We start from the raw sequence: 57,184 nt of genomic DNA, 5'->3' as shown, positions 1-57,184 counted from the left end.
ACCGCTTCGACACCCAGTACGCCGGCCACCTCAACGCCGACAACCGCAGCCGCGCCAAGGGCCTCCTCGAAACCCAGCGCGAGGCCCTGCTCAAGCAGGTCAAGGGCGCCTTCAAGCAGGCGTACGGCCTCGCCCAGAAGCATGCCGCCGACGTCGTGCCCGACTTCGACGACCACCTCGTCGCGCTGCCCGACGTCGACGGACTCACCCTGTCCTTCGGGCAGAGCCTGCACGACGGCATCCGGCACGTCGCTGGCAAGCTGCTCGCCCACCAGTACCCGGCCCACCCCGACCTTGACCCCGACGCCACCGGCACCGCCGTCAAGCCCGCCGACACCAAGAAGGTGTTCACCCACGTCCGGGCCGCCGCCGAGGCGCGCGACGGGCGGGTGGAGGTCCCGGCCGCCGACCGCAAGCTCATGCAGCGGATCGCCGGACCGCTGCGCCTCGGACAGCAGAAGGAGGCGTACTTCGAGCTGTCCCGCTACTGGGCCGACCACTTCCGGCAGCTCGCCCGCTCGCAGGGCGTCACGGGGGACCTGTCCCTGATCACGCTCACTGACTGGACAGACAAGCCCGAGCCGCGCGGCCTGCCCGACTTCCTCGCCCGGCTCGTCGTCGCGGCCTTCGCCGAGATGGACGACCGGGTGTGGGTGCGCGGCGGCACCGTCCTCGACCCCGCGCCCGAACTGTCCGCGATCAAGGACCACGACGCGCTGCGCAGCCAGCCGCTGCCCGCCGAGTCCGACTGGGACACAGCACGGCAGCGCTTCGAGGCGATCTTCGGGGCGAAGCCGCCCGCGCTGCGGCGCGGCCGGATGGTCAACCAGTTCGCCCGCCAGATCATCGAGGCCGCCCGTGCCCACCGGGACCACGCGGCCGACCTGGTACACCAGTTGGAGGCCCACGGCACCTTCCTCGGTCTCGACCAGACCGCCGACACCGGACGGCTCGCCCTCGCCCGCCGCTCCCTGGAACTGCTGGACGCCCTCACGGCGGAGGCCGGCAAGGGCGCGGCCGGGGCCAAGAAGACCGTGGAGGCCCTCGCCTCCTTCGACCTGGGCGAGACCAGCGCCGACCGGTACGGCACCTCCATCAAGAAGGCCCGTGCCGTCGCGGAGGCCGTCGCCTCCGCCCCCTGGAGCACCCTGGAACTCGCCGCCGGGCTCGGCCCCGAGGGCGAGGCGCTGCTCGACTCGCTGCGCAACGTGGCCCGCGACGACCAGCGCACCGCCGACCTGCGCGACGCCCTCACCCGCACCCAGCGCGAGGTCGTCGCCCTGATCAAGCGCACCCAGGCCGCCGCCACTCCGCCGCCCGCGCCAGTCTCTCCGCAGCCCTCTTCGGCCGGTGACCTGTCACTGGACACACCGACCAGCGACCCGCGCATCCCGTACACCCAGCCGCAGGAGACTCCCTCCCCGGCGAGCGGTGGCGGCACGGCACGGAAGTCCGGACGCCGGAACACGACCGTGTCCCGGGCCGCCGCCGACCTCCAGGCGGAGCTGGCCGAACTGGCCGCCCGCCACCCGAACGCGACCATCGAGATCACCTGGCAGGTCATCGAATGACGGACACCGTCATCACCGCACCGGGTGCGGTGCGGCTGAACACCGCGACCGTCACTCAGTACCTTTCCTCCCAGACACATCTCGCCGCCTCCCTGACAGGGGAGGAACAGGGGCGGCGCCGGGTCGTGCTGCTGCGGTCGGCGCCGCAGTGGGACGGCCCCGCCGAACCAGTCTGGGGCGAGGGCCTCGCGGCCGGTGTCGCGGTGGCGCCGTCCCCGCTCGCCATCCACGAACTCGTCCTCGACCACCTGGCGGGCCGCCGCCCCGGCCCGGCCGTCCTGGTCGTCCTCACCGACCGGGAGCAGCACGAACTTGACCCGGCGATCCTCGCCCGCGTCCACAAGATGCGCATCGACACGGTCGACAGCTGGGACGTCGTCCGCGAGGCGTTCGGCGCCCGGCAGATAGACCCCCGGCTCAAGGACGTCAACTGGGCCGCCGAGGCCCTGCTCGACGCCACCCCGCCCGGCGGCTGGTCGGCCGTCCCCGGCGGCTGGCTGTCCCGCCAGTACGCCCTCACCGCGCTCGCCCAGCGCCGCCTGCGCCTGGGCCGCTACGACACCGAGGGCGGCACGCGCCGCCCCGGCGACGACCGGCTCGACGCCCAGGCTCTGCTGCACTGGTCGACCCGGCCCGGGGCCCCCGAGCGGTTCCTGAGCCTGCGTGGTCCCGAACGTACAGGACTGGCCGACTTCCTCGGCGAGGACGACCAGGCGGGCCTGGCGGGTCGTGCGCTCCTCGCCCTCGTTGACGCCGAACGCGGCGCGGACGCCGCCGCCTTCGGGCTGGTCTGCGCGGCGCTGTGGCAGCACGCCGAGGCCGCCCCCGAGACCTACCGGGCGCGGGGCCGCGCCGAACGCTACTTCGGCGACCAGCCCCCGACGACCGGCGACCAGCTCGACGCCTTGGTGACGGTCTTCGGCAGGGCCGCCGAGGAGCACGTGACCACGCTGCTGGCAACCGGACACCGCACCGGCGGCACCGACGCCGAGCAGGCACGCGAGGCACGCCGCACCACCGGCATCGTGCTCGACCGGGCGTCCGCGCTGGCCCGCCAGTTCGGCGCGGAGGAGGCCGTGGCGGCGAGCCCGGTCCTGCGCGGTGGACTCGAGGCCCGTTTCACCGCCGTCGGCCGAGCCCTCGCGGCCGGCGACACGGCCGCGGTGACGGACGCCGTCCGTGTCCTGGAGGACCACCGGCTGGCAGCCGAGCCCGAGGAGGCCGCCCGCATCGAACGCGCCCGCATGGGCCAGCGCCTCGCCCGCTGGCTGGCCACTGATCCGCCCGCTGACGCCCCCACTGTCGCTGACGCCATACAGCGGCACGTCGCCGAGACCGGCTGGGTGGACCTTGCCCTGGAGCACATCGAGGCCGGTGGTGACCCGGACCCCGTTCTCAAGGCCGCCTACGACACCCTCGACACCCGCGTCAGGGACCGGCGCCGGCAGATCGACGCGTCCTTCGCTCGTTCCCTGGCCGCCTGGACGGAGGACGGCACCCAGCCCGGCAGCATGCTCACCGTCGAGACCTTCCTCGACCGCGTGGTCGGCCCGGTCGCGCGGCGTGGGGAGGAGCGGCGGGTGCTGCTGCTCGTGCTCGACGGCATGAGCGCCGCCATCGCCAACGAACTCGGCGAGGGACTGCGCCGCTCCTGGGCCGAGTTCGACCCGCTGCCCGAGGGCGACACCCCGCACCGGCGGGCGATGGCCGCCGCCCTGCCCACAGTGACGGCCGTCTCCCGCACCTCCCTCTTCGCGGGCTCCCTGATGAAGGGCAGCCAGGCCGACGAGAAGCGGCTCTTCCCCGCACTGAAGCTGTGGGGCGGGGCCCCGGCCGCCGTGTTCCACAAGGACGACCTGCGCACCGAGACCGCGGGCGACACCTTCGGCCCGGCGCTCACCGAGGCGCTGGGCGACGGCAGGACCCACGTCGCCGTCGTCCTCAACGCCATCGACGACCGGCTCGCCAAGGAGCAGAAGCTCGGCGACGGCGCCTGGCGCGTCGACGACGTGCCCGGCCTGCGCGACCTGCTGCGGGTGGCCGCCACCCAGGGCATGGCGGTCGTCCTCACCAGCGACCACGGCCACGTCGTCGACCGGCACGGCACGAAGGTCGACACCGCCGCCGATCCCGCGTCCGCCCGCCACCGCCTGCCCGGCGACGGCCCACTTGCCGAACGCGAGATCACCCTGTCCGGACCGCGGGTGGTCTGGCCCGAACCCGGCGCATCCGTCGTCGCCCTCTGGGACGCCGACTCCCGCTACACCGCCCTCAAGGCCGGCTACCACGGCGGGGCCTCCCTTGCCGAGGTCACCATCCCGGTACTCGCTTTCCTGCCGTTCGGTGCGGAACCCCCCAAGGGGTGGCGGGAACTGGGTGACCAGCGGCCGGTCTGGTGGGCCCCGGAGGAGACCGGAAGGACGCCGCTGCCGAGCGAGTACGCCGCCCGGCCGGCGGCCGCAACGGTCTCCGCTCCCAAGAAGCCGACCGGGAAGGCCAAGAAGGATCAGGCGGAAGTCGCCCGGACCCACGACACACTCTTCGACGTGGCGCTGACCACCGGTGGAGACGAGGCCCTGCTCACTCCGGCTGTCGTCTCCCGGACCGAGACGCTGGTGACGGCGCTGCTCGACTCGGAGACATACCAGGCGCAGCTCGGTGGCCTGGCCCGCAAGCCGCAGCAGGAGCAGGTCCACAAGGCGCTCGCCGCCCTGCTGGACGCGGGCGGCACCCTGCCTGTGACCGCGCTCGCCCAGCGCGCCGGTATGCCCGTCACCCGGGGCGATGGCTTCGCCGCCGTCCTGCGGCAACTCCTCAACTACGACGGCGTACAGGTCCTGGAGACCCTGCCGGATGGCCGCACCCTGCGACTCCACGAGGCGCTGCTCCGCGAGCAGTTCGCTGTCGGAGCGGGCTGAGGCGACGACTCGGGGTGCCTCCAGAGCTCGTCTTGGAGGCAACCCAGTCTGGTCCGTCGTCAGACGGCGATCTTACGCGCGTAGGCGGTGAAGGCGGCCCACTGCTCCTGGGGGGAAGGTCGGTGCCGTTCTCGCCCCCTCCCCGCTACCTCACGGCGCGAACTCGCGCAGCACCTTCGCGAAAGTCGTCAGCTCGTCGATCATTTCCGGTGGAAGCGGCTTCTCGTCGAAGTGCGCGATCCGGTTGCGGATGTCCTTCACCCGCTTCAACAGGCCGATGAACTGTTCCCTGGGCATGTTGGGCCACTTCAAGGCTGCCCAGTTGCGGTCGGCCCGTTCGGCGAGGGACTGCTTCGTCTGGTCGCCGTCCAGGAGCCTCAGGTAGTCGCCGAACATCAGGTCCGACACCTGGCCGGTGCGGTGCTCCGGCTTCTTGTTCGTCTGGACCGCCTTGATGGCCTCTGTGTCGAGTGCCGAGCCCAGGCAGCGGCGCAGCAATGACTCGATCTCGCCCACGATGAAGAAGGGGCGTGCCGCGCCTTCGAATCGATCCGTGACGTCCGCGGCGGTGACGATGCCCGAGAGGCAGCCATCGTCGCCGCGGACGAGAAGGTAGCCGTGCTCGCGGATGACCGGGAGAGCGGCGAAGAACTCCTGGCGGGCGTCGAAGACGGGCAGTTCGTCCTTCTCCATCGCGTTGTCCAGGGTGGGCGGCTTCCCTGCCCCGTACATCTTGGCCACAGACCCCCAGGTGACCACCCCGTGGACCTGCGTCATGCCGGTGGTCACCGGGATCTGGGAGTAGCCCTTGGTGTGCATGAGGAAGGTCGTCTGAGACAGTGGAGTGCCGGGTCCCACGGACACCAGGCCGCGCCGTGCCGACGGGACGTCGCCGAGCAGCAGCCGCTGCGGCAGGGCGTGCGAGGGCAGAGCCTCGTCCGCCTCGTCGGCCTCACCCTCCGGTTCGGCCGGCGTGCGCTGCGCGGGAACGGCCGCCAGCGGCACCACGTCGACGGTGCTGCGCAGACCGCAGACGGCGAAGTCCGGCAGCGTGGTCAGCCCGGCGTCCGTCAGGGCCTGCGAGATCCGGTGCACCGTCCGGTGGTCGCGGACCCTGACCTGGAACAGGTCGAGGATCTCCTGCACGGACACGGTCCTGCCCTTGAGCGAGGCGACGTCCTGCTCGTGAGGCATGGTCGTCATCGGGCGTCGTCCTCCGGCAGGTCGCGGAGCATCGTCTTCTTGCCCATGGCGGAGTGGACCAGGTCCTGCAACTGCTTGGAGCGGTCGTGGTAGAAGCGCTCGTAGTCGTTCTCGCGCAGGGCGTCCGGATCGATCAGGTGGGTGGTCAGGACGTCGTCGAACCATTCGGGACGCATGTCGGACGCGGCGATCATCGTGGCCAGGTAGGAGGACGGCGCACCCGTCATGTCCATTGCGGCACGGTAGGACAGGGGTGTCTTGTTCACGATCGAACTCGTGGGCAGCCCATGGCTGTTGCCTCGCCGGAACCACGTCTTGGGGAAGATCTGTCGGATGTTCACGCTGTACTCGTCCAGTCGGCCGGGACTGAGCGGGGCGTCCGTGTGATGCCAGTCCACAGCGCCCTGCTTGATCAGCAGTGCGTAGATCCCCTTGTAGGCGGCGCTGTTGCGCGTGGTGAGGGTGTCGAGGCGGTCGGCGAAGAAGAACGCCTCCGTCACGGTCTCGGGTGCCCTCTCATCGTGCGCGATCCAGGGGACGAGCTGTTCGACGTCCTTGGTGAAGCGCGTCTCCGTGGAGCCGCCGTACATCTCACCGAGTACTCCGCACCAGTACCACTGCTCAATCTTCTCCGCCGCCCCCAGTCCGTCGGTCGCCGTGTCGAGGATGGCGCGGACGGCCGCGAGCGGGACGAGCTGCGTCTTGTACGGCAGGTCGGCCGGGCGGACGATGCACTGCCGTTCCAGGAAGTCGCCCACCCAGGCGAAGGCGTCGGCAAGCTTGGGCGCCAGGCGCACGAAGTCGGCCAGAGGAAGGTCCAGCAGATCGCGGCGCTTGCAGGACACCGTGGCCCCAAGGCCCTGCTGTTTCCGCTCCCAGGTGCGCACCAGCGCGATGGCCTGAAGGAAGTCGATGCTGCTCAGCCCGTTCTCCAGGCCGCTCTCCAGACGGCCGAAAACGGGGTATTTACTCGCCAGAGCCTGCTTGATCTCCCGCCACACCTCGGGAAGCTGGTAGTAGTCCCCGGTGCGCTCGACGTAGTCGCGGTCCCCGGCGTAGGTCGCGGTGAGCAGTTCGAAGACGTTCAGGGGCACACCGCCCGTGTTGACCCGCTCGAACACCGCGCAGACGGCGTCCATGGAGGTGGAGGCGGCCAGCCGGATCATCGGCACCTGGAAGGCGCGGACCTGCTGAAGGACCGCCTCGTCGAACTGGCCCCACAGGTCCCAGTTCCGGTCCTCGTCCGCCTTGATGTACGCCTTCTTCCAATCGTTCACGCGCTGCGCGTCAAAGACGAAGTGCAAGGGGAAGAGGCCGGCCGCGCACTCGGCCTCGGCGGTGCTCAGATCCAGCACCACGGTGCGGTTGAAGTCCGTCCGGAGCACCTTGTCGGCCGGGACGGACACGATGGCCTCGTCGCGGTCCGCGGACGGCCCGACAGCCTTCGCGATGTCGACGTAGTACCACCGCTGGATGGGCTTGCCCCGGGCGTCCGCCGTCTCCACCGGGGCGTCCAACCACAGGGCCTGGAAGAGGGAGGTGAGGCGCTGCTGCCCGTCCAGCAACAGAAGATCGGCCGCCGGATCCCCGTCCGGCCGTGCGCCGGTGAGGGTCCGGGACCGGAACCGGGTGGCGCCGCCGGTCTGCAGCGTCATCACGACGCCGAGCGGGTAGTCCAGCGTGACCGTCGCGATGATCGCCCGGATCCGGTCGTCGTCCCACTTCCAGTTCCGCTGGAAGTCGGGCAGTTGTAAGGAGCCCGAGGCGACATCCGCCAGTACGTCCTTGAGCTTCACGTTGTCGAGGGCCGCCATGTGACTCCACTCCCCGCCCTGTTACCTGTACGGAGAGTGATTCCAGCAGTGCTCTGAGGTGACGGTCAAGCCGGTTCGCAGAGACAGGTGCCGGGATCAGGATCCCGGTCCCGGTCCGGCGCCCCCATGAGCGAGTCCGGCCAGGCCCTGTAGGGGGCACCGCTCATCGTGGTTACCGGGTTTCCGTCGAGATCGGTTCGAGGAAGAAGAGGCACTGGTCCGCATTGAACTCTCCCACCTTCGCGACGAAGTGGAATTTGTCGCCTGTGCCGACGGTGGCGGGGATGTTCTTGCCGGTCAGTCTCAGGTCGGAGGTGTTGACGTTCTCATACTTGAAGGCGGGGCCGACCGTCGTGTTCGGTCCCTTGTCGCCAGGACCCAGGAGGAAGTCGTAGCGGGTGTCGTAGTCCCCGTGAGGTGTCATGTTCACGATCGAGCCGTTGAACGCGATCGTCTGACCTTTGTGTCTGGTCGCAAAGTCCAGGTTCGCATCGTCGCACGAGTCCGCCTTCAGCAGTGCCGCGAACTTCGGGTCATTCTGGGGTGTAATCACCTTGGTGGCAGCTGACTTGGTCGCGCTCGGGGTCGGCGCGGCGGAAGGCTTTTCGCCCGCAGCCACCGCTGGCTTGTCTGCTCTGTCCTTCTTCTCGCCTCCGTGGCTGAGTGCAGAGGCAACGCCGATGACGATGGCCAGGATCACTGGGACGGCGGCCGCCACGCCGATCAGGAGCCACGGCTGCGGCTTCTTCGGCCGGCGGAAGTTGAGGGTGGAGCGGAGCTTGCCCTGCGCCTGCTCCACGAGCTCCCAGCCATCCTTCTGCATCTTCGAGATCACCAAGCCGTCGGTGCCGCGAACTGTCTGCACGGTCTTGTACTCGTACTTGATCTCGTCGGCCATACGGCTCCGCCCCCCGAATCACCTGCTCATACCAACTGCCTCGCGCAGCATAAGGGACCCGGCGACTTCCGCGCGGAGTGCCGATGCGCCGCCGGTGCCCCGCCGACAGGAGGGACAGACACGCCACGACGCGGCACATGTCGAGCGTTGCCGTCTGGACGATCAACGTGAACCCTTGAGGGCACGAACGCGACCTCGCGGTGAGACCGGCCTGGTGCTTACGAACTGCACATCGTGCACCTTGCCGAGGCACTGATGTGCAAGAAGATGGGACACTGGTCCCCGTGAGCACCACCGGATCCAAGCGCCCCACCCAGGTCAGCGCCGCCCGCCGCCGTACCGTCATCGACGCCCTGCGCCGCGGGGCCGTGCCCGAGAGCGGGCTCGATCTGCTCGCCACCGGTCTCGACCGGTTCGAGGCGGCACTCGATGCGGAACTGGACACCGTCGCGTCCGGCGGGTCGGTGTTCAAGGCAGTGCGCGGTGAGTACGGCTCCGGTAAGACCTTCTTCACTCGCTGGCTGGGGGAGCGGGCCAAGCGGCGGAACTTCGCCGTGGCCGAGATCCAGATCTCCGAGAACGAGACGCCGCTGCACAAGCTGGAGACGGTCTACCGGCGGCTCACCGAGCGCCTCACCACCTCCAGCTTCCCGCCCAGCGCCCTGCGCCCGGTGGTCGACGCCTGGTTCTACGCCCTGGAGGAGGATGCTCTCGCCGCCGGGGCGGCCGAGGACGAGCTGCCGGGCGAGGTCGAGAAGCTGCTCGTCGCACGGCTCGCCGAGGTCTCCCGGCACGCTCCGTCGTTCGCCACCGCCTTGCGCGGCTACCGGGCCGCTCTCGCCGACGGGGACGAGGCGACCGCTGCGGCCGTGCTGGCGTGGCTCGGCGGCCAGCCCCACGTCGCGGCCTCCGCACGCAGGGCCGCCGGTGTGCGCGGCGACCTCGACCACTTCGGGGCCCTCGGTTTCCTGCAGGGGCTCCTCACCGTGTTGCGCGACTCCGGGCACACCGGGCTGTTCGTCGTCCTCGACGAGGTGGAGACCCTGCAACGAGTCCGCTCCGACGCCCGCGATAAGGCGCTCAACGCGCTGCGGCAGCTCATCGACGAGGTGCACTCCGGGCGCTTCCCCGGCCTGTACCTCGTCATCACCGGCACGCCGGCCTTCTACGACGGCCAGCAGGGCGTGCAGCGCCTGGCCCCGCTCGCCCAGCGGCTCGCCACCGACTTCACCACCGACCCGCGCTTCGACAATCCCCGTGCGGTGCAGATCCGGCTGCCCGGCTTCACCCAGGAGTCCCTCGTCGGCCTCGGCGTCACCATCCGGGATCTGTACGCGGACGCCGCCACGTCACCCGTGCGCGTCCGGACGGTCGTCGACGACGCCTATGTCGCGGACCTCGCGCGGGCCGTCGGCGGAGCGCTGGGTGGGAAGGTCGGGGTGGCGCCCCGACTGTTCCTGAAGAAGCTCGTCGGGGACGTCCTCGACCGCGTGGACCAGTTCGACGACTTCGATCCCCGACAGCACTACAAGCTGACGGTCGCGAACAGCGAGCTCACCGACGTGGAGCGGAACTTGGCCGCTACAGTCACCGGCGGTTCCGCGTCCGCCGACGGCATCGACCTGGAGTTGTGATGGCGGCTGTCGACAGCCCGGACGCGGCCGGGCCGATCAGGGAGGGCGCCGATGTACTCGACCGGCTCGACCCCGTCGTCCTGCACCACATCGTCAACACTCTCGGCTGGCCCGACCTGCGCCCCCTCCAGCGGGAGGCAATCGCGCCACTCATGGACGGCGAGGACACCGTCCTGCTCGCGCCGACGGCGGGTGGCAAGACCGAGGCCGCATGCTTTCCTCTGCTGTCGGCCATGACCGAGCAGAAGTGGACGGGTACCTCAGTTTTGTACCTGTGCCCGCTTAAGGCGCTGCTCAACAACCTGGTCGGCCGTGTCGACACCTACGCCCAGTGGCTGGGGCGGCGCGCCGCGCTCTGGCATGGCGACACCAAGGAGTCGCAGCGGCAGCGCATCCGGACCGACGCGCCGGACATCCTGCTGACCACCCCCGAATCCCTCGAGGCCATGCTGATCGGCGTCAAGACCGACCACGCCCGGCTGCTGGGTGGCGTACGGGCCGTCGTTGTCGACGAGGTGCATGCCTTCGCGGGTGACGACCGGGGCTGGCACCTGCTTGCCGTCCTCGAACGCCTGGAACGGGTCACCGGGCGGCGTATCCAGCGGGTCGGGCTGTCGGCGACCGTCGGCAACCCGGAGCAATTGCTGCACTGGCTGCAAGGGGCGGCCGCGGGGAGCCGTACCGGGCGAGTTGTGGCTCCCGGGGTCGTACTGCCCGTATCCGGTCGTACGGGCAATGGCGACAAGGCTGCTGTGGCACAGCTTCCGAGACCAGCGGGCCAGGTGGAACTCGACTATGTGGGCTCCCTGGACAACGCCGCTAAGCTCATCGCGGCCCTGCACCGAGGAGAGAAGCGGCTCGTCTTCTGCGACTCGCGCCGTCAGGTCGAGGAACTGGGCGCAGCGCTACGGGCGCGGGAGGTGACCGTCTTCCTGTCACACGCCTCTCTCTCCGTCGATGAACGTACGCGTTCCGAACAGGCCTTCGCCGAAGCGCGGGACTGCGTCATCGTCTCGACCTCGACGCTGGAGCTCGGCATTGATGTCGGCGACCTGGACCGCGTCATCCAGATCGACACACCGGGCACAGTCGCCTCGTTTCTGCAACGTATCGGCCGAACCGGGCGGCGGGCCGGCACAGTACGCAACTGCCTCTTCCTCACCACCCGCAAGGAGACACTGCTGCAGGCAGCCGGACTGCTGTTGCTGTGGTCACGCGGTTGGGTGGAACCGGTCCTCCCACCGCCCGAACCACGGCACCTCGTGGCCCAGCAACTGCTGGCCGTCACGCTGCAACAGCACGTGCTGGGTAATCAGTTGTGGGACCAGCAGTGGAACGGCCTTGCCCCCTTCGACCGGTCAGCGGCCCCTGTCCTGCGCTTTCTTGTCGAGGAAGGCTTCCTGGATTCCGACGGCGGCATGCTCTTCATCGGTCCGAACGCGGAACAGCGCTTCGGCAAGCGGCACTTCATCGAACTGACGGCGTCTTTCACCGCGCCGCCGCAGTTCACCGTCCTGTCGGGCCGCACCGAGATCGGCCGCACCGATCCGTCCGTGCTGACCGAGGAGCGGCCCGGCCCTCGGCGGCTGCTGCTCGGCGGACGCAGTTGGCAGGTCACGTACATCGACTGGCTCCGCAAACGCGTCTTCGTCGAACCTGCTGACAGCGGCGGCATCGCCAAGTGGATGAACGGCGGCATCGCCGGACTGTCCTATGCCCTGACCCGCGCGATGCGTGAGGTCCTGCTGGGCACGGACCCGCCCGTGTCACTCACTCGCCGTGCTGACGCGTGCCTGGCGGAGCAGCGTGAGAGCGACGCTAGCGACACAGTGCATCCGGGCGGCACGCTCATCACGCGCGTCGGCAATGACGTGCGGTGGTGGACCTGGGCCGGCTACCGCGCCAACGCCACCCTCGCCGCGACGCTCCGATCAGTCACCGACCCCCTGCAGCGCCCCACAGACTGCTGGCTGCGCCTGCGCGAGGATGTCACTCCGACCGCCTGGCGGGTGGCACGTGAGGACATTGGTGACAACCTAGTCCTGCCTGATGTCCACCACCGAGCCGTACGGGGGCTGAAGTTCTCCGCTGCTCTCCCAGAACGTCTCGCCGTCGCCACAGTGGCCGCTCGGCTGGCCGACTTCGACAGCGCCCGGGCTGTGCTGTGCGAGCCGGTGCGGTTCCAGCACGGATCCTGACCGGCGCTCCCCGCTTCATTCGTTCCTGGCGGCCCTCACCCTGCGCGCCGGCGTTCGTGAGAGATGTCTGTCTGGCCCGAGAACCCGGCCAGACGGACACTGCACTGCCCATTCCTGGTCAGTGGCTTGCGGCAGGGCCCTCTACCGGTACCAGTCCCGACGGGCCTTGTCGCCGTGGCGGTGAACGGCGCATTGGTGCCGTACGTAACATCCATCCGTGGGAGGATCCCTCACCATGAGCGCGTCCCCGGCGGTGAGAGGTTTGCGTGCCGCGGTGTTTTCCGCGGTGTGCGTGCTGCTCGCAGCCGCCGGGCACGGGCTCGCCATGGGCGACATGCCGCCGTTGTGGGCCGATGCGGCCGCCTTCGCCGCCGTGCTCGCTCTCGGCTGGCTTCTCGGCGGGCGGGAGCGCTCGTTGTCCGGCATCGGCGTGGCCATGCTGCTCGTCCAGGCGGGCCTACACCTCGGCTTCGACGCCGCCCACGGCAGTGTGAGGCACGTTGGTGTGCCGTGTATGGCAGCCATGTCAGGGCACGGCGGCGCCCCGGCCACGGGCTTCGTGTCCGGCCATGTCATGGCGCCGCCGATGTCCGGTCACGTGATGGCACCCATGCCCGCCATGCACCTCCACATGGCCGCCACCGTCCACCCCCACCTCACCGCCCACGCCACCGCCGCCCACCTCCTCGCCGCCCTGGTCGCCTCCTGGTGGCTCTGGCGGGGTGAGGCCGCGCTGTGGTCGTTGCTGCGGCGGGCCGGGACGCTGGTGCTCGGTCTTGTCGCCTGGTGGCGGGGCACCCCGCTGCCCGCTCCCGCCGGGGCCGCCCCGCGCGTCCCCGCCGACCCCGAACCGCCCCGGCTGACCCTGCTGCGGCACGCCGTCAGCAGACGCGGACCCCCGGCACCGATCCCGTACTCGCTCTGCCCCTGAAGGACACATCACCCGTACGGAGATCGACTCACCCATGTCCGCATCGCATCCCACCGCCCGCCGCGCCGGCACTGTCGCCGCCCTCGCCGTCACCACGGTCCTGCTCGCCGCCGGTGCCGCCTCCGCGCATGTCACCGTCCACCCCGAGAGCTTCGCCAAGGGAGCCACCGACGGTGTGCTGACCTTCCGCGTGCCCAACGAGGAGGACAGCGCCTCCACCACGAAGGTGCAGGTCTTCCTGCCCACCGACCACCCCGTCCTCGGCGTGCTCGTGCACCCGCAGGACGGTTGGACCGCCAAGGTCACCACCACCAAGCTCAAGACGCCGGTCAAGACCGACGACGGCACCATCACCGAGGCCGCCTCCGAGATCACCTTCAGCGGCGGGAAGATCGGCGCCGGGCAGTACGAGGACTTCAACGTCGCCTTCGGTCAGCTGCCCGACGACACCGGCACGTTGGTGTTCAAGACCCTGCAGACCTACTCCGACGGCAAGGTCGCGCGCTGGATCGAGGAGCCGGCCGCCGGCGGTGACGAGCCGGAGAACCCGGCGCCGGTGCTGAAGCTCACCACCGGTGACACTGCTTCTGCCTCCGCGCCCGCCAAGAACGCCACCGCCCCCGCCGGTGCCAAGGCGGCGGCCGACGCCAGCGACTCCACCGCCCGTGGACTCGGCATCGCCGGTCTGGTCGTCGGTGTCCTCGGGCTCGCGGCCGGCGCCTTCGCGATCGTACGGAGTCGGTCAGCCCGGTCCTAGAGGGCCTAGCGGCCGTAGCGGTATGGCGACATAGAGATCTGTCGGCATCACGATATGGGGGCGTCGACGGGTCATTGCCCGCCCACGCGCGCCCATGAGGGAGGGGTCCGGACCGGTGGCAGTCCGCGCTCGGGTCCGGTCCTTCCCTCTCCCCGGCCCGGCCGAAAACGGATTGCGCTTGCCTGGGCGGTGGTCAGGATGGGCCCGTGGAGAGCCGTGTGAGTGCGATCGAAGGTGCGCCGATGGAGCCGACCGAGTCAGGGCATGCCGCCGCGCGGGTGTCCGCCCACGCGGCCGTGGGAGCGCGGCTGGCGCTGTTCAGCGACCGTCGGCTGCGGGACGCGGTGGCCGCCGCGCCGGTGCTCGGGTCGGGTGTCGGCGGCCGGTCGGGCGAGATGGAGGTCGAGGGCGTACCGGTCTTCGTCAAGCGCGTGCCGCTCACGGACCTCGAGCTGGTCGGGGCACATGTCCGGTCCACCGCCAACCTCTTCGAGCTGCCGCTCTTCTACCAGTACGGAGTGGGCTCCTCGGGCTTCGGCGCCTGGCGGGAGCTGGCCGCGCATCTGATGACCACCGGCTGGGTGCTGGAGAACGAGTACGCGGGGTTTCCGCTGCTGTATCACTGGCGGGTCCTGCCGGACAGCCCTCCGGCCGGGTTCGCCGACGCGTTCGGCGGCGTCGAGGGCGCCGTCGCGCACTGGGAGGGTTCACCGGCCGTGCGCCGGCGGCTGGAGGCCATCGGCAAGGCCGCGCACAGCCTCGTTCTGTTTCTGGAGCATGTGCCCCGCACGCTCGGCGCCTGGCTCCGCGACGCCCGGGATACCGGTGACACGAGCGATGCGGGCGGGGCCCGGCAGGCGGGGCACGGAGACGGTTCGTCGCCGTACCGGTGGGTGGAGGATGCGCTGGTGCGGGGCACGCGGTTCCTGAGCGGCCGCGGGCTGGTGCACTTCGACGCGCACTTCGACAACCTGCTCACCGACGGCCGCCAGGTGTACTTCGCGGACTTCGGGCTCGCCCTGAGCCGGGACTTCGAACTGTCCGCCCCCGAGCGGGAGTTCCTCGCCGGCCATCTGGTGTACGACCGGTCCTACGCCCCCACCCACCTGCTGCGGCATCATCTCCCCGAGGACGCGCGGGGCGGGATGGAACCCGGCGCGTTCCTGCGTGCCTGGGCTGCGGGGCACCGGCCCGGCAGCGTGCCGTCCGATCTCGCCGCGCTCCTGGACCGGCATGTGCCGCACGCGATCGTCCTCGACGACTTTCACCGTCGGCTGCTCACGCGAAGCAAGCGGACTCCGTTCCCCGCCGCCGAGGTCCGGCGGGCACTGGGGGCCGCCGCCGGGTCCGCGCCGGGGCTGTAAGGGCTCGCTTGGGCTCCTGCGGCTCTGCGGGCTCGCCCGGTCCTCGGGGCGCTGAAGGCTCTACCGGGCTCCCGCCGCGCTGAGCGCTCACCCGGTACTCGAGGCGCTGAGCGCCCGCCCAAGCCCTCGCGGCACCGAGCCCTCACCACGGGCCCCGCAACGCCGAGCCCTCACCCCGCCCCGAGCCACCGAGCCCGCTTCGCTCCGCCCCCCGCGCGGCTCAAGGCATCAAGGCACACCCGCACCCGCCCTCACCTCGCCGCCAGCTCCACCAACCGCGGCTCCGCCGCATCCCGCGCTGCCGGCGTACGCCGCCAGGTGCGCCACAGCCACCGTACGTCCCGGCCGAAGGACCACAGCAGTGAGCCCAGGGCGAGGAGCACGACGGTGAGGTTCACCGACCCGGGGAGGAGGCCGGAGCCCGCCAGGAGCAGGGCTATGCCCTGGATCGCCGCGACCGTCTTGCGGGCGAAGGACGGCGGGAGCGGGGCGTTCAGCCAGGGGGCGAACCGGGCCGCGGCGACGAAGGCGTAGCGCATGCCGCCGATCAGCAGCACCCACGGGCCCAGCTGGGTGGACACGTACACGCTCAGCACCAGGATCAGGAACGCGTCGACCTCCATGTCGAAGCGCGCGCCGAGCGCGGTCGACGTGCCGGTGCGGCGGGCCACCTTGCCGTCGACGCCGTCGAGGAGCAGGGCGACCGCGGTCAGGGCGACCAGCAGGGTCACCGGTGGCGAGCTCTCGAAGGAGTCCGCGACCAGTGCCGTCACCCCGCCCACCAGGGTGGCCCGGCCGAGTGTGACACGGTTGGCGGGGCCGAAGGAGCGCAGGCAGGAGCGGTGCAGGGCCCTGGCCAGGACCGCCCAGGTGGCGAGCGCGAACGCAAGGCCCGTCAGCCAGCCGGCCGGCCCCATGCCTATCGCCGTGCCGAGCAGAGCCAGCAGCAGGAGCTGTACGCCCGCTCCGACAGCGGTCTCCTGCTGGGGCCTTGCGTCATACGTGTTGTTCAGGGCCACCGCACACCCTCCGGCCGAGTGACAGAGTCGATCAACGCCGCGTACTGTGCGCGGCCTGTGCACTTCTCGGTACGTGAACAACTTCCCTACTGTTCAGGAGGATGCCGATGAACCGCTCGGCCCGCGCGTTCTGGCTCCGCTCACCGGGCCGCGGTGAGCTGCGCGACATCACGCTCGCGGAGCCCGGCGAGGACGAGGTCGTGGTGCGCGCCCTGTACTCCGGGGTGAGCCGAGGCACGGAGACGCTGGTCTTCCGCGGCGGGGTGCCGGAGAGCCAACACGCCGTGATGCGGGCCCCGTTCCAGGAGGGCGACTTCCCGGCTCCGGTGAAGTACGGCTATCTCAGCGTCGGCGAGGTGGAGGAGGGGCCGGCCGGTCTCGTCGGGCGGACCGTGTTCTGCCTGTATCCGCATCAGACCCGTTACGCCGTTCCGGTGAACGCGGTGACCGTCGTGCCCGAGACGGTTCCCGCCGCGCGGGCCGTGCTCGCCGGGACCGTGGAGACCGCCGTGAACGCCCTGTGGGACGCCGCGCCGCTGATCGGCGACCGGATCGCGGTGGTCGGCGGCGGCATGGTCGGCTGTTCGGTGGCCGCCCTGCTGGCCCGCTTCCCGGGCGTACGGCTGCAGCTCGTCGACGCCGACCCCGCCCGCGCCGCGACGGCCGAGGCGCTCGGCGTGGACTTCGCCACGCCCGACGGCGCCCTCGGCGACTGCGACCTCGTGGTGCACGCCAGCGCCACCGAAGCGGGTCTCACGCGCGCCCTGCAACTCCTCGCCCCGGAGGGTACGGTGGTGGAACTGAGCTGGTACGGCGACCGGCGCGTCACCCTGCCGCTCGGCGAGGCCTTCCACTCACGGCGGCTCACGGTGCGCAGCAGCCAGGTCGGCACCGTCTCCCCGGCCGCCCGGGCCGGACGCGGTTACGCCGAACGGATGGCGCTCGCCCTCGACCTGCTCGCCGACCCGGCACTGGACGCGCTCATCACCGGGGAGAGCGCCTTCGAGCAACTCCCGGACCTCATGCCCAAACTCGCCTCGGGCGAGATCCCCGCCCTGTGCCACCGGATCCGGTACGCCGAGACGGGCCTGACCTGAGAAAAGAGTGAGAGTGAGCTGAACACGGGGAACCGAAGAGCCGTACTACACGGCATCCCCCGACGGGTAAGGGCAGGGGGACCAGACGCGTCGTACCTGGAGGGTCGTCCGTTGTTCAGCATCACCGTCCGCGATCACATCATGATCGCCCACAGCTTCCGCGGCGAGGTGTTCGGGCCCGCGCAGCGTCTGCACGGCGCCACGTTCCTCGTGGACGCCACCTTCCGCCGCGAGCAGCTGGACGAGGACAACATCGTGGTCGACATCGGACTGGCCACGCAGGAACTGCGCCTGATCACCGCCGAGCTGAACTACCGCAACCTCGACGACGAACCCGAGTTCGCCGGCGTGAACACCTCCACCGAGTTCCTCGCCAAGGTCGTCGCCGACCGGCTCGCCGAGCGCATCCACAAGGGCGCCCTCGGCGAGGGCGCCAAGGGCCTTTCGGGGATCACCGTCACCCTGCACGAGTCGCACATCGCCTGGGCGAGTTACGAGCGTGGCCTGTGACCGGGGCGACCGCGCGGCGGGCCCGGCTGCCGTACGTCCCGGCACAGCCCACCACTGCCGGCCAGCCCAGCACCGCCGACCAGCCCACCACTGCCGGGAAGGCCGGAATCAGCCCCATGTCCCTTCGCACGGTGCACTTCGTCGTGCCGGGCGGCGTCGACGACCCGGCCGCGCCCAGCGGCGGCAACGCCTACGACCGCCGGGTCTGCCTGGACCTGCCCGGTTTCGGCTGGCAGGTCACCCGCCATGCCGCGCCCGGCGCCTGGCCGCGCCCCGACCAGGCCGCCCGCGACCAGCTCGCCCGCACCCTGAACGACCTGCCGGACGACGCGGTGGTGCTGCTCGACGGGCTCGTCGCCTGCGGCGTCCCGGACGTCGTCACCCCGCACGCCGACCGCCTGCGCCTGGCCGTGCTCGTCCACCTCCCCCTCGGCGACGAGACCGGCCTCGACCCGGCCGTCGCCGCCGACCTCGACGCCCGCGAGCGCGCCGTGCTGCGCGCCGCGCCCGCCGTCGTCGCCACCAGCGACTGGGCCGTACGGCGGCTCGTCTCCCACCACGGACTCGCCCCCGAACGGGTGCACGTCGCCGCCCCCGGCGCCGACATCGCGCCCCTGGCCCCCGGCACCGACGGCGTCTCCCGGTTGCTGTGCGTGGCCGCCGTCACCCCGCGCAAGGGCCAGCACCGGCTCGTGGAGGCCCTCGCCGCGGTCCGGGACCTGCCGTGGACCTGCGAACTCGTCGGCGGACTCGGCCAGGACCCGGAGTACGTGGCCCACTTGCGGGAACTGATCGCCCGGCACGGCCTCGCCGACCGCCTGCAGCTGACCGGACCCCGCTCCGGCGCCGACCTCGACGCCACGTACGCCGCCGCCGACCTGATGGTCCTCACCTCCTACGCCGAGACCTACGGCATGGCGGTCACCGAGGCCCTGGCCCGGGGCATCCCCGTCCTCGCCACCGACGTCGGCGGGGTGCCGGAGGCGGTCGGCCGCGCCCCCGACGGCGGGGTGCCCGGCATCCTCGTCCCGCCGGAGGACCCGGCCGCGCTCGCCGCCGAACTGCGCGGCTGGTTCACCGAACCCGACGTACGCCGCCGGCTCAAGGCCGCCGCCCGCGGCCGCCGCGCCGCCCTCGGCGGCTGGGCCGCCACGGCCCGCAGCCTCGCCGGCGTCCTCGCCCGCCTCCCCGAAGTCCCGAGGAGGGCGGCATGACCGTGCCGGAGACCACGACGGACACGACGCCGCCCGTTCCGGCGGCTCAGGGGGCAGTGGCGAACGGCGCAGGGGAGTCCGGCGGCGGTCGCATCGAAGAGAACGGCGTCCGCGGCTCCCTCGCCTCTGCGGGCCCTGGTGATGCCGCCGGTGACCTGGGGTCTTCCGTCGTCGCCGGGGCCGGGCCCGTCGGGCGGCCCGGGGACCGGGCCACCGTACGGCTGCGGGGCGGCGAGCCGGAGGAGCCGCCCCGGTACGCGCCCGAATGGCTGCGGTTGCGGGAAACGGCCGACGCGGCCGCCCGCGCCGAGGAGCTGCTGGACCCGCTGCGGGCCCGGCTGGCCGGCGGCGCACGCCAGGGCGGCGCGCTGGCCGTGCACGACGTGGGCTGCGGCACCGGCTCGATGGGCCGCTGGCTCGCGCCCCGCCTGGCCGGCGCCCAGCACTGGATTCTGCACGACCGCGACCCGTACCTGCTGCACTTCGCCGCCGTGGGCTCTCCGCGCTCCGCCGCCGACGGCAGCGGCGTCACCGTGGAGACCCGGCGCGGCGACGTCGCCCGGCTGACACCGGACGCGCTGGCCGGGGCCTCGCTGGTCACCGCCTCCGCGCTGCTGGACGTGCTCACCCGCGAGGAGGTCGTCACCCTCGCCGACGCCTGCGCCGGGGCGGGCTGCCCGGCGCTGCTCACGCTGTCCGTGGCCGGCCGGGTCGAACTCACTCCGGAGGACCCCCTGGACAAGGACATCGCCGAGGCGTTCAACGCCCATCAGCGGCGAGGCGGGATGCTCGGACCGGACGCGGTCACCGTGGCCTGCGAGGCGTTCGCCGCGCGCGGGGCCGCCGTACGCGTGCACCCGAGCCCTTGGCGGCTCGGCCCGCAGGAGTCCGCGCTGACCGAGCAGTGGCTGCGCGGCTGGGTGGGCGCGGCCGTGGAGCAGCGGCCCGCACTGCGCGAGCGCGCGGAACGGTATCTGCGGGACCGGCTCGCGGCCTGCGCCGCCGGTGAACTGCGGGTCGTGGTCCACCACAGCGACCTGCTGGCCCTGCCCCGGCCGACGGGCGGGGCGTCATGAACACCGGGGCCGACGGCCACGCGCGCGTGGGCGGCATGGACGCGGGGCACGCGCGCGTGCACAACGACGGCCCAGCCGAGGCGTGTGTGTACGGCGTCGGCACCCTGCACGCGCGCGTGCCGGACACCGGCGCGGTGCGGGCGATCCGCGAGAGCGGTACCGGGCTTGCGTATCCACCGCTCTCGCCGCCCTCGTCGCCGGAGCCGGACACCCTGACGCCGGAAGCGTCGGCCCCGCTCGGGCCGTCACCGGCGAGGAACGCACCCGCACAGCCCCCCGCCGCCCGGCGTCCCGCCCCGCGCGCGCTGCGTGCGCACTTCGGCACCGTCGCCGGTGCCGTCATCCTCGGGGCCCTGCTGTGGCGGCTGGGCACGGGCGTGCTCGTGGACGGGCTGCGGCGGATCGACGCCGGGACGGTGCTGGCCGCGCTGGCCATCGGCGTGGTCACCACCGTCCTCAGCGCCTGGCGCTGGCAGTTGGTGGCCCGCGGCCTGGGCATCCGGCTGCCGCTGGGCGCCGCCGTCGCCGACTACTACCGGGCGCTGTTCCTGAACGCGGCGCTGCCCGGCGGGATCCTCGGCGATGTGCACCGGGCGGTCCGGCACGGGCAGAGCACCGGGGACCTGCGGCGCGGCGTGAAGGCCGTCGTACTGGAACGCGTCGCCGGGCAGCTCGCGCTGGCCGTGCTCGCCGTGGCGGTGCTGCCGACCCTGCCCTCCCCGGTCCGCGCGCAGGCCCGCGACTTCGCCCCGCCCGCGGCCCTCGCCGTGGCGGGAGTGCTCGCCGTCGGGCTCGCCGTACGGATGAACCGGGCGCCCTCCCGCCGGACCGGCGGCCTGCGCGCCGCACTCGGCGAGGCGCGCCGGGGGCTGTTCTCCCGCCACGGCGGACCGGGCATCGCGCTGTCCTCCGCCGTCGTACTGGCCGGGCACCTGGCGATGTTCGTCGTGGCCGCCCGGGTCGCCGGCTCCGCCGCCTCCGTCGCGCAGCTGGTCCCGCTCGCGGTCCTCGCCCTGGTCGCCATGGGCCTGCCGCTGAACGTCGGCGGCTTCGGCCCCCGGGAAGGCGTCACCGCCTGGGCGTTCGGCGCCGCGGGGCTCGGCGCGAGCACCGGAGTCGCCGTCGCGGTGGTGTACGGCGTGCTGAGCTTCGTGGCGAGCCTGCCCGGGGTGGCCGTCCTGGCTGCGCGCTGGTACGCCGGCCTCCGTGCACCGGTCACCTCGCCGGACGACGCCTCGCCCGCCGACGGGAACACCGCCCCCGCCGTGCGCGTGGACACCGCCCCCGCCGCCCGTGCGGACGGCGCATCGACCACTCCGGCGGCCGGCCCCCGGACCGCCCAGGCGGCACCGGTCCCTGCCACCCCGGCGGACGGCGGCACCCCGATCACCCCCGAGGACAAGGCCCCGGCCAACTCCGCGGCCAAGGCGCCGGCCACCCCCGCGCCCGGCGCCGCGGCGGACGCTTCCGCGGCCGCCGTGACCAGCGGCGCCGGAACCGGCTACCCGCGGGCCTCGCTGGACGTGAGCAGCGTGAAATACGGCTCGAAGGATTCCGTCAGGCTCGCCAGGAGTTCCTTCCCCTTTTCCGCGGACCCCAGGGAAGGACGGCCGATGACGCCCGATTCGGTGTAGGCGGACATTCCCACGGTGAGCAGATGACGACGGTCGTCAGCGGTGAAATCGGCGGACTCGTAACCAGGGCGGACGAATTCGGGATGAGCGTGCAGCAGAATCGAGGTCTCGATTTCCCCCGCGTGCATGTCGGTGAGCAGCGAGGTCCGCACCCCCGCCCGCTCCCGCGCCGTCTCCCAGTCCTCCGCGGCCGGGAAGAGCGCCATCCGCTCACCGCGCGCGGAGGCCTCCTGGACGACGTTGCCCAGGACGTAGTTGCCGCCGTGCCCGTTGACCACGACCAGCGCCTCGACGCCCGAGCGGCGCAGCGACGCCGCGATGTCACGGACCACCGCGTGCAGGGTCACGGAGGAGATGCTGACGGTCCCCGGCCAGTCCGCGTGCTCGTGCGAGCAGGAGACCGTCACCGGAGGAAGGAGGTGCACCGGGTACGCGGCGGCGATCTCCCGCGCCACGGCGCAGGCGACGAGCGTGTCGGTCGCCAGCGGAAGGTACGGGCCGTGCTGTTCGAAACTGCCGACGGGAAGGACGGCGACCTGTGCTGACACCTGCGCTCCCCGGGTCCGTACGTCCTCCGTGGTGTCCGTCGGCAACACGCCGCAGGCCACGCCGTACGCCACCTCGCATGCCGCCGCACGCGCGCCCGAACCACTCATCTTTTCATGGCCTTTCGTCTCTGCTTAGGAATCAGATCATGACAGAAAACACCGGCGTCAACATGGGCGTGCTCGGCAAGAAGTCCCCGCGGCGTTCGGGCGCGGAACGCGTCGTGAATGCACCGCTGCCCACCGTGTACGGCGAATTCCAGGCGATCGGCTACCTGGACCACGACCGCGGTGACGAGCAAGTGGCCCTGGTGTACGGCGAGATCGGCACCGAGAACGTACTGACGCGGCTGCACTCCGAATGCCTCACCGGTGACGCGTTCGGCTCCCGGCACTGCGAGTGCGGCGACCAGCTGGCCTCCGCGCTGCGTGCCGTCGTCGCCGAAGGCAGCGGCATCGTCGTCTACTTGAGAGGCCACGAGGGCCGTGGCATCGGACTGCTCGCCAAGCTGCGCGCGATGGCGCTGCAGGCGGAGGGCCTGGACACGGTGGAGGCGAACCTCGCGCTCGGCCTGCCCGTCGACGCCCGCGACTACGGCATCGCCGCCGAGATCCTGCACGACCTCGGGGTGCGTTCGGTCCGCCTGATGTCCAACAACCCGCGCAAGCGGGAGGCGTTGGTCCGGCACGGCATCCAGGTCGCCGAGCGGGTGCCGCTGCTGATCGAGCCGTGCGAGAGCAACATCACGTATCTGCGGACCAAGCGGGAGCGGCTGGACCACATCCTGCCCCACCTGGACGCCGTCGCCCACGGCTCCTGAGCGGCCGTCGACCGGACCGCCCGCCGCCTCCTCCCCCCACGGGCGACCGGACCGCCCGCCGCCTCCCCCACGGGCGGCGGGCGCGGCGCCGGTCAGTCCCGCAGGGCCTCGTGGACCAGCCGCCGCAGCTCGGGGAAGACCTTCAGCGTCCTGGGCCGCACCTGCGTCATGAACTGCACCGTCAGCTCATGGGCCGGGTCGACCCAGAACGCGGTCGTGGCCGCGCCGGTCCAGCCGTAGGTGCCGGCGCTGGAGGGGGCCAGGGTGCGGGAGGGGTCGGTGACCACCGAGACGTTGAAGCCGAAGCCGAGCCCGTCGTTGCCGGGCTCCTGGTGGACGGGCGCGCCGAAGGACCGCAGTGTCGCGTCGCCGGGCAGCTGGTTGCGGGTCATCAGGCCGACGGTGTCCGCGGACAGCAGCCGGACGCCGTCGAGTTCGCCGCCCCGGCGCAGCATCTCCATGAACCGGTGGAAGTCGTACGCCGAGGAGACCAGGCCGCCGCTGCCGGACAGGAACCTCGGCCGGCCGTGCACCGGCAGCCCCGGCACCGGCTGGATGCCGCCGTCGTCCGTCTCCCCGTACAACTCGGCCAGCCTGCCCGCCTGTTCGGGCGGTCCGGGCTCGATGTGGAAACCGGTGTCGGTCATGCCGAGCGGACGCAGGATCCGCTCGGCGAAGAAGGCGTCCAGCGGCTGCCCCGACACCACCTCGACGACCCGGCCCAGCACGTTCGAGGCGACCGAGTAGTTCCACTGCGTCCCCGGCTCGAACTGCAGCGGCATCCGAGCGTAGACCTCGGTGGTCCGGGTCAGATCGGCGCCGGGCGGCACCGAGTACTCCAGGCCCGAGTCGCGGTACAGGGCGTCGACGGGGTGCCGGTGGTAGAAACCGAAGGTCATGCCGGCGGTGTGGGTGAGCAGATGCCGGATCAGGATCGGCCCGTCGGCCGGGCGGGTGCGCATGTCCGCACCCGCGCCGTCCACGTACACCCGGGGGCCGGCGAACGCGGGCAGGTGCCGGTCCAGCGGGTCGTCCAGGGACAGCAGGCCTTCCTCCACCAGCAGCAGCACGGCGACGGCGGTCACCGGCTTGGTCATGGAGTAGATCCGCCACAGCGTGTCCGCCTCGACCGGTAGCCCGGCCGCGACATCGCGCCGGCCGTAAGTGGTGAGGTGGGCGATCCGGCCGCCGCGCGCCAGCGCCACCAGGAAGCCGGGCAGCCGTCCGTCGTCGACGAGGCGGATGGCATACCGGTCCAGCCGGTCCAGCGCCTTCTCGTCCAGTCCCGCCTCAGCGGGGTCGGCTTCCTGCCGCAGCCGTGCCATCGCTCTCCTCCGGTCGCTCGTCCGCGACGCCCCCGGCGGCCCGCCGGTACGCATCGCTGTTCCATCGTCGCCCAGAAACCGCGTCACGCACCCGCTCATCAGCGGTTTTTGTGATCGACACGACGCCTTCGGCCGATCCGAGCCCCCGAGTCGCGGACACAGTCGGCCGGACGGCCGGAGGCTGCCGGCGTGAGGGAATGCGGGGCGTGTTCCGGGGAGTTGACCGTGCCATGAGCGAAGACACCTCGGCACCCGCGCAGGACGCGCTGCTCGGCCTGCTCTCCGAAGGCCACGCCGGCACCCTGGTCACCCTCAAACGCGACGGCCGTCCCCAGCTGTCCAACGTCACCCACGCCTACTACCCCGACGAGCGCGTCATCCGGATCTCCGTCACCGACGACCGGGCCAAGACCCGCAACCTCCGCCGCGACCCCCGCGCCTCCTATCACGTCACCAGCGCCGACCGCTGGGCGTACACCGTCGCCGAGGGCACGGCCGACCTCTCCCCGGTCGCCGAGGACCCGCACGACGACACCGTCGAGGAACTGGTCCGCCTCTACCGGGACGTCCAGGGCGAGCACCCGGACTGGGACGAGTACCGGGCGGCGATGGTCCGCGACCGCCGCCTGGTGGTACGGCTGCACGTCGAGAGGGCCTACGGCATCCCGAAGCGCTGACCCGCTCCGGCTCCCGGACAGGGAAGTGCTGACGCACTCCGGTCGACCGTTACGACGCTCCGGCGGTCCGCGTCTCGATGGCGTGCAGGACGGCGACCATGTCCTGGTCGCCGTGTCCCTGGGCCACCGTCTCCTCGAACAGGGTGTGGCACATGTCGAGGAGCGGCGAGGCCAGCTGCGCCTTGCGGGCCGCCTCGGCGATGAGCCGGTTGTTCTTCAGCACGTCCAGCGCGGCCGCCTGCACCGAGAAGTCCCGGTCGAACAGTTTCGGCGCCTTCATCCGGGACACGCCGCTGGCCATGGGCCCCGCGTCGAGGACGTCCAGGAACAGGCGCCGGTCCAGGCCCTGCCGCTCGGCGAAGTGGAACGCCTCCGTCAGCCCGGTCACCTGGGTGATCAGAAAGAGGTTCACGGCCAGCTTCATCAGCAGCGCGCTCGGCGCCGGGCCGCACACGAACGTCTCCCGGCACATCGGCGCGAGCAGCGGCCGTACGGCGTCCACCGCGTCCGGCTCACCGGCGAGCATCGCCACCAGCTGCCCCTCCTCCGCGGGCACCCGCGACCCGGACACGGGCGCCTCGACGTACCGGCCGCCGGCCGCGCGGACGTCGGTCTCCAGGGCGTGCGAGTACTCGGGGGAGGTGGTGCCCATGTGGACGACGGCGCGCCCGGCGACCCGAGCCGCCAGCGCCGGCGTGCCGCGCCCGAGGACGGTGTCGACGGCGGTCTCGTCCGCGAGCATCAGCAGGACGACTTCCGCCCCGGCGAACACCTCGTCGACGTCGGCGGCGACCCTCGCCCCGGCTCCCCTCAGCGGCGCGGTGCGCTCCGGGGTGCGGTTCCAGACCACCAGCGGGGTCCCGGCGGACGCCAGGCGCTGTGCCATGGGGCGGCCCATCACTCCGAGACCGATGAAACCGACGTGCACGGCGACCGTCCTCTTCTCCGGGACCGAACCTTATGACCGCTGTCATAGTAGCGGCCGTTATGACGCCGGTCATAGAGTGGGGAGGCACGAATCGGAGGGCGGGGCATGAGCGAGGCGCGACACGGGCCACGGGAGCGGATGGTCTTCAGCGCGGCCCAGCTCATCCGGCGCGACGGGGTCGCCGCGACCGGCATGCGCGAGGTCGCCGCGCACGCGGGCGCACCGCGCGGCTCGCTCCAGCACTACTTCCCCGGCGGGAAGGAACAACTGGTCAACGAGGCGGTCGACTGGGCCGGCCGGTACGCCGGCAAGCGCATCGCACGCTTCCTCGCGGGGCTCGAGGAGCCCACGCCGAGCGGCCTGTTCGCGGCGATGGCCGGGCAGTGGACCGACGAGTACGCGGCGCACGGCTTCGCGACCGGCTGCCCGGTCGCCGCCGCCACCGTCGACTGCGCCTCCGCCGGCGGCTCGACCCGCGAGGCCGTGGCCGCCGCGTTCACCACCTGGCGCACCCCGCTCGCCGAGGCGCTGGCCGGCATGGGCGTGCCCGAGGGCCGCGCCGAGTCCCTGGCCACGCTGATGATCAGCACCCTGGAGGGCGCGATCCTCATGGCCCGCGCCGAACAGGACGTACGGCCCCTCACGACGGCGGTGGTGGAACTCGGCCCCCTGCTCGACGCGGCGGTGGCCCGGGACCGGGACCGCTGATCCCTCCCGCGGGTGAGCGTCTTCCCCGCCATGCCGTCATCCGGCTCCGCCGTCTGGAGCAGCGCGCGCACCGCGGCTCGGCGCAACGCCGACGATGGGGGTGGGAGCCGAGGGCTGCCGCAGGCCCCGGCGCAGCGGACGAAGAGGCGCGAGATGACCGAACCAGGGGCTGCCGGGGACCGGCCGGGACCGCCGGGGCCCGCGGCCACGGCCGTGTCCATCGCCCGGTCGGTCGCTCTCGCGGTCGCGCTCGTCGTCGCGTACTACCTGCTGCCGCTGGCCTGGCACGGCGTGGACGCCGACGCGCTGGTCCTGGTCGGCGGCCTGCTGCTGGCCGGCCTGTTCTTCGGGTGGGAGATGCGGCTCATCACCCGGTCGTCCTCGCCGCGGCTGAAGGCCGTCGAGGCCGTGGCCGCCACGGTCGTCCTGTATCTGGTGCTCTTCGCGAGCGGCTACTACGTGCTCGAACACACGGTGCCCGGCTCCTTCAGCACCCACCTCACCAGAACCGACGCGCTGTACTTCACCCTCAGCACGTTCACCACGGTCGGCTTCGGCGACATCACCCCGGTCTCCCAGACGGGCAGGGTGCTGGCGATGTGCCAGATGGCCTGCGGTCTGCTGCTCGCGGGCGTGGCCGTACGGGTGCTCACGGGCGCGGTACGGGTGGGGCTGCGCCGCCAGGGGCGGGGACCGCCTCAGTGACGCTGCCGGCGGTCGTCCCGCTCCGTGACGGCCCGGCGCGGACGCCGGTGCTTGCCCGGGCCCGCTCGCCGCACTAGCCTCCGCGCGTGATCAACGGTGCACATGTGGTGCTCTACAGCCGGGACGCGGAGGCGGACCGCGCCTTCCTGCGCGACACCCTCGGATGGGCGCACGTCGACGCGGGCCACGGATGGCTGATCTTCCAGGCGCCGCCCGCCGAGGCGGCCATACACCCCACGGACGGCGAGCCGGCGCACGAGCTGATGCTGATGTGCGACGACCTGGACGCGACACAGCGGCAACTCGCCGAACGCGGAGTGGAGTTCACCCGGCCGGTCGAGGAGGCCCGCTGGGGCCGGGTGACCGCCCTGCGCCTGCCGGGCGGCGGCGAACTGTCCCTGTACGAGCCCCGCCACCCGCGGCCGTAAGAGCCCCGCCCTCACGGCCGCGACAGCCCTCGCGCGTCCCGGCCGCCGGGCGGTAGCAGCCTGCGCGCCCCAAGCCGTCGGTCAGTAGCTGCCTCCGTTCCCCGGCCGCCGGGCGGTGGCAGCTCCCGCGCCTCGGCCGCCGGGCGGTAGCAGCTCCCGCGCCCCAAGTCGTCGGTCAGTAGCAGCTCCCGCGCCCCAGCCGCCGGGCGGTGGCTGCCTCCGCGCCTCGGCCGCCGGGCGGTAGCAGCTCCCGCGCCCCAAGTCGTCGGTCAGTAGCAGCTCCCGCGCCCCAGCCGCCGGGCGGTGGCTGCCTCCGCGCCCCAAGTCGTCGGTCAGTAGCAGCCCCTGCGCCCGTCGGTCAGTAGCTGCCTCCGCGCCCGGGGCGTCGGGCGGAAGCAGTCTCCGCGCCGCAGCCCGCCGGCGGGAGCGGCCCACGCGGCCAAGCCCGCCGGCGGGAGCGGCCCACGCGCCCCAGCCCGCCGGGCCGGAAGCAGCCCCAACGCCCCAGGTCGTCCGCCAGTAGCAGCCCGGCGCGGAGGCGCGGCGCGTCTCAGGCCGTGACGCGCTCCGCGCGCGTGTCCTGCCGGTCCGCTCGTTCGCCGAGGAGTTCCGTCGGGACCCGGTGGGTCTCGCGGGCGGTGAGGGCGGCCAGGGCCGGCGGGAGGCACAGCGCGGCCGTGAACAGGGCCACCGCCGACCAGTCGTCGCCGCCCGGACCGGCGATCTCGGCGGCGAAGGTGACCGCGAACCCGGCCACCGCGAAACCGATCTGCGTGCCGACGGCCACGCCCGACAGCCGGACCCGGGTCGCGAACATCTCGCCGTAGAAGGCGGGCCACACCCCGTTCGCTGCGCTGTAGACGAGACCGAAGGCGACGATCCCGAGGACGAGGGTGAGCGGGCGGGAGCCGGTGGAGATCGCCCACAGATACCCGGCCATCGCGGCCGCGCTGCCCACCGCGCCGGCCAGGAACACCGGCCGGCGCCCGATCCGGTCTGAGAGCGTGGCCCACAGCGGGATCGCGGCCAGCGCGGCGACGTTGGCCAGCGCGCCCACCCACAGCATGAACGTACGGGACATGCCGACCGCGTCGCTGGTGGCGTACGCCAGCGCCCACACCGTGAAGACCGTGCTGACCGAGGCGATCAGCGCGCCCGCGATCACCCGCAGCACGTCCGCCCAGTGGTCCCGCAGCAGCACCGCGAGCGGCAGCCGGACCACGCCCTCACGCGCCGCCTGCCGGGCGAACGCGGGGGTCTCGCGCAGCCGGCGCCGGATGACGTAACCGACGACCGCGACCACCACGCTCAGCCAGAACGGCACCCGCCAGCCCCAGGACAGCAACTGCTCCTCCGGAAGCCGGGAGACGGGGATGAAGACGAGCGTGGCGATGAGCTGGCCGCCCTGGGTGCCGCTGAGCGTGAAACTGGTGAAGAAGCCGCGCCGGTCCGGCGGCGCGTGCTCCAGACTCATGGAACTCGCGCTCGCCTGCTCGCCGGCCGCCGATATGCCCTGCAGCACCCGGCACAGCACCAGCAGCACCGGAGCGAGCGAGCCGGCCTGGGCCCGGGTGGGCAGACAGCCGATCAGGAAGGTCGACAGGCCCATCAGCAGCAGCGTGAAGACCATGATCTTCTTGCGGCCGAGCCGGTCGCCGACGTGCCCGAGGAAGAGCGCGCCGAGCGGCCGGGCGGCGTAGGCGACGCCGAAGGTGGCGAGCGACAGCAGCGTCGCGGTCGCCGGGTCGGAGGAGTCGAAGAACACCTTGGGGAAGATCAGGGCGGCGGCGCTGCCGTAGACGAAGAAGTCGTAGTACTCCAGGGCGCTGCCGATCCAGGCGGCCGTCGCCGCCTTCCACGGCTGGCCGGGAGGGGCGTCGGCGGCGGGCGCGGGCGTGGGGACGGACACGGCGGTGCTCCTTCGGGGGGAACCCCACCCTACGGATGGGTGGGGTGAGCGACGGGGGAGGGAGCGGGCGGAGGGCCGGATCTCGGCTGCTAATTAACCCACTGGATAGTTAGTCGTGGTGGGTGGGATGTTGCGCGCGTGTTTCCCCGCCTGTCAAGAGCCCGTGCGAAAGTCCCTGCGGAACGACGCGGGTCCGGGCGTCAGCCGGCCGTGCGCTCCGCGGTCAGGTAGGCGATCACCATGTCGCCGAGCATGGTCCGGTAGTGCTCCCGCTGGGCGGGGTCCACCAGGTCCCGGCCGAACAGGGCGCCGAAGGTGTGCCGGTTGGCGACCCGGAAGAAGCAGAACGAGCTGATCATCGCGTGCAGGTCGACCGCGTCCACATCGGCCGTGAACAGCCCCGACTCCTGTCCCGCGGTGAGGATCCGGCGGATCACCTCCAGCGCCGGGGAGCCGATCCGACCCAGCTTCTCGGAGGACGCGATGTGCTCGGCGCCGTGGATGTTCTCGATGCTGACCAGGCGGATGAAGTCCGGGTGCCGCTCGTGGTGGTCGAAGGTCAGCTCGGCCAGCCGCCGGATCGCGGCGACCGGGTCCAGGTGCTCGACGTCCAGCTGCTGCTCGGCGTCCCGGATCACCCCGTACGCCCGCTCCAGCACGGCCGTGAACAGCTGCTCCTTGCCGCCGAAGTAGTAGTAGATCATCCGCTTGGTGGTGCGGGTGCGGGCCGCTATCTCGTCGACGCGGGCTCCGTCGTAGCCGGCCCGCGCGAACTCCTGCGTGGCCACGTCGAGGATCTCGGCCTTGGTGCGGGCGGCGTCGCGCACCCGTCCCCCGGGTCGTACCGGTTCTTCGACGCTGGTCATCGCTGTCCTTCGGGCCGGGGAACGCCTGGCGGCGTGCGCTCGTGTGCGTGCCGGTGATTGTAGAAGCAGGCCGCCGGGGGGCGGCGGGGTCTTCCGTGCGCGCCCTGAGGGCTGATATAGCTAACGTACTGGTTCGTACATTAGCTCCGCCTCGGGAGGGCCACGTGGCCAAGGACTCGTATCTCGTCGGGCTGATCGGGGCCGGCATCGGCCCCTCGCTCAGCCCCGCCCTGCACCAGCGGGAGGCGGACCGGCAACGCCTGCGCTACCTCTACCGGCTCCTCGACCTCGACGTCCTCGGGCGGGCGCCGGAGGCGGTCGGCGACCTCGTCCGCGCCGCCCGCGACCTCGGCTACGACGGGCTGAACATCACCCACCCCTGCAAGCAGCTGGTCATCGGCCATCTCGACGCGCTCGACCCGCGGGCCGAGGCGCTCGGCGCGGTCAACACCGTGGTCTTCGACGGTGGCCGCGCGGTCGGCCACAACACCGACGTCACCGGCTTCGCCGCGGCCTTCGCCCACGGCCTGCCCGACGCCCCGCTGGAGCGGGTCGTGCAGCTCGGCGCGGGCGGCGCGGGCGCGGCCGTCGCCCACGCCGTGCTCACCCTGGGCGCGGAGCGGGTCACGATCGTCGACGCCGCGCCCGAGCGGGCCGCCGCCCTCGCCGCCTCCCTGGTACGGCACGTGGGACCGGGCCGGGCCGAGGCCGCGACGCTCGACCGGTTGCCCGAGCTGCTGGCCGAGGCCGACGGCGTCGGAGGGCTCGTGCACGCCACGCCGACCGGTATGGCCGCGCACCCCGGGCTGCCGCTGCCCGCCGGGCTGCTGCATCCCGGACTGTGGGTCGCCGAGGTGGTGTACCGGCCCCTGGAGACGGAGCTGGTGAAGGCCGCCCGCGCGCGGGGCTGCGCCGTTCTGGGCGGCGGCGGGATGGCCGTGTTCCAGGCCGCGGACGCCTTCCGGCTGTTCACCGGGAGAGAGCCGGACAGCGGCCGGATGCTCGACGACTTCGAGGAGCTGGTGGGCGTCGAGCGCGCGGGGAGTGCCGTCGGATGACCAGGAGCACCGGCACGACCAGGAGCACCGGCACGACCGGGAGCACGGGCATGCACACCTCCATCGCCACCGTCTCCCTCAGCGGCACCCTCACCGAGAAACTCGCCGCCGCCGCGCGAGCCGGGTTCGACGGGGTGGAGATCTTCGAGAACGACCTCCTCGCCTGTCCGCTCGCCCCCGAGGAGATCCGGGCCCGCTGCGCCGACCTCGGGCTGAGCATCGACCTCTACCAGCCGATGCGCGACGTCGAGGCCGTCCCGGACGACGTCTTCGCCCGCAGCCTGCGGCGCGCCCGGCACAAGTTCGAGCTGATGAACCGGCTCGGCGCCGACACCGTCCTGGTGTGCTCCAGCGTGTCGCCGGATGCCGTGGACGACGACGCGCGGGCGGCCGGCCAGCTCGCCCGGCTGGCCGCTCTGGCGCAGGAGTTCGGGATACGGGTGGCGTACGAGGCGCTCGCCTGGGGACGGCACGTGGACACCTACGAGCACGCGTGGCGGATCGTCGAGGCCGCCGGGCATCCCGCGCTCGGCGTCTGCCTGGACAGCTTCCACATCCTCTCGCGCGGCTCCGACCCCAAGGGCATCGAGGACATCCCCGGCGAGAAGATCTTCTTCCTCCAGCTCGCCGACGCGCCGCTGCTCGCCATGGACGTCCTGCAGTGGAGCCGGCACTACCGCTGCTTCCCCGGCCAGGGCGGCTTCGACCTCGCCGGGCTGCTGTGGCACGTCCTCGCCGCCGGGTACGAAGGCCCGCTGTCCCTGGAGGTGTTCAACGACGTCTTCCGGCAGGCCGACGCCGGCTCCACCGCCGTCGACGCCCACCGCTCCCTGCTGCTCCTGCAGGAGGCCGCCGGCGCCGCCGTGCTGCCGCCCGCGGTCGTGCCCGCCGGGGTGGCCTTCGCCGAACTCCTCACCGCGGACGCCGAACCCGTCACCGCCCTGCTCACCGCGCTCGGCTTCACCCGCGCCGCCCGCCACCGCGGCAAGCCCGTCGACCTGTGGCAGCGCGGCGAGGCCCGTGTCCTGGTCAACACCGCCGCCGGCGCCCGCCGCGACGGCACCCGGCTCGCCGCGATCGGCCTCGAGTCACCGGACCCGGCCGCCGCCGCCCGCCGCGCGGAAGCCCTGCTCGCCCCCGTCCTGCCGCGCCGCCGCGTCCCCGGGGACGCCCCGCTGGAGGCCGTCGCGGCCCCCGACGGCACGGAGCTGTTCTTCTGCGCGACCGGCCGCCCCGGACTCCCCGACTGGCGGGCCGACTTCGCCGACCTGCCGGACACCCCGGCGGCCCCGGCGACCCGCACCCGCATCGACCATCTCGCCCTCACCCAGCCCTGGCACCACTTCGACGAGGCCACCCTCTTCCACCGCAGCGTCCTCGGCCTCACCGCCCAGGAGAGCGTCGACCTCGCCGACCCGTACGGCCTGATGCGCAGCCGCGCGGTCACCAGCGTCGACGGCAGCGTCCGCATCGCCCTCGGCGTCGGCGCGGCGCCCGCCGACGACACCGTGCACGCGGCGCACATCGCGCTCGCCACCGACGACGTGGTCGCCGCCGCCCGCGCCTTCCGCGCCGCGGGCGGCCGCCTGCTGACCGTGCCGGCCAACTACCACGACGACCTCGCCGCCCGCCACGACCTCACCGACGCCGAGCTGGACACCTACCGCGACCTGGGCATCCTCTACGACCGGGACCCGGGCGGCGCCTTCCGCCACTGCTACACCGAGACCGTCGGCCGGGTCTTCTTCGAACTCGTCCAGCGCGACCCCGGCTACCAGGGCTACGGCGCCGCGAATGCCCCGGTGCGGCTGGCCGCCCAGCACGCGGCACGGCTCCTGCGCTGAACCGACCGCCGTCTTACCGGATTCGCCGCACGAGTGAGAGGCCGGTGAGACCTCCACCGGGTTCAGCTGCGGTTCAGGTTCCGTACACGTCCAGCCGCGGATACTCCGCGAGATCCGGCATGCACCCTGCGCCCGGATCGCTGCGTTTCCGGGAGCCCGAAAGGCCGTTCATGCTGACCACCCCCGCCCAGCCGGCCGTCCTGGGCGAGGGCGCGCCGCCCGCCGCCCCGCCCCGCCCGCGTACCAGCCGATACGAGCGTCCGGCACTGGCGGCCATAGCAGCGCTCGCCGCGCTGCTGTCCCTGTGGGGCCTCGGCCACAGCTCGTACCACGGGTTCTACGCCGCCGCGGTGCGCAGCATGACGGACAACCCGGTCGCCTTCTTCTACGGCTCCTTCGACCCGGGCAACACCCTCACCATCGACAAGCTGCCCGGCTTCCTGTGGCCGCAGGCCCTGTCGGCGCTGGTGTTCGGCTTCCACCCGTGGTCGCTGGTGCTGCCGCAGGCGCTCGAGGGCGTGGCCTCGGTGGTTCTGCTCCATGTGCTGGTACGACGCTGGGCGGGGGTGCCCGCCGGGCTCCTGGCGGCAGCCTTCCTGGCCCTCACTCCGGTGGCCGTCGGCCTGGGACGGTCCGTGACGGAGGACGCGCCGTTCGTCCTGCTGCTGCTCCTCGCGGCCGAGGCCGTCCGGCGGGCGACCGAGCGGGGCGGGCTCGTCCCCCTGCTGCTCGCCGGGTTCTGGGTGGGCGTGGCCTTCCAGTGCAAGATGCTGGAGGCCTGGGCGGTGCTCCCCGCGCTCGCCGCCACCTACCTGGTCGCCGCTCCCCGGAGCCTCGGCCGCCGGTTGCGCGATCTCGCGCTCGCCGCCGCGGTGACCTTCACGGTGTCGGTGTCGTGGATGGCGGTGGCCACCCTCACACCCGGCTCCGCCCGGCCGTATCTCGACGGCACCACGGACAACTCGGCGTTCGGTCTGGTCGTCGGCTACAACTTCCTCACCCGTTTCCACACGGTCGGGGCCGACGCGGCCGGCACCGGCAGCGTCGCGCCCAACGCGAGCCTGCGGGCAGCCGGTTCGGGCCCCGGCATGGGCGACAGCGTGTGGAAGATGTTCAGCCCGGGGCTCGCCACGCAGACCGGGTGGCTCTACCCGCTCGCCGCGCTCGGCCTGGTCGGCGGCGCGGTGGCCCTGTGGCGGCGGCGCGCCGCGCGTACCGACCGCGTGCTCGCGGGCCAGGTGCTGTGGGGCGGGTGGCTGGCGACCTTCTTCCTCGTCTTCAGCTTCGGCAGCGTGACGGGGCACACCTACTACATGGGTGTGGTCGCGGTGCCCCTCGCGGCGTTCGCCGGCGCCGGTGTCGTACCGGCCTGGCGGGCGGCCCTGCGGGGCGGCCGACGCGCCTGGGTACTGCCCGTGGCGCTCGCCGGCAACGCCGCCTGGTGCGTGGCGCTGACCCTGTGGTACCCGCGTTTCCTGCCCTGGTCGGCCCCGGCCGCCGTCACCCTCGCGCTGGCCGGTCTGGCCCTGACCGCGATCCGGCACCGTCCGCACATGGTCGCAGCCGGTCTCGCCGTGGGGCTGGCCGCGGTCCTGCTGGTGCCCGCCGCGTGGTCGGCGTCGGCGCTGTCACCGCGCTACAACCAACCCGGCTCCCTGGGCCGCGTCGGCCCCACCAGCCACCGCACGGGCAACCCGCTCGCCCGACTGGACCCCGCGCAGCGGCACCTGCTCGCCTACCTCACCGCCCACCGCGGCAGCGCCGAGTATGTGGCCGCGATCCCCGGTTGGTGGTCCGCCGCACCCTACGTCATCTCGGCGAACGCACCCGTCATGCCCATGGGCGGCTTCACCGGAAGGGTCCCGTACCCCTCGTCCGCGCGTTTCCGCCGGCTGATCGACTCCGGCCGGCTGCGCTACGTCGTCCTTTCGCGCGGTGACGTCCTGGCCGGGCATCGGGACGGCACGCTCGTCGGTGTGCTCGTGCGTTGGACGGCCGCCCACTGCGCGCCCGTCCCAGCGGCCGCTTATCACTCCGGCGACCGGACGCACCGGCTGTACGACTGCGGCCCGGCCCACCGCAGGTGAACCGGGCCGCTGGGAAGGACCGTCAGGGCCGTCTGTTCCACTCGGCGATCACCGGGCGGCCGTGCTCGGTGGACAGCCGGCCGACCGTGCCCGTGGCCAGCTGGAAGAGCCGGCCCTCGGCGGGCGGCAGACCCAGCCGGCGGGCGGTGAGCACCCGCAGGAAGTGGGCGTGGGCGACGAGCACCACGTCCCCCTCCTCGAGTGCCGGGGACACGCGGGCCAGCACCCGGTCCGCGCGGGCGCCGACCTGCTCCGGCGACTCGCCGGGGTGGCCCTCGGGTCCGGGCGGCACGCCGTCGGTCCACAGCTCCCAGCCGGGCCGGGTGCGGTGGATCTCGGCGGTGGTGATGCCCTCGTAGCCGCCGTAGTCCCACTCGTGCAGGTCGGGATCGGGCACGACGCCGACGAGGCCCGCCAGTTCGGCGGTGCGCAGCGCGCGGCCCAGCGGGCTGGACAGCGCCAGGGCGAAGGCCCGGCCGGTGAGGAGCGGGGCGAGGGACTTGGCCTGTTCCTCACCGTGCTCGGTCAGGGGCAGGTCGGTGAAGCTGGTGTGCTGTCCCGACCTGCTCCACTCCGTCTCACCGTGGCGGACGAGAAAGAGGTCGCCCACGGCGGGTCAGTCCTTCTTCTCGACCGCGTGGCCGCCGAACTGGTTGCGCAGCGCCGCGATCATCTTCATCTGCGGCGAGTCGTCCTGCCGGGAGGCGAACCGGGCGAACAGGGAGGCGGTGATCGCGGGCAGCGGGACGGCGTTGTCGATGGCCGCCTCGACCGTCCAGCGGCCCTCCCCGGAGTCCTCGGCGTAGCCGCGCAGCTTCTCCAGGTGCTCGTCCTCGTCGAGGGCGTTGACCGCGAGGTCGAGCAGCCAGGAGCGGATGACGGTGCCCTCCTGCCAGGAGCGGAACACCTCGCGGACGTTCTCCACCGAGTGGACCTTCTCCAGCAGCTCCCAGCCCTCGGCGTAGGCCTGCATCATGGCGTACTCGATGCCGTTGTGGACCATCTTGGAGAAGTGCCCGGAGCCGACGCGGCCCGCGTGCACATAGCCGTACGGGCCCTCCGGCTTGAGCGCGTCGAAGATCGGCTGGAGCGGCTCCACGTGCTGTTTGTCGCCGCCGACCATCAGCGCGTAGCCGTTCTCCAGGCCCCACACACCGCCGGAGACACCGGCGTCGACGAAGCCGATGCCCTTGATACCGAGCGCGGCGGCGTGCTTCTCGTCGTCCGTCCAGCGGGAGTTGCCGCCGTCGATCACCGTGTCGCCGGGGGAGAGCAGGTCGCCCAGCTCGTCGATGACGGTCTGCGTGGCCGTGCCGGCCGGGACCATCACCCACACATGGCGCGGCGCGTCCAGCTTCTCGACCAGTTCGGCGAGGGACTTGACGTCGGAGACCTCAGGGTTGCGGTCGTAGCCGATGACGGTGTGGCCGGCGCGGCGGATCCGCTCGCGCATGTTGCCGCCCATCTTGCCGAGACCGATGAGACCGAGCTGCATGTCAGTTCACTTCCGATGCGTTCTTGAGAGTGCGGTAGGCGGCGACGAGGGCCGTGGTGGACGGGTCGAGACCGGGGACGTCCGCGCCTTCGGTGAGGGCCGGTTCGACCCGCTTGGCGAGGACCTTGCCGAGTTCCACGCCCCACTGGTCGAAGGAGTCGATGTTCCACACCGCGCCCTGCACGAACACCTTGTGCTCGTAGAGGGCGATCAGCTGGCCGAGGACGGACGGCGTCAGCGAGCCGGCGAGGATCGTGGTCGTGGGGTGGTCGCCGCGGAAGGTGCGGTGGGCCACCTGCTCCTCGGGCACGCCCTCCGCGCGGACCTCCTCGGCGGTCTTGCCGAAGGCGAGGGCCTGGGTCTGGGCGAAGAAGTTCGCCATCAACAGGTCGTGCTGCGCCCTGAGTTCACCGCTCAGCTCGGCTACCGGCTCGGCGAAGCCGATGAAGTCCGCCGGGATCAGCCTGGTGCCCTGGTGGATCAACTGGTAGTAGGCGTGCTGCCCGTTGGTGCCCGGCGTGCCCCACACCACCGGCCCGGTCTGCCACTCCACCGGCCGGCCGTCGCGCTGCACCGACTTACCGTTGGACTCCATGTCCAGCTGCTGGAGGTAGGCGGTGAACTTGGACAGGTAGTGGCTGTAGGGCAGCACCGCGTGCGACTGGGCGTCGTGGAAGTTGCCGTACCAGATGCCCAGCAGGCCCAGGATCAACGGCGCGTTGGCCTCGGCGGGGGCGGTGCGGAAGTGCTCGTCCATCAGCCGGAAGCCGTCGAGCATCTCCCGGAACCGGTTTGGGCCGATGGCGATCATCAGCGACAGGCCGATCGCGGAGTCGTACGAGTACCGGCCGCCGACCCAGTCCCAGAACTCGAACATGTTGTCCGGGTCGATGCCGAACTCGGTGACCTTCCCGGCGTTGGTCGACAGCGCGACGAAGTGCCGGGCCACGGCCTTCTCGTCGCCGTCCAGGCGGTCGAGGAGCCACTTGCGGGCGCTGGTGGCGTTGGTGATGGTCTCGATCGTGGTGAACGTCTTGGAGGCGACGATGAACAGCGTCTCCGCCGGGTCCAGGTCGCGGGTGGCCTCGTGCAGGTCGGCGCCGTCCACGTTGGAGACGAAGCGGAAGGTCAGCTCGCGCGCGGTGTACGGGCGCAGCACCTCGTAGGCCATGGCGGGGCCGAGGTCGGAGCCGCCGATGCCGATGTTGACGACGTTCCTGATCCGCCTGCCGGTGTGGCCGGTCCACTCGCCGGAGCGGACCCGCTCGGCGAACGCGGCCATCTTGTCGAGGACGGCGTGCACCTTGGGCACGACGTTCTCGCCGTCGACCTCGATCACCGCGTCCCCGGGGGCGCGCAGGGCGGTGTGCAGCACGGCCCGGTTCTCGGTGACGTTGATCCTCTCGCCGCGGAACATGGCGTCGCGCAGCGCGAACACGCCGGTGGCGGCGGCGAGTTCCCGGAGCAGCGCCAGGGTCTCGTCGGTGATCAGGTGCTTGCTGTAGTCGATGTACAGGTCGCCGACCCGTACGGCGTACCGCTCGGCGCGGCCGGGGTCCGCCGCGAACAGGTCGCGCAGGCGCGGCCTGCCCTGGGCGCGGTGGTCGGCGAGGGCCGTCCACTCGGGCCGGTCGGTGAGCTGGGGCAACTCGGACTGGGCCATCTCAGGCGTTCTCCTTGGCGGCCTCGCCCTTGAGGGCGATGGCGTACATCTCGTCGGCGTCGAGGCGGCGCAGCTCCTCGGCGATGAGTTCGGAGGTGGGGCGGACCTTCAGGGCGAGCGTGCGCGGCGGCTGGCCCGGCAGGGACAGCGTGGCGAGCGGCCCCTCGGGGCGGTCGATGACGACCTCGCCGTTCTCGGTGCCGAGGCGCACGGCCGTGACGAACGGTCCGGCGGACGGCACCCGGTCGACCGGGAGGCGCAGCCGGGCCTCGAGCCAGCGCGCGAGCAGCTCGGCGCTGGGGTTGTCCGCCTCGGCCTCCACGGCCGCCGACGTCACCCTCTCGCGGGCCTGGTCCAGGGCGGCGGCCAGCATCGACCGCCACAGGGTGAGCCGGGTCCAGGCGAGGTCGGTGTCGCCGGGCGCGTAGTTGCGCACCCGGGTCTGCAGGACCTCCAGCGGCCGCTCGGCGGCGTACAGGTCGGTGATCCTGCGCTGCGCGAGGGCGCCGAGCGGGTCCTTGGACGGGGCCTCGGGCGCCTCCACCGGCCACCACACGACCACCGGGGCGTCCGGCAGCAGCAGCGGCAGCACGACCGAGTCGGCGTGGTCGGACACCTCGCCGTAGGTGCGCAGCACGACCGTCTCGCCGGTGCCCGCCTCGGAGCCGACGCGGACCTCGGCGTCCAGCCGGGAGTGGGTGCGGTCGCGCAGGGTGCGGGCGTGCCGCTTGATGACCACCAGGGTGCGCGAGGGGTGCTCGCGCGAGGCGTCCTCGGCGGCCTTGATCGAGTCGTAGGCGTTCTCCTCGTCCGTGACGATGACCATCGTCAGGACCATGCCCACGGCCGGGGTGCCGATGGCGCGGCGGCCCTGCACCAGCGCCTTGTTGATCTTGCTTGCCGTGGTGTCGGTCAGGTCGATCTTCATGGCCTGCGCCAGCTCCGTCCGTCTCGTGCGAGCATCTCGTCCGCTTCCTTCGGTCCCCAGCTGCCCGACGCGTACTGCGCCGGCCTGCCGTGCGCCGCCCAGTACTCCTCGATCGGGTCGAGGATCTTCCAGGACTCTTCCACTTCCTGGTGACGGGGGAACAGGTTCGCGTCGCCCAGCAGCACGTCCAGGATGAGCCGCTCGTACGCCTCCGGGCTCGACTCGGTGAACGACTCGCCGTAGGCGAAGTCCATGGACACGTCCCGGATCTCCATCGAGGTCCCCGGCACCTTGGAGCCGAAGCGGACGGTCATGCCCTCGTCGGGCTGGACGCGGATCACGACCGCGTTCTGGCCCAGCTCCTCGGTCGCCGTGGAGTCGAAGGGGGAGTGCGGGGCCCGCTTGAAGACCACCGCGATCTCCGTGACCCGGCGGCCCAGCCGCTTGCCGGTGCGCAGATAGAACGGGACGCCCGCCCAGCGCCGGTTGTCGATGCCCAGCTTGACCGCGGCATAGGTGTCGGTCTTCGACTGCGGGTCGATGCCCTCCTCCTGGAGGTAGCCGACGACCTTCTCGCCGCCCTGCCAGCCTTCCGAGTACTGGCCGCGCACGGTGCTGCGGCCCAGGTCCCTGGGCAGCCGCACCGACTTGAGCACCTTCAGCTTCTCGGTGAGCAGCGCCTCCGCGTCGAACGCGATGGGCTCCTCCATGGCGGTGAGCGCCATCAGCTGCAGCAGGTGGTTCTGGATGACGTCGCGGGCGGCGCCGATGCCGTCGTAGTAGCCGGCCCGGCCGCCGATGCCGATGTCCTCGGCCATGGTGATCTGCACGTGGTCGACGTACGACCGGTTCCAGATCGGCTCGTACATCTGGTTGGCGAAGCGCAGCGCCAGGATGTTCTGGACGGTCTCCTTGCCGAGGTAGTGGTCGATGCGGAACACCTGGTCCGGCTCGAACACCTCGTGCACGATCGCGTTCAGCTCGCGGGCGCTGGCCAGGTCGTGGCCGAACGGCTTCTCGATGACCGCGCGCCGCCAGGACCCCTGGGGCGGGCTCGCCAGGCCGTGCTTCTTCAGCTGCTGGACGACCTTCGGGAAGAACTTCGGCGGCACCGACAGGTAGAACGCGAAGTTGCCGCCGGTGCCGCGGGAGGCGTCCAGCTCCTGCACGGCGTCCTTGAGCTGCTTGAACGCGGTGTCGTCGTCGAAGTCGCCGGGGATGAACCGCATGCCCTCGGCGAGCTGCTGCCACACCTCCTCTCGGAACGGGGTGCGGGCGTGCTCCTTCACCGCGTCGTGCACGAGCTGCGCGAAGTCCTGGTCCTCCCACTCGCGGCGGGCGAAGCCGACCAGCGAGAAGCCCGGCGGCAGCAGACCCCGGTTGGCGAGGTCGTACACGGCCGGCATCAGCTTCTTGCGGGACAGGTCGCCGGTCACGCCGAAGATGACCAGGCCGGACGGGCCGGCGATGCGCGGCAGCCGGCGGTCGCGGGCGTCGCGCAGCGGGTTCTCCCAGTCGGCGGCCGGTACCACCGGGATTCGCACCTCGGGTGCGTCGGCGGCGGGTGCGTTGTCGGTCATCGGGCGTCAACTCCCTTGTTCTTCAGGGACTTCGCTACGGCGTCCAGCAGCTCCTGCCAGGCGGCCTCGAACTTGGCGACGCCCTCGTCCTCCAGCTGCTGGACGACCTCGTCGTAGGAGATGCCCAGCCGTTCGACGGCGGCCAGGTCGGCGCGGGCCTGCGCGTAGCCGCCGGTCACCGTGTCGCCGGTGATCTCGCCGTGGTCGGCGACGGCGTTCAGCGTGGCCTCCGGCATGGTGTTGACCGTACCCGGCGCGACCAGCTCGTCCACATACAGAGTGTCCTTGTACGCGGGGTCCTTCACACCGGTGGACGCCCACAGCGGACGCTGCTTGTTGGCCCCGGCGGCGGCGAGTGCCGACCAGCCGGCGGAGCCGAACACCTCCTCGTACGCCTCGTAGGCGAGCCGGGCGTTGGCGAGGGCCGCGCGGCCCTTGAGGGCGAGGGCCTCGTCGGTGCCGAGGGCGGTGAGCCGCTTGTCGATCTCGGAGTCCACGCGGGAGACGAAGAAGGACGCCACGGAGTGGATGCCGGCGAGGCCGATGCCGCGCTCGCGGGCCTTCTCCAGGCCGGCCAGGTAGGCGGCCATGACCTCGCGGTAGCGCTCCAGGGAGAAGATCAGGGTCACGTTGACGCTGATGCCGAGCCCGACGACCTCGGTGATGGCCGGCAGGCCCGCCCTGGTCGCCGGAATCTTGATCATCACGTTGGGGCGGTCGACCAGCCAGGCCAGCTGCTTGGCCTCGGCGACGGTGGCCGCCGTGTCGTGGGCGAGGCGCGGGTCGACCTCGATGGAGACCCGGCCGTCCCGGCCGCCGGTGGCGTCGTACACCTCGCGCAGGACGTCGGCGGCGTCGCGCACGTCGGCGGTCGTCATCATGCGCACCGCCTCGTCCACCGTCACCCCGCGCACGGCGAGGTCGGTGAGCTGCTCCTCGTAGCCCTCGCCGGAGCCGATGGCGGCCTGGAAGATCGAGGGGTTCGTCGTGACGCCGACGGCGCTGCCGCTCGCCACCAGCTCGGCGAGGCTGCCCGAGGTGATCCGCTTCCGCGACAGGTCGTCGAGCCAGATCGACACGCCCTCGTCGGCGAGGCGCTTGAGGGCTCCCGGGGTCGCGATTGCTTCGGTCACAGTGATCATTCTTCTTTCGGGTCGGATTCGGGTCGAATCGGGCGTCGGTGTCAGGCGCGCGCCGCGGCGAGCGACTCGCGGGCCGCGGCGGCGACGTTCTCGGGGGTGAAGCCGAACTCGGCGAAGAGGGTCTTCGCGTCGGCGGAGGCGCCGAAGTGCTCCAGGGAGACGATCCGGCCGGCGTCGCCGACGTACCGGTACCAGGTCAGAGCGATCCCGGCCTCCACGGCCACCCGGGCCTTCACGGCCGGCGGCAGCACCCGCTCGCGGTACTCGCGCGGCTGCTCCTCGAACCACTCCACCGACGGCATGGACACCACGCGGGTGCCGATGCCCTCGGCCTCCAGCAGCTCCCGCGCGGCCACGGCCAGCTGCACCTCGGATCCCGTCGCGATGACGATCACCTCCGGGACCTCGGTCGAGGACTCGCGCAGCACGTAGCCGCCCTTGGCCGCGTCCTCGTTCGGCGCGTACACCGGCACGCCCTGGCGGGTGAGCGCGAGCCCGTGCGGAGCGGGGCTGGTGGCGTGCCTCTTCAGGATCTCGGCCCAGGCGACCGCGGTCTCGTTGGCGTCGGCCGGGCGGACGACGTTCAGGCCCGGGATGGCGCGCAGCGAGGCCAGGTGCTCGACCGGCTGGTGGGTGGGGCCGTCCTCGCCGAGGCCGATGGAGTCGTGCGTCCACACGTACGTCACCGGCAGCTGCATCAGCGCCGACATGCGCACGGCGTTGCGCATGTAGTCGGAGAACACCAGGAAGGTGCCGCCGTAGATCCGGGTGTTGCCGTGCAGGGCGATGCCGTTCATCTCCGCGGCCATGGAGAACTCGCGGATGCCGAAGTGGACGGTACGGCCGTACGGGTCGGCCTCGGGCAGCGGGTTGCCCTCCGGCAGGAAGGAGCTGGTCTTGTCGATGGTGGTGTTGTTGGAGCCGGCGAGGTCGGCGGAGCCGCCCCACAGCTCGGGGAGCACCGGGCCGAGCGCCTGCAGCACCTTGCCGGAGGCGGCGCGGGTGGCGACGGACTTGCCCTCCTCGAAGACGGGGATGCTCTGCTCCCAGCCCTCGGGCAGCTCGCCCTTGGCGACCCGGTCGAAGAGGGCGGCGCGCTCCGGGTTGGCGGTGCGCCACTCGGCGATCCGCTTGTCCCAGGCGGCGTGCGCCTCGGCGCCCCGGTCCAGGGCCCGCCGGGTGTGCTTCAGGACGCCGTCGTCGACCTGGAAGGTCTGCTCGGGGTCGAAGCCGAGCAGGCGCTTGGTGGCGGCGATCTCCTCCTCGCCGAGCGCCGAGCCGTGGGAGGCCTCGGTGTTGCGCGCGTTCGGCGCGGGCCAGGCGATGATCGTGCGCATCGCGATGATCGACGGGCGCTCGGTCTCGGCCTGCGCGGCCTTCAGCGCGGCGTACAGGGCGGGCACGTCGATGTCGCCGTCGGCGGTGGGCTCGACGCGCTGGGTGTGCCAGCCGTAGGCCTCGTACCGCTTCAGGACGTCCTCGGAGAAGGCGGTCGCGGTGTCGCCCTCGATGGAGATGTGGTTGTCGTCGTAGAGGAAGACGAGGTTGCCGAGCTTCTGGTGGCCGGCGAGCGAGGAGGCCTCGGCGGAGACGCCCTCCTCCAGGTCGCCGTCGGAGACGATCGCCCAGACGGTGTGGTCGAAGGGGGAGGCGCCGGCGGGGGCCTCGGGGTCGAACAGGCCGCGCTCGTAGCGGGCCGCCATAGCCATGCCGACGGCGTTGGCGACGCCCTGCCCGAGCGGACCGGTGGTGGTCTCCACGCCGGCGGTGTGGCCGTACTCGGGGTGGCCCGGCGTCTTGGAGCCGTGCGTGCGGAACGCCTTCAGGTCGTCCAGCTCCAGCTCGTACCCGGAGAGGAACAGCTGGGTGTACAGGGTCAGCGAGGTGTGACCCGGGGAGAGGACGAAACGGTCCCGGCCGGTCCACTCGGGGTCCGCGGGATCGTGACGCATCACCTTCTGAAAGATCGTGTACGCGGCAGGCGCCAGGCTCATCGCCGTGCCGGGGTGGCCGTTGCCCACCTTCTGCACCGCGTCGGCCGCCAGGAGACGGGCGGTGTCCACGGCACGCCGGTCGAGGTCGGTCCACTCGAAGCCATCGGATGTGTGCGTGGTCATCTTCAAGAAGTCCTCGTTCTGTGCGGAAGCTCTGGCCTGACGCGTTCAAACTTAAAAGTCTGACTTTTTCGAAGAAAGGGCGGGGTGTGTCAGCCTGTGGTGAATCTGGGACAGTGATCGCGGGACAGGGACGGCGTAAGAGGACATGGCTGACAGAACGCCCCACGACGAGGGCGCGCACGCGGGCGGTGAGGGCATCGAGACCTTCCCCTTCCCGGCCGACCGGGCCGTCGCAGGCGTCGGCATGCAGATCGGCCCCATGGGCGCGGGCCGCACCTGGCACGCCGACGCCCCCCTGCACCGCGTCCACCGCATCGACTTCCACATCGTCATGCTGTTCAGCGACGGCCCCGTACGGCACATGATCGACTTCGCCGAGTACGAGGCCGGCGCCGGCGACCTGCTGTGGATCCGCCCCGGACAGGTCCACCGCTTCTCCCGGGAGGCCGTGTACCGCGGAACCGTCCTGACCATGCAGCCCGGCTTCCTGCCCCGCTCCACCGTCGAGGCCACCGGCCTGTACCGCTACGACCTGCCGCCGCTGCTGCACCCCGACCCGGAGCGGCTGGCCGCGCTCCGGGCGGCCCTCGACCAGCTGCGCCGCGAGTACGAGGACACCACCACGCTCCCGCTCAGCCTGCACACCGCCGTGCTCAGGCACACGCTCACCGCGGCCCTGCTGCGCCTCGCCCACCTCGCGGCCAGCTCCGCCGAGGGCGGCCGGCGGCAGACGGACAGCACCTTCACCCGCTTCCGGGACGCCGTCGAGCACGGGTTCGCCACCAACCACAGCGTCAGCGCCTACGCCGACGCCCTCGGCTACTCCCGGCGCACCCTGGTCCGCGCCGTGCGCGCCGCCACCGGCGAGACGCCCAAGGGGTTCATCGACAAACGCGTCGTCCTGGAGGCCAAGCGCCTCCTCGCCCACACCGACATGCCGATCGGCCGCGTCGGCGCGGCCGTGGGCTTCCCCGACGCGGCGAACTTCACCAAGTTCTTCCATCTGCACACCGGGCAGACACCGGTGGCCTTCCGCGCCGAACTGCGCTGACCGGCTCCGGGCGGCCGGCCCCTCGTTCGGCGGCATGTCCCCAGGGCGCTCACCCGCCCGGATGCGCTCGGCGGGCAACTGATCACGAGGGTGTGCAGGGTGAGGGCATGAACACTGCACTTGAGCCCAAGAAGACCGTTTCCCGGATCTCGCGCGCGTTCGCGGTCGGCACCGTCGCTGCCCTCGCCTGTGCGGCGGGCGTGGCGACCGCCACCTCCGCCGCGGCGGCGACGCCCGTCTCACACGTCGTCAAGGCCGTACCCGCCCACGGTCACGGCCACGGTGGTGGCGGCGGCGAGGACTTCCAGTGCGGGAACGGTCTTCTCCCCATCCTGAACTTCTGCAACTGACGGACCATCCGCGGACGTTCCCGCTCGCCCCGCGCGCAACGGGACTCCGCACGACCGGACACGGAAGAAGTACGCCCATCCGCCGCAGGGCGGCCGGGAAGAGGAGCATGAGCCCTCTTCCCGGCCGCCCTGCAGACCGTTGCCGGCGGCGTGTGCGCCCCCGTGCCCCTCGGGCTCAGTGGCCGAAGTCGAACCAGTTGACGTTCACGAAGTCCGCCGGCTGGCCGCTGCTGAAGGTGAGATAGACATCGTGCGTGCCGGTCACCGAGCCGATGTTGGCCGGGACCGTCTTCCAGGACTGCCAGCCGCCGGTGTTGCCGACGGCGAAGCTGCCGATGGGGGCGTTGCTCCGGCTGTCGAGGCGCACCTCGACCAGTCCGCTGACGCCGTCGGCCGCGCCGCTCGCCACCCGGGCGTAGAACTGTTTTGCCGCCGTGGAGCCGAAGTTGACGCCCTTGTACAGCGCCCAGTCGCCGTTCGCGATGTACCCGACGTCCTGACCGCCGCCGGTGTCCGTGGTCGTCTCGGTGCTGACGCCGGACTGGCTGTCGTAGGACTCGGCCTGGATGGCGCTGTAGGCGTCGCGGTTGCCGCTCGGCGGGGGAGTGGTGCCGCCGCCGCTGCCCGAGGACTGCAGGACCTGGACGTAGTCGACGACCATCGGGTGGCCGGACTCCGTGGCGCTGGTCGGGCCGCCGCCGAAGGCCCCGGGGAAGCCGCCGCCCATCGCCACGTTCAGGATCACGAAGAAGCCGTGGTTCGTGGCGTTCGCCCAGGTGGTGGCGTCCATCTGGTTCGCCGTGACGGTCTGGTAGTTGACGCCGTCCACGTAGAAGCGGATCGCCTCCGGGCTCACCGAGCGGTCCCACTCCATGGTGTAGGTGTGGAAGCCCGACTGGCAGGTGGTGTTCGGGCAGGCGGTGGAGTTGCCGAGGCCCGTGGTCTCGTTGCAGGGGCCGCCCGGGTTGGTGCCGCAGTGCATCGTGGCCCAGGTCTTGTTCAGGCCGTTGACGTTCTCCATGATGTCCAGCTCGCCGACGCTCGGCCAGTTCTGGTAGTTGCCGCGGAACGGCGCGCCCAGCATCCAGAACGCGGGCCAGTAGCCGGCGGCCGCGTTCCCGGTGACGTTGGGCATCTGGATCCGCGCCTCCACGCGGAGCTTGCCGCCGGCCGGGGGCTGGAAGTCGGTGCGGGTGGTCTCGATCCGGCCGGAGGTCCAGTTGCCGGAGGCGTCGCGGCGCGGGGTGATGAGCAGGTTGCCGTTGCCGTCCAGGGCGACGTTGTTCGTGCTGGAGGTCATCGACTCGACCTCGCCGGTGCCCCAGTTCGCGGCTCCGCCCGGGTACGAGGTCCCGGTGTCGTACTGCCAGTTCGACGTGTTGACGCCGGAGCCCGCCGAGCCGTTGAAGTCGTCCAGGAAGACCTGGGACCAGCCGGAGGGCGGCGCGGGGGCGGTGGCGTTCGCGGGCGCGGTGGCGGCCGTGGCGACGGCCGCGGCCAGGCCCAGTGTGGCGGCGACGGCGACGAGCGCGCGCCGCAGCGGGCGCGGTCTGGGTATGCCGGAGGTTGCGCTCATGGGGAGGCCTCTCGGGTACGGAGTGTGCGGGGGTCTCGAGGAGCGCTCCCACGCTGTTTCTGAGAGCGCTCTCAAGGTGCCGCCAATGTGCTCCCTGCCCTTGCGGTCGTCAAGCCTTGAAACAAAGAAAGTCCCACCCCTGTGCGGGAGTTCAGGGTGTGAAGCCGCCCGTACCGGCGCAGACCGCGCCGCCCGCCCGCTCGGCGGTGATCCCCGTGCGGGCCGCGCCGGGTCAGCCGTCGCGCCGCACCGGCTGCCAGCCCAGGGCGCGGGAGATCCCGCGCGCCGCCAGCCGCACCGCCGGGGTCAGCGCCGGCACCTGGGCGGTCGCCCGGGGCACCACCACCGACACCGCCGCGACCACGTCACCGCCGGCTCCGCGCACCGCCGCCGCCACCGACAGCGCGTCCTCGGTCACCTGCCGCTCGCTCACCGCCACACCCGAACGGCGCACTTCGGCGAGGGCGCGGCGCAGCCGCACCGGATCGGTGATCGTGTACGGCGTGAACGCGGCCAGCGGCCCGGCGCAGTACTCCTCCTGCACCTCCGGCCCGGCGTGGGCGAGCAGGACCAGCCCGACGCCGGTGGCGTGCAGCGGCCAGCGCGCGCCGACCCGGATGTGCACGCCCACCGCCGAACGGGCCGACAGCCACTCGATGTAGACGACCTCCGCGCCGTCCCGCACCGCCAGCTGCACGTTCTCGTGCGTCGCCTCGTACAGGTCCTCCAGGTACGGCAGCGCCAGCTGTCTCAGGCCGAGGCCGCGCGGCGCGAGCGCGGCCACCTCCCACAGCCGCAGCCCCACGTGGTACACCCCGGACGCGTCGCGCTCCAGCGCGCCCCACGCGGTCAGGGCGCCGGCCAGCCGGTGCGCGGTGGTCAGGCTGAGCCCGGCCCGGCGGCTGATGCCGGTGAGGGACAGGGCGGGGTGCTCGTGGTCGAACGCGGCGAGCACGGCCAGCAGACGGTCGGCGGCGGACCGCTCGCTCACCCGCACCTCGCCCCTGTCGCCGTACTTTCTCGCCGGATCGTAGCCCACCGGGGAACGCCCCGGACGGTACAAGGCGCGGGGGATCGTGTGATCCGCCGCGAGCGTGCTCGATACTCGGTGACGACGCGGTGATCGTGGCAGGGAAGGTGCAGGCGTGAAGCTGACGATTCTGGGCGGTGGCGGCTTCCGCGTCCCGCTCGTGTACGGGGCGCTGCTGACGGACCGCGCCGAGGGCCGGGTCACCCGGGTCGCGCTGCACGACCTGGATGCGGGCCGGCTCTCCGCCGTGACCCGCGTCCTGGCCGAGCAGGCCGCGGGGGTGCCCGGCGCACCCGAGGTGACCGCCACCACCGACCTCGACGAGGCCCTGCGCGGCGCCCACTTCGTCTTCTCCGCGATCCGGGTCGGCGGCCTCGAGGGCCGGGCCGAGGACGAGCGGGTGGCCCTGGCCGAGGGCGTGCTCGGCCAGGAGACGGTCGGCGCCGGCGGCATCGCCTACGGCCTGCGCACGGTACCGGTCGCCGTCGACATCGCCCGGCGGGTGGCCCGACTCGCCCCCGACGCCTGGGTCATCAACTTCACCAACCCGGCGGGCCTGGTCACCGAGGCCATGTCCCGCCACCTCGGCGACCGCGTCATCGGCATCTGCGACTCGCCGGTCGGCCTCGGCCGCCGTATCGCCCGGGTGCTCGGCGCGGACCCGAACGAGGCGTGGATCGACTACGTCGGCCTCAACCACCTCGGCTGGGTGCGCGCACTGCGCGTCGCCGGGCGCGACGAACTCCCGCGCCTGCTCGCCGACCCCGGCCTGCTCGGCTCCTTCGAGGAGGGCCGGCTCTTCGGGCCGGAGTGGCTGCGCTTGCTGGGCGCGATCCCCAACGAGTATCTGCACTACTACTACTTCAACCGCGAGACCGTCCGCGCCTACCGGGAGGCCGGGAAGACCCGCGGCGCCTTCCTGCGCGACCAGCAGGCGCGGTTCTACGAGCAGGCCACACGGCCGGAGAGGTCCGCCCTCGCGCTGTGGGAACGCACCCGCGCCGAGCGGGAGGCGACCTACATGGCCGAGAACCGCGAGACCGCGGGCGCCGGCGAACGCGAGGCCGACGACCTGTCCGGCGGTTACGAGAAGGTCGCCCTCGCCCTGATGCGGGCCATCGCGCGGGACGAGCGGGCGACCCTGATCCTCAACGTCCGCAACCGCGGCACCCTGTCCGTCCTCGACGCCGAGGCGGTGATCGAGGTCCCGTGCCTGGTCGACGCCAACGGCGCGCACCCGGTCGCGGTCGACCCGCTGCCCGGCCACGCCACCGGCCTGGTCTGCGCGGTCAAGGCGGTCGAGCGCGAGGTGCTCGCAGCCGCCGGCTCCGGTGACCGGGCGGCGGCCGTGCGGGCGTTCGCCCTGCATCCGCTGGTCGACTCGGTGAACGTGGCCCGCAGGCTGGTGGACGGCTACACGGCGGTCCACCCCCAGCTCGCGTACCTGAAGTGACCGATACGGGCCCCGGCGAACGCGCCGGGGCGGCCGGCCCTCGTGGGACCGGCCGCCGGTTCGGTGGGGTCAGCCGGTGAACCCGGCCGTGATGGAGGTGAACTGCCAGGTGTTCTGGCTGATGCCGGAGCAGTTGCTCACCACGCCGCCGCCCGCGCACGGCCGGTCCCGGTTGACCGCCCAGAAGGCGAGCCGCGCGATGTGGTGGGAGTTCGCCCAGTCCCGGATCTGGGCCCAGATCGCCGGGGTGGTCGTCTCCTGCTGGTCGGACAGGCCGTTCATGCCCGAGATGCCGATGTGGGCGTAGGCGGTCGCGTCGTCCCAGCCGAAGGTCGACTTCAGCTTGTTCTTCAGGCCCTCCGCCGCGTTCACGGTGTTGCCGTACATGTCCGAGCCGCCGCCGAAGTCGAACGGCATGATGGTGAACACGTCGATGTTCGCGCCGAGCGACTGCGCCTGCTCGATCAGCCGGTTGCCGTAGTACGTCGGGCCGGTGGTCGAGGTGCCGAAGGTGACGATCGTCTTCAGGCCGGGGTTGTTGGCCTTGACCGTCTTCAGCGCGGTGAGGATCTTCGCCTGCACGGCCTCGTTCTCGAACTCGTCCGTGTTCTCGATGTCCATGTCGACGGCCTTCAGGCCGTAGGCGTCGACCACCTTCTGGATCGCGCCGGCCAGCGCGGCCGCCGAGGAGCAGTTGGCGCCGAGCTTGCTGCCCTGCCAGCCGCCGAAGGACGGCACGACGTCACCGCCGGCGGAGCGGATCGCGTTGATCGCGCTCTGGTCGGCGCCGCCGGTGAGCGGCCGGCTGCCGTCCCAGGCCGGGGTGCAGCCGCCGGAGTCCAGCACGAACGCCATCGTGAACCACTTGATGCCGGTCGCGCTCATCACCGTCGTCGGGCTCGGCGGATCGCCCCAGCCCTCGTACAGATACGGCGCGGCCTGCTTGAACCCGGTGCCGCCGCCGCTGCCCGCGTCGGTGGTCACGGAGACGGCGTTGGACGCGGCGGAGACGTTCCCGGCCGCGTCGTGGGCCTTCACGGTGAAGGTGTACGACGTGCTGGGCGACAGCCCGCTGACCGTGGCGGACGTGCCGGAGACGGTCAGCACCTGGTTCGAGCCGCTGTAGACGTCGTAGCCGGTGACGCCCACGTTGTCCGTGGCGGCGTTCCAGCGCAGCGAGACGCTGGACGACGTCTTGCCGGTGGAGGTCAGGCCCGTCGGAGCGGTCGGGGCCTGGGTGTCCCCGCCGCCCCCGCCGCCGCCCGGCCCGTCCAGGCTGATGTCGTCCGCCCAGTAGGTGCCCTGGGCGTACCAGCCGTGGACGTAGACGGTGGCGCTGGTCTGCGAGGCGCCGGTGGTGAAGGAGACGCTCAACTGGCTGTACGCCGACGGCGAGGTCGTCCAGGTCGAGGCGCCGCCGTCCACGCCCAGGTACACGTAACTGCCGCGCACCCAGCCGCTGAGGGTGTACGTCGTGTTCGGCTGCACGGCGACCTTCTGGCTGCACTGGGCGTTGTCGCTGTCGGTCACCGCGCCCTGGAGCGCCTTGGCGCCGCTGTGCACGGGGGAGGAGACGACCGAGCCGAGGTTGCCGGTGCAGGTCCAGGGAGAGAGGCCGCCGGTCTCGAAGCCGGGGTTGCCGAGGATGTTGGCCGCCTGGGCGGTGCCGGGAAGGGCGATGGCCCCGCCGACCGCGAGGGCGGCGGAAGCGAGCAGGGCGAGAAGCCGGCGTCTGTGACGCCCGAGTGGATTGCGCACGCGATCTCCCTGTGGGGATGGGGGTGTTCGGGAGTGCACGGGTGTGCGGAGGTGCGCTGAAGAATTTGGTATGGACCAATGCGGCTGTCAAGGGCCCGCGTCCTGAAGGGGCGCGGGGAACTGCGCGACAAGCCACAAGGGACCTGCGGGCGGCACACGGCCTAAAGCGGCAGGACCTGCGCCGTTTCCGGAGCCGGAGCGGGCGCGGGCACCTTCGGCAGCAGCACGTCGGCCGACTCCGCCCGCTGCTGGGGAAGCGCCGCCGGCACCGGCAGCAGCGTCCGCGGCCCCGCCACCACCGTGTAGTCCTGCCCCAGGAACGGCGGCTCGATGACCCCGGGGTCCTCGCCCAGCGCCAGCTGCACCGCCGCCCAGGGGGCGTTCACCCCGCACAGCGACAGCTGGTGCAGGCCGCCGGCGGGCCGGGTGTTGACGTCCATCAGCACCGGCCGGCCGCCGAACATCCGGAACTGGACGTTGGACAGATGGTGCAGCCCGAAGCCCTCCGCGATCAGCCGGGCCGGCTCCAGCCACCGCTCGTCCAGCGTGAAGCCCCTGCGGCGCCCGTTCTTGGTGCGGCCCACCGCGAGCCGCAGCCGGTTGTCCGTGCCCGTCAGGCAGTCCACGGACACCTCGGGCTGCTCCAGGCGCGGCATGACCAGCCAGTCCACCGGCTCCCCGGACCGCCGCAGCGCCTCGAGCACCAGGTCGAGCTGGACGTACGGGCCCGGGAAGCCCTCGAGATGGGCCAGCGAGAACGGCGCGCGGGTGATCACCCGGAAGCCCACCCCGCCCGCGCCGACGGCCGGCTTGAAGCACGCCCTGTGCCCGCCAGCCTCCAACTCCTCGACGGCGGCGAGGAGTTCGTCGGCGGTGCGGACGCGCCACCACGGCGGCACCGGCACCCCCACCGAGCGGACCGCCTCGTACGCGGTCGCCTTGTCCTCGAAGACGGCCACCGCCTCGGGCGTCGGCGCCAGCAGTGCCGTGCCGGCCGCCGCGAACTCCGCGCGGTGCGCCACGATCGCCGCCTGGTGCAGCCGCGGCACGAACACGTCGATGCCGCGCCGGACGCACTGGTCGAGGGCGTACTCGACGTACGCGGCCGGGGACAGCCCCTCCGGCTCCATGTCGGCGGTGTCGGCGGCGGCCAGGACGGGGGAGTCGGGGTCGGCGTGCGTGGCGTGGATCTCCACCGCGCGATCACTGGGATTTCTGCGCAGCTGGTCCATGAAGAACACGTTCTCCGCGTACGTGCGGTTGAGCCAGACGCGTACGCGAGAGAGCATGCAGGCCGCCTTTCATGATGTGCGGGCAGGGCGCAGCGGCCCGGGCCCGGGCAGGAGGGAGGAAGGGACACCGAAGCACCCCTGCGAAAAGGGGGGTTGGGGTGATGGTGTCGGGGCGATCATACGGCTTTCAAGAGCCCGCGCGTGCAACGCCGGCGTTACGGATTTCCGGCTCCCGTCCAGGAGGCGCGCCGGGGTCCGTACGGCCGGTGCGCGCCCGCGCCGCGCGCCGTCGGCGCGGCGGCCGGGCAGTGTCTTGTCCGGTCTGCGGAAATGTGTTCTCGTGGTCCCGGCAGAGGATGATCGGAAGGGGAGCCGGGTGGAGTCTGCGGCCGGGGCCGGACAGCTGCTGGCCATCAGCGACCTGCACATCGGCTATCCGGAGAACCGTGCCCTGGTCGAGGACATGCGGCCGCAGAGCGACGAGGACTGGCTGATCGTGGCCGGCGACGTCGCCGAGTTGGTCGCCGACATCCGCTGGACCCTGGAGAAGCTCGCGGGCCGGTTCCGCAAGGTGCTGTGGGCGCCCGGCAACCACGAGCTGTGGACCCATCCGAAGGATCCGGTCACCCTGCGCGGCGTCGCCCGCTACGAGCACCTGGTCGCGCTCTGCCGCGAGCTGGGCGTCGTCACCCCCGAGGACCCCTACCCGGTGTGGCAGGGCCCCGGCGGCCCGGTCGCCGTGGCCCCGCTGTTCCTGCTGTACGACTACTCGTTCCTGCCGCCCGGCTGCGCCACCAAGGCCGAGGGGCTGGCCTACGCCGAGGGCACCGGCGTCGTCTGCAACGACGAGTACCTGCTGCACCCCGACCCCTATCCGACCCGTGACGCCTGGTGCCGGGCGCGGGTCGCCGAGACCGAGCGCAGACTCGCCGAACTGCCCGCCGGCCTGCCGGTCGTACCGGTCAACCACTATCCGCTGCACCGGCACCCCACCGAGGTGCTGTGGTACCCCGAGTTCGCCATGTGGTGCGGCACCCTGCTGACCGCCGACTGGCACCGGCGGTTCCCGGTCGCGACGATGGTCTACGGCCATCTGCACATCCCGCGCACCACCTGGCACGACGGAGTCCGCTTCGAGGAGGTCTCCGTCGGCTATCCCCGAGAATGGCGCAAGCGCCCGGAGCCGCCGGGCCGGCTGCGCCGCATCCTGCCGACGGAGGTCGAAGCCGGTGATCGAGGAGCTGCTCCCGGAGTCGGTCGTGGCCGTGGAGGCGCACGGTGACGACCCGCTGTGGGGCGCCGGGCTGTACCCCGGTGAGGCAGCGCTCGTCGAGCGTGCCGTGGCCAAGCGCCGCCGCGAGTTCGCCGCCGTGCGCGGCTGCGCCCGGCGCGCCATGGAGAAGCTCGGCGTGCCGGCGCAGTCCGTCCTGCGCGGCGAGCGGGGCGCACCGCGCTGGCCGGCCGGCCTGATCGGCAGCATGACCCACTGCGAGGACTACTGCGCCGCGGCCCTGGCCCGCGCCGGCGACCTGGCCTCCCTCGGCATCGACGCCGAACGGCACGAACCGCTCCCCGAGGACGCGGGCCATGTCGTCCTGCCCAGCGAGGCCGAGCGGATCGCACGGCTGCGCGAGCGGCATCCCGACCCGCACTGGGAGCGGATCCTGTTCAGCGCCAAGGAGTCCGTCTACAAGGCGTGGTTCCCGCTCACCGGCGCCTGGCTGGACTTCTCCGAGGCCGACATCACCCTCCACCCGGACCCCGGCGGCCGGCCGCACGGCACCCTGCGCGCCGAACTCCTCGTCCCCGGGCCCCGCGTCGGCGGCCGCCGGCTGCAGGCCTTCGACGGGAGGTGGGCCGCACGCGACGGCCTGGCCCTCACCGCGGTGGCCGTGCCGCATCCCTGAGCCCGGTGGCGGCCGCCCACCGGCGCGGTCAGGCCGGCGGGCACCAGTCGCGCAGCAGGCGGAAGAACTCCTCCTCGTTGCCCGCGAGGCCCGCGTGCGCCAGGGCGCGCTCCGCCTCGGCCAGCACGGCCGGCGGCACGAGGGCGGGCCGGCCGCCGTCCGGCGGCCCGTCGAAGGCGGCGCGCACCGTGTGCAGCAGCCGCAGGTAGGCCTGCACGGCGGTGCGTTCACGGTCGGTCAGTACGGCGGTGGGCATCGGTCGGCTCTCCCCGGTCAGGCGTCACGGTCGCGCGCTCTGCGGCGCACCCTCCAGCTTGCCGCCCGCCACTGACAACGCCCCCCGGCTCCGCTCCGGTTCGCCCGCTCAGCGCAGCCCGGAACCCTCAGCCGGGCCCACGAGGGTGGCCCGCACCGGCCCCGGACCCCGGCGCCGTACGGCCGTCCGGATCAGCCCTGCGGCCCCGGATAGCCCAGCGACGCCTCGATGCGCCCGGCCACGTCGTCGCGCTGCACCGGGCCGCGCAGGGCCGAACCGGCGAGCCACGTACGGCACTTGCTGGCCAGCAGCAGGCCGAACGTCTCGGCCTGCCGCTCCTCGGTGAGGTCGAACCGGGTCCGCGCCGCGACCCGCTGCACGGTGGCCTGCAGGGCCTCCTGGTCGGTGTCGTCGTGCAGCAACCGCGTGGCGACCCCGACGCCGTCGACGTGGTGGCCGCGGTGGTCGGCCTGCATGTGCCACAGCTCGTGGCCGAGGATCACCAACTGGTGGTCGGGCGCGGTGCGTTCCTCCACGACCACCAGGTCGCGGTCGGTCAGGTCCAGCCACAGCCCGCTCGCCGTGCCCGGCGGGAAGGCGGCCGCGCGGAAGTGCACCGGGCGGCCCCGGCGGCGGCTCATCGCCGCGCACAGCGCGCCGTACAGCTCCCCCGGCGGCGCGGGCGCGGGCAGCCGTACCCCGCCCACCAGTTCGCTGCACAGCCGGCGCATGTCCCTGCCGATGCCCACAGTCCTCCCCCGGCTCACGACTCGGGCCGCTTGACGCTCTCCAGGAGCATGTCGAGCCACTCCGCGACCTTGTCCCGGTGCTGGTCGGTGGGCAACTGCGCGGCCCGCCACGCTATGCCCCGCACCCCGTGGTCCTGCAGCAGCCGCTCCAGCGCGTCCTCCTCGGCCCCGGCCGCGGCCCGCTCCCGGTCGGCGAGCTTGGTCAGCAGCTCCTGCTCGGTGCGCTGCAGCGCGCCCGCCAGCGCCTCGGGGTCCTCCGCGGTGAGGAAGCCGGCGTGCACCTTGAAGAAGCGCTGCAGCGCGTCGCAGTGCTCCATGGTGGGCCGCCGGTCGCCGTTGATGAGCGCGCCGGCCTGCTGCCGCGACATGCCCGCGCCGTCGGCGATCTCCTGCTGGGTGTACTTGCGGCCGTTCGGTTTCAGCCGGGTGCGCCGCAGCAGGCCGAGGCGCTGCAGGAAGCGCGCCTGGACGTCCGGCTCACCGGCGGGCCGGCCGGCGAGCAGCGCCTTGACCACCGGCTCCGGGACGCCGCAGGCCACGGAGAGCCGCCCGACGTCGAAGACCTCGGCGTGCGGCACGCCGAGCCGGTCGGCGAGCGCGGTGACGCGGGCGACGACGGCCGGCAGCTGGGCGGTCGCCGCGGCGCCCGGATCCTCGTAGCCATCCGTCACCGACAGAACTCCTACGTCTCTCGAGGGCTTCAGATGTGTCCGTGTTGCCGAGTCGGTGCTTCTCACGGACGAACGCCGTGAACTTCCCGGAGAGTAGCGGGTGCCTCGAACTCACATCCAGGTGTCGCCACAACTGTGGCGAATTTCAGCCTTCAACGGCCGCGAAATGCCACGATAGTTGACACGGTCTTGCCGGGGGCCGCAGGATCGCAGGGCCGCGTGAAGGCCGCAGAGGCAAGAGGGGTGACCTCCCGATGGCACATCAGGCAGGAGGGCAGCGGCCGGCACCGCGGCCCGTCCCCGAGACCTGCGAGACCCAGGCGTACCTCCAGGACTACGCCGTCCTGCTGGAGTCCCTCGCCTGCCCGTCCGTGGTCGTCGACCACCGCTGGGACGTCGTCATGGCCAACGGCGCGTTCGAGACACTTTTCCGCGGGGTGCGCCGGCACGCGACGGCCATGCCGCAGGACAACTTCCTGCGGTTCGT

Annotated in this window: 48 protein-coding genes and 1 pseudogene (2 of these 49 only partly in view); 26 read left to right on the top strand and 23 right to left on the bottom strand. The window is 72.4% G+C overall.

Annotated elements, in window-relative coordinates:
- Together ACGFZN_RS27870 and pglZ are read left to right on the top strand one after the other, a co-directional pair.
- A protein-coding gene (locus ACGFZN_RS27870; protein WP_393861236.1) for a phage resistance protein crosses the window boundary here: on the top strand, positions 1-1,571 show its 3' end. 2,323 nt of this gene lie to the left of the window's left edge; only the last 1,571 of its 3,894 coding nucleotides appear in the window; the start codon falls outside the window, past its left edge; it ends in the stop codon at positions 1,569-1,571.
- Positions 1,568-4,489, top strand: a complete 2,922-nt coding sequence (gene pglZ, locus ACGFZN_RS27865) for a BREX-2 system phosphatase PglZ (protein WP_393861235.1) — start codon at positions 1,568-1,570, stop codon at positions 4,487-4,489. Before ACGFZN_RS27870 ends, pglZ begins: the two co-directional genes overlap by 4 nt.
- A gap of 150 nt (positions 4,490-4,639) precedes the next feature.
- Here pglZ and ACGFZN_RS27860 read toward each other — a convergent pair whose 3' ends face one another.
- The 3 genes from ACGFZN_RS27860 to ACGFZN_RS27850 form a co-directional block, all read right to left on the bottom strand.
- Positions 4,640-5,692, bottom strand: a complete 1,053-nt coding sequence (locus ACGFZN_RS27860) for a CBS domain-containing protein (protein WP_393861234.1) — start codon at positions 5,690-5,692, stop codon at positions 4,640-4,642.
- Entirely contained in the window at positions 5,689-7,506 is a 1,818-nt protein-coding gene (locus ACGFZN_RS27855; protein WP_393861233.1) for a DUF262 domain-containing protein, read from the bottom strand. Before ACGFZN_RS27855 ends, ACGFZN_RS27860 begins: the two co-directional genes overlap by 4 nt.
- A gap of 172 nt (positions 7,507-7,678) precedes the next feature.
- Positions 7,679-8,404: a DUF4839 domain-containing protein gene (locus ACGFZN_RS27850; RefSeq protein ID WP_393861232.1), complete on the bottom strand. Its 726-nt coding sequence runs from the start codon at positions 8,402-8,404 to the stop codon at positions 7,679-7,681.
- Between the two features lie 284 nt (positions 8,405-8,688).
- Between ACGFZN_RS27850 and brxD the strand changes: the two genes are divergently transcribed.
- The 5 genes from brxD (at position 8,689) to ACGFZN_RS27825 (ending at position 15,288) form a co-directional block, all read left to right on the top strand.
- Entirely contained in the window at positions 8,689-10,038 is a 1,350-nt protein-coding gene (gene brxD, locus ACGFZN_RS27845; RefSeq protein ID WP_393861231.1) for a BREX system ATP-binding protein BrxD, read from the top strand.
- On the top strand, positions 10,038-12,236 hold the full coding sequence (locus tag ACGFZN_RS27840) for a DEAD/DEAH box helicase (RefSeq protein WP_393861230.1): 2,199 nt from the start codon (positions 10,038-10,040) through the stop codon (positions 12,234-12,236). The genes brxD and ACGFZN_RS27840 overlap by 1 nt, the downstream gene beginning before the upstream one ends.
- Before the next feature lie 235 nt (positions 12,237-12,471).
- The gene (locus tag ACGFZN_RS27835) at positions 12,472-13,167 is read left to right on the top strand and encodes a hypothetical protein (protein WP_393861229.1); all 696 of its coding nucleotides are present in this window, start codon (positions 12,472-12,474) and stop codon (positions 13,165-13,167) included.
- Between the two features lie 34 nt (positions 13,168-13,201).
- Positions 13,202-13,924 carry a YcnI family protein gene (locus ACGFZN_RS27830; RefSeq protein WP_393861228.1) on the top strand — a complete coding sequence of 241 codons (723 nt, stop codon included), beginning with the start codon at positions 13,202-13,204 and terminating at the stop codon, positions 13,922-13,924.
- A 242-nt stretch (positions 13,925-14,166) separates the two neighbouring features.
- Complete coding sequence (locus tag ACGFZN_RS27825; protein WP_393861257.1) at positions 14,167-15,288, top strand: protein kinase family protein; 1,122 nt, start codon at positions 14,167-14,169, stop codon at positions 15,286-15,288.
- A gap of 251 nt (positions 15,289-15,539) precedes the next feature.
- Here the strand turns inward: ACGFZN_RS27825 and ACGFZN_RS27820 are convergent, their stop codons facing one another.
- Positions 15,540-16,307 (bottom strand): CDP-alcohol phosphatidyltransferase family protein, encoded by a 768-nt coding sequence (locus tag ACGFZN_RS27820; RefSeq protein ID WP_393861227.1) that lies wholly within the window; start codon positions 16,305-16,307, stop codon positions 15,540-15,542.
- A 107-nt stretch (positions 16,308-16,414) separates the two neighbouring features.
- On the opposite strand from ACGFZN_RS27820, the gene ACGFZN_RS27815 reads away from it, so the two are divergent.
- The 5 genes and pseudogenes from ACGFZN_RS27815 to ACGFZN_RS27795 form a co-directional block, all read left to right on the top strand.
- On the top strand, positions 16,415-17,404 hold the full coding sequence (locus ACGFZN_RS27815) for a zinc-binding alcohol dehydrogenase (protein ID WP_393861226.1): 990 nt from the start codon (positions 16,415-16,417) through the stop codon (positions 17,402-17,404).
- Positions 17,405-17,515: 111 nt separating this feature from the next.
- Positions 17,516-17,914: a 6-pyruvoyl tetrahydropterin synthase family protein gene (locus ACGFZN_RS27810; RefSeq protein WP_393861225.1), complete on the top strand. Its 399-nt coding sequence runs from the start codon at positions 17,516-17,518 to the stop codon at positions 17,912-17,914.
- Positions 17,911-19,128 (top strand): glycosyltransferase family 4 protein, encoded by a 1,218-nt coding sequence (locus ACGFZN_RS27805; RefSeq protein WP_393861224.1) that lies wholly within the window; start codon positions 17,911-17,913, stop codon positions 19,126-19,128. Before ACGFZN_RS27810 ends, ACGFZN_RS27805 begins: the two co-directional genes overlap by 4 nt.
- A complete protein-coding gene (locus ACGFZN_RS27800; RefSeq protein WP_393861223.1) occupies positions 19,125-20,204 on the top strand; it encodes a class I SAM-dependent methyltransferase in 1,080 nt (359 codons plus the stop codon). The genes ACGFZN_RS27805 and ACGFZN_RS27800 overlap by 4 nt, the downstream gene beginning before the upstream one ends.
- Positions 20,201-21,313, top strand: a pseudogene (locus tag ACGFZN_RS27795) (lysylphosphatidylglycerol synthase transmembrane domain-containing protein); the annotation flags it as partial. The gene ACGFZN_RS27800 and the pseudogene ACGFZN_RS27795, both read left to right, overlap by 4 nt.
- 392 nt (positions 21,314-21,705) lie before the next feature.
- On the opposite strand, the gene ACGFZN_RS27790 reads toward ACGFZN_RS27795, so the two are convergent.
- Positions 21,706-22,494, bottom strand: a complete 789-nt coding sequence (locus tag ACGFZN_RS27790; protein ID WP_393861222.1) for a creatininase family protein — start codon at positions 22,492-22,494, stop codon at positions 21,706-21,708.
- Positions 22,495-22,532: 38 nt separating this feature from the next.
- Between ACGFZN_RS27790 and ribA the strand changes: the two genes are divergently transcribed.
- Positions 22,533-23,204: a GTP cyclohydrolase II gene (ribA, locus tag ACGFZN_RS27785; RefSeq protein ID WP_330336766.1), complete on the top strand. Its 672-nt coding sequence runs from the start codon at positions 22,533-22,535 to the stop codon at positions 23,202-23,204.
- Positions 23,205-23,296: 92 nt separating this feature from the next.
- Here ribA and ACGFZN_RS27780 read toward each other — a convergent pair whose 3' ends face one another.
- Positions 23,297-24,529 (bottom strand): serine hydrolase domain-containing protein, encoded by a 1,233-nt coding sequence (locus tag ACGFZN_RS27780; protein WP_393861221.1) that lies wholly within the window; start codon positions 24,527-24,529, stop codon positions 23,297-23,299.
- A gap of 230 nt (positions 24,530-24,759) precedes the next feature.
- Here ACGFZN_RS27780 and ACGFZN_RS27775 point away from each other — a divergent pair, with 230 nt between their 5' ends.
- A complete protein-coding gene (locus ACGFZN_RS27775) occupies positions 24,760-25,206 on the top strand; it encodes a PPOX class F420-dependent oxidoreductase (protein ID WP_393861220.1) in 447 nt (148 codons plus the stop codon).
- Positions 25,207-25,255: 49 nt separating this feature from the next.
- Here ACGFZN_RS27775 and ACGFZN_RS27770 read toward each other — a convergent pair whose 3' ends face one another.
- Entirely contained in the window at positions 25,256-26,134 is an 879-nt protein-coding gene (locus ACGFZN_RS27770; protein ID WP_393861219.1) for an NAD(P)-dependent oxidoreductase, read from the bottom strand.
- 105 nt (positions 26,135-26,239) lie between these two features.
- On the opposite strand from ACGFZN_RS27770, the gene ACGFZN_RS27765 reads away from it, so the two are divergent.
- The 3 genes from ACGFZN_RS27765 to ACGFZN_RS27755 all read left to right on the top strand — a co-directional run bounded on the left by ACGFZN_RS27765 (position 26,240) and on the right by ACGFZN_RS27755 (position 27,975).
- Entirely contained in the window at positions 26,240-26,842 is a 603-nt protein-coding gene (locus ACGFZN_RS27765; protein WP_393861218.1) for a TetR/AcrR family transcriptional regulator, read from the top strand.
- A 153-nt stretch (positions 26,843-26,995) separates the two neighbouring features.
- A complete protein-coding gene (locus ACGFZN_RS27760; protein ID WP_393861217.1) occupies positions 26,996-27,547 on the top strand; it encodes a potassium channel family protein in 552 nt (183 codons plus the stop codon).
- 86 nt (positions 27,548-27,633) lie between these two features.
- Positions 27,634-27,975: a VOC family protein gene (locus tag ACGFZN_RS27755; protein ID WP_393861216.1), complete on the top strand. Its 342-nt coding sequence runs from the start codon at positions 27,634-27,636 to the stop codon at positions 27,973-27,975.
- 550 nt (positions 27,976-28,525) lie between these two features.
- Here ACGFZN_RS27755 and ACGFZN_RS27750 read toward each other — a convergent pair.
- Together ACGFZN_RS27750 and ACGFZN_RS27745 are read right to left on the bottom strand one after the other, a co-directional pair.
- Positions 28,526-29,884 carry an MFS transporter gene (locus ACGFZN_RS27750; protein ID WP_393861215.1) on the bottom strand — a complete coding sequence of 453 codons (1,359 nt, stop codon included), beginning with the start codon at positions 29,882-29,884 and terminating at the stop codon, positions 28,526-28,528.
- Between the two features lie 200 nt (positions 29,885-30,084).
- Complete coding sequence (locus ACGFZN_RS27745; RefSeq protein ID WP_393861214.1) at positions 30,085-30,750, bottom strand: TetR/AcrR family transcriptional regulator; 666 nt, start codon at positions 30,748-30,750, stop codon at positions 30,085-30,087.
- A 164-nt stretch (positions 30,751-30,914) separates the two neighbouring features.
- On the opposite strand from ACGFZN_RS27745, the gene ACGFZN_RS27740 reads away from it, so the two are divergent.
- The 3 genes from ACGFZN_RS27740 (at position 30,915) to ACGFZN_RS27730 (ending at position 35,739) form a co-directional block, all read left to right on the top strand.
- Positions 30,915-31,808 carry a shikimate dehydrogenase gene (locus tag ACGFZN_RS27740; RefSeq protein WP_393861213.1) on the top strand — a complete coding sequence of 298 codons (894 nt, stop codon included), beginning with the start codon at positions 30,915-30,917 and terminating at the stop codon, positions 31,806-31,808.
- 50 nt (positions 31,809-31,858) lie between these two features.
- Positions 31,859-33,652: a TIM barrel protein gene (locus ACGFZN_RS27735; RefSeq protein ID WP_393861256.1), complete on the top strand. Its 1,794-nt coding sequence runs from the start codon at positions 31,859-31,861 to the stop codon at positions 33,650-33,652.
- 170 nt (positions 33,653-33,822) lie between these two features.
- Positions 33,823-35,739 (top strand): glycosyltransferase family 39 protein, encoded by a 1,917-nt coding sequence (locus ACGFZN_RS27730; protein ID WP_393861212.1) that lies wholly within the window; start codon positions 33,823-33,825, stop codon positions 35,737-35,739.
- Positions 35,740-35,761: 22 nt separating this feature from the next.
- Here ACGFZN_RS27730 and ACGFZN_RS27725 read toward each other — a convergent pair whose 3' ends face one another.
- Genes ACGFZN_RS27725 through tkt form a run of 7 tightly spaced genes read right to left on the bottom strand, consistent with a single transcriptional unit; the run spans position 35,762 to position 44,664 of the window.
- Positions 35,762-36,349 carry a histidine phosphatase family protein gene (locus ACGFZN_RS27725; RefSeq protein WP_393861211.1) on the bottom strand — a complete coding sequence of 196 codons (588 nt, stop codon included), beginning with the start codon at positions 36,347-36,349 and terminating at the stop codon, positions 35,762-35,764.
- A 6-nt stretch (positions 36,350-36,355) separates the two neighbouring features.
- Positions 36,356-37,234 carry a phosphogluconate dehydrogenase (NAD(+)-dependent, decarboxylating) gene (gnd, locus tag ACGFZN_RS27720; protein ID WP_393861210.1) on the bottom strand — a complete coding sequence of 293 codons (879 nt, stop codon included), beginning with the start codon at positions 37,232-37,234 and terminating at the stop codon, positions 36,356-36,358.
- 1 nt (position 37,235) lies between these two features.
- Positions 37,236-38,897, bottom strand: a complete 1,662-nt coding sequence (pgi, locus tag ACGFZN_RS27715) for a glucose-6-phosphate isomerase (RefSeq protein WP_393861209.1) — start codon at positions 38,895-38,897, stop codon at positions 37,236-37,238.
- A gap of 1 nt (position 38,898) precedes the next feature.
- Positions 38,899-39,825: a glucose-6-phosphate dehydrogenase assembly protein OpcA gene (opcA, locus tag ACGFZN_RS27710; protein WP_393861208.1), complete on the bottom strand. Its 927-nt coding sequence runs from the start codon at positions 39,823-39,825 to the stop codon at positions 38,899-38,901.
- On the bottom strand, positions 39,822-41,405 hold the full coding sequence (gene zwf, locus ACGFZN_RS27705; RefSeq protein ID WP_393861207.1) for a glucose-6-phosphate dehydrogenase: 1,584 nt from the start codon (positions 41,403-41,405) through the stop codon (positions 39,822-39,824). The genes opcA and zwf overlap by 4 nt, the downstream gene beginning before the upstream one ends.
- The gene (gene tal, locus ACGFZN_RS27700; RefSeq protein WP_393861206.1) at positions 41,402-42,547 is read right to left on the bottom strand and encodes a transaldolase; all 1,146 of its coding nucleotides are present in this window, start codon (positions 42,545-42,547) and stop codon (positions 41,402-41,404) included. The genes zwf and tal overlap by 4 nt, the downstream gene beginning before the upstream one ends.
- Before the next feature lie 41 nt (positions 42,548-42,588).
- A complete protein-coding gene (gene tkt / locus ACGFZN_RS27695; RefSeq protein WP_393861205.1) occupies positions 42,589-44,664 on the bottom strand; it encodes a transketolase in 2,076 nt (691 codons plus the stop codon).
- Positions 44,665-44,809: 145 nt separating this feature from the next.
- Between tkt and ACGFZN_RS27690 the strand changes: the two genes are divergently transcribed.
- Both ACGFZN_RS27690 and ACGFZN_RS27685 read left to right on the top strand, forming a co-directional pair.
- Positions 44,810-45,715, top strand: a complete 906-nt coding sequence (locus ACGFZN_RS27690; RefSeq protein ID WP_393861204.1) for an AraC family transcriptional regulator — start codon at positions 44,810-44,812, stop codon at positions 45,713-45,715.
- A gap of 107 nt (positions 45,716-45,822) precedes the next feature.
- Positions 45,823-46,065 carry a hypothetical protein gene (locus ACGFZN_RS27685; protein ID WP_393861203.1) on the top strand — a complete coding sequence of 81 codons (243 nt, stop codon included), beginning with the start codon at positions 45,823-45,825 and terminating at the stop codon, positions 46,063-46,065.
- Between the two features lie 175 nt (positions 46,066-46,240).
- Here the strand turns inward: ACGFZN_RS27685 and ACGFZN_RS27680 are convergent, their stop codons facing one another.
- Entirely contained in the window at positions 46,241-47,641 is a 1,401-nt protein-coding gene (locus tag ACGFZN_RS27680; RefSeq protein WP_393861202.1) for a glycoside hydrolase family 16 protein, read from the bottom strand.
- Between the two features lie 232 nt (positions 47,642-47,873).
- On the bottom strand, positions 47,874-48,632 hold the full coding sequence (locus tag ACGFZN_RS27675; protein ID WP_393861201.1) for an IclR family transcriptional regulator: 759 nt from the start codon (positions 48,630-48,632) through the stop codon (positions 47,874-47,876).
- 154 nt (positions 48,633-48,786) lie between these two features.
- Here ACGFZN_RS27675 and ACGFZN_RS27670 point away from each other — a divergent pair, with 154 nt between their 5' ends.
- Positions 48,787-50,124, top strand: coding sequence for a 6-phospho-beta-glucosidase (locus ACGFZN_RS27670; RefSeq protein ID WP_393861200.1), 1,338 nt, complete (start codon positions 48,787-48,789; stop codon positions 50,122-50,124).
- Positions 50,125-50,193: 69 nt separating this feature from the next.
- On the opposite strand, the gene ACGFZN_RS27665 is transcribed toward ACGFZN_RS27670, so the two are convergent.
- Entirely contained in the window at positions 50,194-51,882 is a 1,689-nt protein-coding gene (locus tag ACGFZN_RS27665) for a carbohydrate binding domain-containing protein (RefSeq protein ID WP_393861199.1), read from the bottom strand.
- Between the two features lie 161 nt (positions 51,883-52,043).
- Entirely contained in the window at positions 52,044-53,171 is a 1,128-nt protein-coding gene (locus tag ACGFZN_RS27660; protein WP_393861198.1) for an ATP-grasp domain-containing protein, read from the bottom strand.
- A gap of 319 nt (positions 53,172-53,490) precedes the next feature.
- On the opposite strand from ACGFZN_RS27660, the gene ACGFZN_RS27655 reads away from it, so the two are divergent.
- Both ACGFZN_RS27655 and ACGFZN_RS27650 read left to right on the top strand, forming a co-directional pair.
- Positions 53,491-54,396: a metallophosphoesterase family protein gene (locus ACGFZN_RS27655; protein WP_393861197.1), complete on the top strand. Its 906-nt coding sequence runs from the start codon at positions 53,491-53,493 to the stop codon at positions 54,394-54,396.
- Positions 54,344-55,021, top strand: a complete 678-nt coding sequence (locus ACGFZN_RS27650; protein ID WP_393861196.1) for a 4'-phosphopantetheinyl transferase — start codon at positions 54,344-54,346, stop codon at positions 55,019-55,021. Before ACGFZN_RS27655 ends, ACGFZN_RS27650 begins: the two co-directional genes overlap by 53 nt.
- A gap of 28 nt (positions 55,022-55,049) precedes the next feature.
- On the opposite strand, the gene ACGFZN_RS27645 is transcribed toward ACGFZN_RS27650, so the two are convergent.
- The 3 genes from ACGFZN_RS27645 to ACGFZN_RS27635 all read right to left on the bottom strand — a co-directional run bounded on the left by ACGFZN_RS27645 (position 55,050) and on the right by ACGFZN_RS27635 (position 56,697).
- Positions 55,050-55,277 carry a hypothetical protein gene (locus tag ACGFZN_RS27645; RefSeq protein ID WP_393861195.1) on the bottom strand — a complete coding sequence of 76 codons (228 nt, stop codon included), beginning with the start codon at positions 55,275-55,277 and terminating at the stop codon, positions 55,050-55,052.
- Positions 55,278-55,468: 191 nt separating this feature from the next.
- On the bottom strand, positions 55,469-56,008 hold the full coding sequence (locus tag ACGFZN_RS27640; protein ID WP_393861255.1) for a toxin-antitoxin system, toxin component: 540 nt from the start codon (positions 56,006-56,008) through the stop codon (positions 55,469-55,471).
- A gap of 32 nt (positions 56,009-56,040) precedes the next feature.
- Entirely contained in the window at positions 56,041-56,697 is a 657-nt protein-coding gene (locus tag ACGFZN_RS27635; RefSeq protein WP_393861194.1) for a helix-turn-helix domain-containing protein, read from the bottom strand.
- 254 nt (positions 56,698-56,951) lie between these two features.
- On the opposite strand from ACGFZN_RS27635, the gene ACGFZN_RS27630 reads away from it, so the two are divergent.
- Positions 56,952-57,184, top strand: partial view of a hypothetical protein gene (locus ACGFZN_RS27630; protein WP_393861193.1) — the start only. Its footprint extends 439 nt past the window's final position; the window shows 233 of its 672 coding nt (coding positions 1-233); it begins with the start codon at positions 56,952-56,954; the stop codon falls past the right edge of the window.

This window comes from Streptomyces sp. NPDC048192 (genome assembly GCF_043202415.1).
GTDB lineage: Bacteria > Actinomycetota > Actinomycetes > Streptomycetales > Streptomycetaceae > Streptomyces.
The sequence above is the reverse complement of the archived record's forward strand: the minus strand, read 5'-3'. Positions and strand labels throughout refer to the sequence as shown.

Bases quoted from the DNA above. Each gene is read 5' to 3' on its own strand.
- pglZ (WP_393861235.1), top strand. From the start codon at position 1,568: ATGACGGACACCGTCATCACCGCACCGGGTGCGGTGCGGCTGAACACC.
- ACGFZN_RS27860 (WP_393861234.1), bottom strand. From the start codon at position 5,692: ATGACGACCATGCCTCACGAGCAGGACGTCGCCTCGCTCAAGGGCAGG.
- ACGFZN_RS27855 (WP_393861233.1), bottom strand. From the start codon at position 7,506: ATGGCGGCCCTCGACAACGTGAAGCTCAAGGACGTACTGGCGGATGTC.
- ACGFZN_RS27850 (WP_393861232.1), bottom strand. From the start codon at position 8,404: ATGGCCGACGAGATCAAGTACGAGTACAAGACCGTGCAGACAGTTCGC.
- ACGFZN_RS27840 (WP_393861230.1), top strand. From the start codon at position 10,038: ATGGCGGCTGTCGACAGCCCGGACGCGGCCGGGCCGATCAGGGAGGGC.
- ACGFZN_RS27835 (WP_393861229.1), top strand. From the start codon at position 12,472: ATGAGCGCGTCCCCGGCGGTGAGAGGTTTGCGTGCCGCGGTGTTTTCC.
- ACGFZN_RS27830 (WP_393861228.1), top strand. From the start codon at position 13,202: ATGTCCGCATCGCATCCCACCGCCCGCCGCGCCGGCACTGTCGCCGCC.
- ACGFZN_RS27825 (WP_393861257.1), top strand. From the start codon at position 14,167: ATGGAGCCGACCGAGTCAGGGCATGCCGCCGCGCGGGTGTCCGCCCAC.
- ACGFZN_RS27815 (WP_393861226.1), top strand. From the start codon at position 16,415: ATGAACCGCTCGGCCCGCGCGTTCTGGCTCCGCTCACCGGGCCGCGGT.
- ACGFZN_RS27800 (WP_393861223.1), top strand. From the start codon at position 19,125: ATGACCGTGCCGGAGACCACGACGGACACGACGCCGCCCGTTCCGGCG.
- ACGFZN_RS27790 (WP_393861222.1), bottom strand. From the start codon at position 22,494: ATGAGTGGTTCGGGCGCGCGTGCGGCGGCATGCGAGGTGGCGTACGGC.
- ribA (WP_330336766.1), top strand. From the start codon at position 22,533: ATGACAGAAAACACCGGCGTCAACATGGGCGTGCTCGGCAAGAAGTCC.
- ACGFZN_RS27780 (WP_393861221.1), bottom strand. From the start codon at position 24,529: ATGGCACGGCTGCGGCAGGAAGCCGACCCCGCTGAGGCGGGACTGGAC.
- ACGFZN_RS27775 (WP_393861220.1), top strand. From the start codon at position 24,760: ATGAGCGAAGACACCTCGGCACCCGCGCAGGACGCGCTGCTCGGCCTG.
- ACGFZN_RS27765 (WP_393861218.1), top strand. From the start codon at position 26,240: ATGAGCGAGGCGCGACACGGGCCACGGGAGCGGATGGTCTTCAGCGCG.
- ACGFZN_RS27760 (WP_393861217.1), top strand. From the start codon at position 26,996: ATGACCGAACCAGGGGCTGCCGGGGACCGGCCGGGACCGCCGGGGCCC.
- ACGFZN_RS27745 (WP_393861214.1), bottom strand. From the start codon at position 30,750: ATGACCAGCGTCGAAGAACCGGTACGACCCGGGGGACGGGTGCGCGAC.
- ACGFZN_RS27735 (WP_393861256.1), top strand. From the start codon at position 31,859: ATGCACACCTCCATCGCCACCGTCTCCCTCAGCGGCACCCTCACCGAG.
- ACGFZN_RS27730 (WP_393861212.1), top strand. From the start codon at position 33,823: ATGCTGACCACCCCCGCCCAGCCGGCCGTCCTGGGCGAGGGCGCGCCG.
- gnd (WP_393861210.1), bottom strand. From the start codon at position 37,234: ATGCAGCTCGGTCTCATCGGTCTCGGCAAGATGGGCGGCAACATGCGC.
- pgi (WP_393861209.1), bottom strand. From the start codon at position 38,897: ATGGCCCAGTCCGAGTTGCCCCAGCTCACCGACCGGCCCGAGTGGACG.
- opcA (WP_393861208.1), bottom strand. From the start codon at position 39,825: ATGAAGATCGACCTGACCGACACCACGGCAAGCAAGATCAACAAGGCG.
- zwf (WP_393861207.1), bottom strand. From the start codon at position 41,405: ATGACCGACAACGCACCCGCCGCCGACGCACCCGAGGTGCGAATCCCG.
- tal (WP_393861206.1), bottom strand. From the start codon at position 42,547: ATGATCACTGTGACCGAAGCAATCGCGACCCCGGGAGCCCTCAAGCGC.
- tkt (WP_393861205.1), bottom strand. From the start codon at position 44,664: ATGACCACGCACACATCCGATGGCTTCGAGTGGACCGACCTCGACCGG.
- ACGFZN_RS27690 (WP_393861204.1), top strand. From the start codon at position 44,810: ATGGCTGACAGAACGCCCCACGACGAGGGCGCGCACGCGGGCGGTGAG.
- ACGFZN_RS27685 (WP_393861203.1), top strand. From the start codon at position 45,823: ATGAACACTGCACTTGAGCCCAAGAAGACCGTTTCCCGGATCTCGCGC.
- ACGFZN_RS27680 (WP_393861202.1), bottom strand. From the start codon at position 47,641: ATGAGCGCAACCTCCGGCATACCCAGACCGCGCCCGCTGCGGCGCGCG.
- ACGFZN_RS27660 (WP_393861198.1), bottom strand. From the start codon at position 53,171: ATGCTCTCTCGCGTACGCGTCTGGCTCAACCGCACGTACGCGGAGAAC.
- ACGFZN_RS27645 (WP_393861195.1), bottom strand. From the start codon at position 55,277: ATGCCCACCGCCGTACTGACCGACCGTGAACGCACCGCCGTGCAGGCC.
- ACGFZN_RS27640 (WP_393861255.1), bottom strand. From the start codon at position 56,008: ATGCGCCGGCTGTGCAGCGAACTGGTGGGCGGGGTACGGCTGCCCGCG.